The sequence below is a fragment of the Paraburkholderia steynii genome (assembly GCF_900100565.1).
Classification (GTDB): domain Bacteria; phylum Pseudomonadota; class Gammaproteobacteria; order Burkholderiales; family Burkholderiaceae; genus Paraburkholderia; species Paraburkholderia terrae.
The window spans coordinates 416,981-472,827 of record NZ_FNDI01000003.1 but is presented as its reverse complement, the minus strand read 5'-3'; the positions used below and the strand labels follow the sequence as shown (position 1 = coordinate 472,827).

The window sequence follows — 55,847 nt, the reverse complement described above, 5'->3', positions numbered from 1 at the left end:
CTGAGCAAGACGAACCCGCGCCTCGGCGAACGCCTGAATAGGAAGATCGTTGCAACGCGACTGCAGCGTAGTTTGCGCGCGAAGCAGGACGTCGTTCAAGAACACCTCGACATCGTCGCTTTTGATCATCGTCTGGCTATGCACTACCGCCTGTGCGCGCTTTTCGCGCGCTGCGGCCACGAGCAGCGCAATCGATGCGCGTGACGCCTGGGCGGATTTCAGAAGATCGCCTGCGATGTCCCAATCACGCGTCCCGCCTGCCAACGCAGCAAGACGCTTGAATTCTTCGGTGGCTTGTGCGGTCGCTTCCTCTCCGAGGTAAGGGGAGTACGCCCAGTACAAAGCACGAAGCTTTCTGAAGGCGACTCGAAGCTGGTGAAACCCCTCGGCTTCGCTCTGTGTGGACAGTTCTCTCGCCCTTTGCACAGCCTCCGCTACCACGGGCGTCGCCAGTGATGCAAAGGTACTGGCGATGGTGCTCGCGCTTGAGAGCGATGAACCGGGCGGCCGCCGGTCGACTTTGAAGCGATTGTTTAGCCGCGGCAAGGGCCAGTCACCATCCATATCCATTTGAGCCTCGAGTCGGACAAAAATACATTCGCCGGACCTTACCATACTCATCTCTGAGCGCCCGCGCTCTATGTGACGTTTTAGTGACGTGCCTTTAAAGTGTGGCGCGTACGCCGCCCGCGCTTCGCAAAAATCGCCGTGCTTCCGCTGTTTTGATTTAGGATGCCTGGTTACGTCATGCACTGCCCGATACGCTCGCGAATCGGGCAATGCATGAAAATTCCTGGAACATACGTGGGAGTTCGTTTTGAAGAAACGCGCCACCGTGGTCTGCCGCAGAGGCAAGCGAATCCTCCTGGTCGCACGTAGTGAATCAAAGTGGGCTTTGCCGGGCGGGATCCTCAAGCGTGGAGAACATCGCTCGGACGCCGCGCTTCGAGAACTCAAGGAAGAAACGCGGCTTACAGGGAAGTCAGCCAAGCATCTCTTTGACTTCCGTGGCAAGCAGAAGCACCATCACGTGTTCTCCTGCGAAATCCCGAATCGCGCCAAGGCTCGCCCGAGTAATGAAATATCGAGGTGTCGCTGGGTTCACCTCGACGACATCCCTCGCCTCATGACGAGCCGGCCGACGACCGATATCGTGAAACTCATGAGTCAACAGCGCAGGAAGTAGCCTCGTTTTCGAGGTGGATAGCACGCCGCGTCTCGCTCACATCAGACGCAAATCAGCCATGGAGCGGCGGTGACTCGGTAGATCAAACGTCGGCTTCAGCGGCGTTAACGGATTTTTCTCTCCGGCGCCGACGAGAGTCGCTTCATCTGCTTCCCCGCATCCGTCGAGAATGCCCGTGACACCGTAGCGAACTCGCACCGGTTGCGAAGTATCGCTACGAAGACACACGGTCTGTTTGTCTACCTGGGTGCATCGCGTGCCAATGTCAAGGGTGGTGGTGCCTCCTTCGCCAGGTACTTCCATTTGGCAAATTCAAGCTGCACGCCGACCTGAATTCGGCAGGGATCAGGCTGGCCTGCGAGCAATCATTTCCGCCACCTCGTCACACCACGCGATATAGGCCTGTTCCGCCAACACGCCGCGGCGCGTCACCAACAGCGGTCCAAGCTGATGTTCAGTCAGCACGGCCTGCCTTTCGAGAAAGAATTCAAGCTGGGCCTGATGGTCCGCGCGCACCGCACGAATTTGCTGCAACGCTGTCTCGCGCGGCAGCAAATCGAAACATAACACCCGCAGTATCTGTTCGTCCTTGATGGCCGGGCGTGGCGAACCATTGGCCACCCAAGCCGTCAGCTCCTCGCGTCCAGCATCGGTCACGCTGTAGATCAAGCGTTCCGGTCCGCGCGTTCCCGGCAAGCGCTCCGATTTGATGAGTCCGTCCTTCTCCAGCTCGCGCAAAGCAGGGTACACGGAGCTGTGCTCAACCGACCAGCAATGCTGGCCCGCCACCTGCAGCCATTTCGTCATTTCATAGCCCGAACGTGGCTGGTTATATAGCCCGGCGAGGAGAACATTTTTCAGTGGTTTCGCCTTGCTTGCCCTGGCTTCCTTCAAATCACTCACTCGCATTCGCTCCTTGATTGCGTCAATGCGCACGCGGAATGACTATGTTTTTTTTGACATAGTCATGTGAACCGTGTCACTATGTATTTTTCAACATAGATAATTCTAGCATGTATGCGGCCTCCGTTTTCCCTGTGGCCCTTGGCTGCGGCCGCGCGAGCGTCGTAGCTTTGGCCGGACGCGGTCGGTCCGCCGTGTCGCTTCGTCCGAGCACCAAGGTTGCCTGAGTCGAGGCGGCGCCGGCCAGTGCCGAGTTCGACGGTTCCGGCCAGACCGTCCAGAAAGGGCTGCTGCCGATGCGCACCGACCTGGTCTATTACGTCCTCGCTTCCAGTGCGGTGCGTGCCGACGTTGATGCGGCGAGGCGCGCCAGGCTGGCGATTCCTGAGGTCCGTTGCTCATGTTCTTCATCTTTCTCACGAACACAAGGAAGAGAATTTTGTCCCAAGAAACCATCCTCGTCACTGGTGCCGCCGGCAGCGTCGGCTCGACCGCGCGCGCAGCTATCGCCATCCTGCTGGAGCAAGGCCATCGCGTACGCGCGATGGTGCGCAAGCTGGACGCGCGCGCCGACACGTTGCGTGATCTGGGCGCCGAAGTCGTGGTCGCCGACATGCTCGACATCGTCGCGGTGCGTGCGGCCATGCAAGGCTGCTCAGTGGTGTATTTCACGATGTCGGTTTCGCCCACCTTCCTGGAAGCGACCACCAACGTCGCGGTTACAGCGAAAAGCCTGGGTGTGAAGGCCTTCGTCAATCTGTCGCAGATGACGCTGTCGCAGATGAGCGAGACAGAGACCACCGGCAGCCCGCAACAGAAGCAGCACTGGCTCGCAGAGCAGGTGCTGCGCTGGTCCGGCCTGCCGGTGGTTTACCTGCGTCCAACCGCTTTCTTCGAAGGCTTGTTCCTGCCGGCGGCCAAGGGGATCCGGGACGACAACGCTATCCGCCTGCCGTTCGCTGACGGCAAGACCTCTCCGATCGCCGCCGCCGACGTGGGAGCCGCCGTTGCTGCTGTGCTGGCCAACCCAGAGCCGCATATCAGCAAGGTCTACGAACTGACCGGCCCCCAGTCGCTGACGATGGCCGAGCTCGCGCAGGAATTCAGCGGCGCACTGGGCCGCACCATCCAATACGTCAACGTGCCGCCGCAGATCTGGGAAGCCAGGCTCCAGGAGGCCAAACAGCCGGCTCATCTGCTCGCGCACCTGATCGTTATGGCCCAGCTGCATCGGGACAACCGCTACGACCGCATGACCAACACCTTCGAGCAGCTAGTCGGTCGCGCGCCGATTTCCGCCGCCGAATTCGCTCGCCGCCATGCGGCCGCGTTCGCGCCTGCCTGATCGTCTCTTCTAACCGCCGGTGTCATGCGGGCCGGCACGACTCGATCCGCGCAACGCCAGCACCGTGCGGGTGCGGGACGGCCGGCGCCAGGTCCAGGATGGCCGATCCCGGGAAGGGCACGCACTGTTAGGCGGCTTTTTAGTGGTCAGGGTCGAGACGCTGGAAGAAGCTTTGAATTGGGCTGAGCTCAGCCCGAGCGCATCGGCCGGGTACACGCAAGTGATCCCGGTCCTGCCGATCACCCGCGCGTAGGCGCTCGTCTGCGCTTGCATATGGCGTCAAGCTGGCGGTAAGCGCCGAGGAACGTACCCCTACTGGCCAGACCGCTGCGCCGCCTGTTCGATCAGTGCGGCGACTTCCCGCGGATGGGACTCGAACACCGCATGGCTTGCACCATTGATCTCGACCGTATTTGCTTGAGCGCGCGCTGCGTACATACGTTCGAGGTCCGGACTGATGATCTTGTCAGCCTTCGCGACCATATACCAGCTGGGCTTGGTCTTCCATGCCGGATCCGAAACCTGCGCCGAGAACTCCGATGCTGCAAGCGGTATCTGCGCATGCGCTTCGAAATCGGCCTGCGCGCGAGGCAGGTCGGGTGCGAACTGCGACGGATAGTCGGTGGGTTTCAGGTAAACAAAATGATCCGGCGTTCCGACGATCGATAGCGGGCCGACCGGGTACTTCTTGCCGTTGTCCCCGATGGTTTCACCGGCGTCGAGCGCATGCGCGGCGATGTACACCAGCGACGTCACGTGATCGTCGTTTCCGGCTTCACTGATGATCGCGCCAGCATAGCTGTGGCCGACGAGTACGCACGGACCATCGAGGCTATCGAGCACGCGCTTCGTGGCATTCACGTCGTCGTTGAACGACGTCAGAGGTTGCTGCACCAGTGTCACGTGGTAACCGTCCTTCGTCAGGATGTTGTAGACGGGACGCCAGCCTGCGGCGTCGGAGAACGCGCCGTGGACCACCACGATGTTCTTCACCGGCGCGGCAAAAGCAGGCGCGGCGGCAGTGGCAAGCAGGCAAAGTGCGGCGGCGGCCTGCGCCGCTGCAGAGCGTAACGTGAGAAAACGCATGGTCAATCCCTGAGTAAGGAAAACGTCAAAAGTAATTAGGATTATTGAATGAATGGAAACGGGAATCGCAATATCGCAACATGGTTCGACCGCGCTTGCCGGGAATGGGGCAGGTCATCGGCACCAACGGCCACAGAGGACCGACATGATGATGCGTTAGAACTGCGGCGCGATGCCGTCTTTTTCGACGAAGAGCACGTGTGCGTCATAAACGCCACCCGCACCCGGTGTCACAACGAGGAACACCTTCTTCCCTGCCATCAGATCCGTTCTGCTCGCAGGAACCGGCGTCACGACGGGGACGTTCTCCGGCACTGTCACCGTGCTGGAACCGCCCTTGTATGACAGATTCAGTTCACGGCCGCGTGTGCCGGTGACAACCGACACCACGTTTGCATTTGTCATCGTGCTGTTGGGACCGAAGTCATAGGCGAAATGCCCTTCTGCCGTACCGCGTGCTGCCTCGGGAAAAACGATCATCGAAGTGGCCGTCAATTTTCCGTCGCCGCCCGTAATCGCCGGCGTTCCCACGTAGGAACCGATTTTGGCGTCGGAAAGCGTGGCGGGCTTGAGAGCCGAGACGCCGACGTCCGGTTTGACATCGATCGATACGGTGTCGCCGCTCTTCCGGTGTACGGTCAGCAATTCGCCTTTGAACGACACGATATCGCCGCGAATCCGTTCCGGTTTGACGTCGGGCGTTTGCGCGAAAGACGCGCTCGAAAACGCAAGGGCAGCGAACAAAGCGCCTAGTTTGTATTGAATCGACACGAACTACTCCATCTATATGAACGGGCTTGAATCACGACGCCACAGGCTGGCGGACATAGCGGTTGCTGGATACGGTCTCCAGCGCCGGGAGTTGTGTGCTGCCGGAGCGCAAATGACTCACGCCCGCAGGTTCTTCATGCCAAGGACGTCGATCGGCTCGATCGACGGGGGATTTGCCAGCATGTCGTCGGCGCCGGCCATCAGGGCGCTGGCAATCCTGCCGCTCAGGTGCGCCTGGCGATCCGCTTCACTCGCAAAAGCGTCGAATACGCCGAACGTCGTCGGCGACAGCTTGAGTGCGAACCAGATTGGCGTGGTCGACTCCCGATTGGCCATCTCGAGCCCATCGGCAAGGAAGTCTGCTACCGCCTGCTCCTTTCCCGGTTTGGCTTCAAGTCGGACAAACAAGGCGTGCTTGATCATCTTCGTTCTCCAGTGCTCCGCATGAGGAGTTCATGCGGTGATCGACACTGTACAAACGCAACGCGCTGGAGAATACTGTCCCGATCGACAATTTTGGTATCAATGCTGCCATGCGAATTTATGTTCTCGCGCTCGAAGGGGTTTTCGATACGGGCCTCACCACTGTGCTCGACAGCTTGACGATGGCCAACAGCCTTGCGCGCACGACAGGGGTGGCCACGGCGGGCTTCGACATCACCGTGGTGGGAATGCGCCCCGAAGTACATACCGAGCTGGGGTTGCAAGTGCCCGTGCGAGAGGTGCCCGACGCGCCTGCGCCGGATTGGGTCGTGTTGCCCGCGCTCAACCGCACGTCGCCCGAGGCGCTTGTGCCTGCGCTCGCTCGCGACGACGTGGTCGATGCGCTGGGTGCTTTGCGCGCGTGGCGAAGTGGCGGCGCGCGCGTTGCAGCCGCATGTACGGGTACATTCGTGCTGGCTGAAAGCGGCTTGCTCGACGGTTACGATGCTACGACCACTTGGTGGCTTTCGCCGCTATTCCGGCAGCGCTACCCGAACGTACACCTCGACGCGCACCGGATTGTCGTTCCCAGCGGAGGTGCCATAACGGCAGGGGCGGCCCTGAGCCACCTCGACCTTGCGCTCTGGTTGATCCGCAACCACAGCCCTGAGCTTGCGGCGCTCGTTGCAAGGTACCTCGTATTCGACTCACGACTGTCGCAGTCTGCCTATGCGATCTCCGATCAGCTCTCACACTCGGATGTGCTCGTCGAGCGGTTCGACCGCTGGGTGCGGCAACACCTCGGCACGGCGATCTCACTCGACGTCGTTGCCGATGAACTGGCGACCAGCAAGCGGACGTTGACGCGTCGTCTGAACGCGGTGCTGGGTAAAACGCCCGTCGAGTACATTCAGGATCTGCGAATCGAGCGCGCCGTCCATCTGCTCAGGACGAGCGAACTCCCCGTCGAGCGCATTGCTGAGCAGGTTGGGTATGCGGACGGCCACACGTTGCGAACGTTGCTGCGGCGGCGGATAGGTAAGGGTGTACGTGAGTTGCGGGCGTCGTGAGTCTACGTGGCCATGCACGGTTGCGTTTGCGCTTTGGAAAGACGGTTTTGCGCGAATGGAACAAGTCGATCGCAGCTCGATGATTCCTGGCCCAGCGTGGATAGGATGAGGTCCTGATTCTCTATCTTTGCCAGCACGTCTTCCGCTCGCCCGGTTGTCATCCCTTATGCGCGAATGCGAGCACGATCGCGTTGCCTAGTTCGTCCGCGATGCTGGCCGATGCGCCCGGCACCGAGAACATCGTGAACTCGACATCGGGCAGTGCCGGCAGACCGGTATCCGGCGCGACCGCACGCAAGCCGTGAACGAGTTGCGTATGCACGACCGGCGTCACCGCAAAGCCAGCCTGCGCGGCGGCGCACAGGCCGGCGCCGCTCGAGCACACCAGTGCGATCCGGTAATCTAGGCCCGCGCGGGCGAGGGCGGAAAGCGCGGCCTCACGATACGGGCACGGTTCCGGAAACAACGCGAGCGGCACCGGCGCGCCGGACGTAAGCGAAGCCCACTCCGCGCCAGCCCACACGAGCGGCTCTCGCCATAGCACGCGTCCGGGACGCGAATCATGGCAGCGTCCGCCGATCACCACGTCGAATTCGCCCCGGTCCATCGCCTGCAGCAGTTCGGCAGGAATGCCGACCCTGACGCTGAAGGCAATGCGCGGATAGCGCACCGCGAACGCCTGCATGACATTCATCAGCCTGACGTTGGCGAGGTCTTCGGAAAGGCCAACCCGGATCGCACCTTCGCTGGGCCCGCGAAGCAGTTGCGCATGCGCATCATGGTTGAGCGCGAGGATGGCGCGCGCGTAGCCCAGCAGAAGTTCACCGTCCGGTGTGAGCGTCACCGAGCGCGTGGTACGCACGAGCAGGTCCCGGCCGGTCTGTTTTTCCAGACGTCGCAGATGCGCGCTAACCGCGGACTGCGTCAGATTGAGGCGGACGGCGGCGTGCGTGAACCCGCCTTCCTGGACGACGGCCACGAAAGAGCGCAGCAGAACGGTATCGAACATGGTCCTTCCAATACAGTGCGAATTGAACTGAATAAGCTCTTGATACTTCGTTTATATTTTAAATCGAAATATGTTGTGATGGCGGCAGTCAACCCACCTGGAGTATTGCCATGCCGACCTTGCTGCATATCGAATCGTCGCCACGCAAGTCGCGATCTGCTTCCCTCGACGTTGCGCGCGCCTATCTGGAGGCTTATCGCGGCGCTCATCCAGATCACTCGATCGACGTGCTCGATCTTTGGTCGATTAACTTGCCGGAATTCGACGGCGATGCGCTCGACGCGAAATATGCGGACCTGAGCGGCACGCCGCTCAGCGAAGCGCAGCAGCAGGCGTGGGCGGACATCCGGCGCCTCGCGCAGCGGCTGCACGACGCGGATACGTTGTTGCTCTCTGTGCCACTGTGGAATTTTTCTATTCCATACAAGCTCAAGCATTTCATCGATGTCGTGTCGCAGCGAGACATCCTGTTCTCGTTCGATGAGCGTGGGCTTCAGGGCTTGCTGAAAGACAAGGAAGCGGTAGTGATCTACGCGAGAGGACTCGACTATTCGATCGACTCAAACACCCCCGCCCATTCGTTCGATTTTCAGCGGCCTTATATCGAAGCGTGGCTGCGATCCGTCGGTATCACTAACGTTGAATCGGTTGTCGTCGAGAAAACGCTGTTTGGACCCGAAGTCGACCACGCAGCGAGACAGGCTGCACGCGAGCGGGCTGTGGCGTTGGTGGGGGCGGCTTCTGTTTCGGCTGGTAGATGAATTGTCCGAAGCTACTAACGCGTGGGCCGGGACATCGAATTAAAGGCCCACGTTTTTAGCTGCGGGGCATTCGTGGCTCTAGAGTCTGTGTCTTTTTTTCGACCTGTTGGATGTTCAGGTCGAGAAAAAGAACTGTATGCATAAAAAAAGCGCACCTCTGAGAGCGTGCGCCGCGACAATAGAAGGGCAGGGTAGGAGGATCGACCCTTCATGTAGTCAAGTCCGTCTCCAGTCTAGTCAGCCTTCACGCCTTCAACTTGAATCTGCAGGCGAGTCAGCGTCCTGAAACCGTAATTCGTGCCCCAGGTCACGCCATAGTCGGCGCGGTCGAATTGCGCGCTGGCTTCCGCACCACACACTTCGCGCTTGATCAGCGGGTTGATGAAGCACTTGAACGAATCAATCTTCAACGTCAGCGGTTTGGTGACCCCGTGAAATGTGAAGTCGCCCGCTACTTCGATTGGCGTGTCGCCGTCGAAGCGCAGCGCACTACCTTTGAACGTCGCGGTCGGATACTTGCTGACATCGAAAAATTCATCCGATTTCACACGCGTATCGAGTTGCGCATTACCCGTGTCAATCGACGCGGTGTCAATCGACACGTCGATCGTGCCTGTCTTTGCAGCGCGATCAAGTGTCACGACGCCGCTGCTTTTCGTGAACTTGCCCCGCCACACCGAAATGCCGCCGAAATGGTCGGCCTCGAAACTTGGATAGGTGTGCCTCGGGTCAAGGTTGTAAGTGGTTGTGGCCGCCATCGCTGATCCCGCGATCAACGCGAGAACGCAAGGTGCAATCAGGTACTTGTTCAAATCAGATTCCCTAAGTGTCGATGATGGGCTGCGGCGCGGCTGGACCCAGCCACGCGGCACCGCACTACGTAACGCTAGCTAGCTCACGAACGCCGATGCAGGAAGTCGACAACAAGTTTGGTTGTCGCGGCCGGCTGTTCTTCCGTGATCCAGTGCCCGCAATCAGGGAGGGTCACGTTTTCGACGTGATCGGCGGCACACCGTATCACTGCGCCGATCATAGGGCCGAATGTCGCTTCGCCACCCAAGGCCAGGACGGGCATCTGAAGCTTGCCCTGCGCGAGGAATCTCCTGTTGTCGGCCGCATCCTGGCTGAACGCCAGGAACTGCGCAAAGCTCGCTCGCATTGCGCCGGGTTGCGCATAGAGCGCTGCGTAATGCTGGCGCTTCGCTTCATCAAACCGCTTCGGGTCCCGGGAAAGTTCGTTCCAGAAGCGGTCGAGATAGATGCGCTCGCGGCCGGCGACGAGGCGCTCCATGTCTTTACCACCGAAGCCAAAGTGCCACATGGCCGGATCCTGTGTGATCTGATCCCAGGGGCCGACGCCGGGCAGCGGCGCATCGATCGCTACCCATCGGTTCACGCGCTCGGGGTGGGCGGCGGCCACCGCGAAGCCGACCATGATACCGATGTCGTGCATCACCAGTTCGGCCGTATGCACACCCAAAGCGTCCAGCACGCCCACCACGTCCGCCGCCTGATTCTTCTTGTCGTAGCCGCCGTCGGGCTTCGACGAGAGGCCCAGGCCACGCAGGTCAGGCACGACGATCATGTGGTCTTTGATGAGTGCGCTCGCCAGGTGACCCCACATGTCGCCCGTTGTGCCGAAGCCGTGCAGCATGACGACGGCGGGACCATGACCGCCGACCCGCACGTGGATGGACGTACCGTTGGTTTCGATCGTCCGCGTCTGCATCACAGCCGGGAAGGGATAAATCCCATCTACGTGGGCATGCTCGTTCATCTGTGTACTCCGGGTTTGCTCGTGGTTTGGGGATTGGCGGCTAGCCTTTGTTCTCCAGGCCCGCGTGAGCGCTCATGCGGTGACCGACACTGTACAAACCTGGCGCACCAGAAAATACGGTCCCAATCGACAATTTTGGTATCGATTCGGCCATGCGAATTTTCGTCGCCGCTCAAGAGGAGCGATACGGGTCACTGGTGTGCTCGACGCGAGTTGCGGGACTTCGCGTGTCGCCGTGACCTATCAGGAATTCAGCGATTCTTCTGCTGTCTTTGCCGTTCGAGTCCGTTGCGCATCTGCCCGGCAACGAATGCGCTGATGGTCACTACGAGGTAGATGGCGACGAGATCGTGACGCCAGGCATCCAGAGCGAGCTGATGGGCAACCAGCTTTGGATCGGGGGGCGGGAGTATGAAGCTCTTTGTCTCGACGGTTCGCATCATCTGGATAAAGCCTCCCGCAGACAGCAGCGGCAAGAGGATGGCGAACGTAAGTAATGCGGGTTTCATGCGTTGCGCCAATGGATGATGACGCAACCGGAACCACAGTCCGAGGCATCCATGTACCCAGCCGGGAGCGAGCAGTGCAAGCTGCAGTCCCTGCGTGCCACTCGTGAGCAGCGTGATGACGACGCGCTCATAGTTTGGTTCGAAGCCGTAGAGCGTGGAGGCCAATCGAGTTGTCACCGCGTGGCGGATGAGCAGCAGCGGCAGGCTGAGGCCTGCCCAGAGGCGGATCCATTCTGCCGGCCCTAGCGTCCATTGGCGGCGCGCGTAAATCGTATGCAAGGCGAGCGAGAAGTGCAGTGATGCCGCACCGTACAGTAAGAATGTGCCCGGGATGCTACGCCAGAGCCACAGCGCCACCAGCAGACCGCGCCCGGCAAGTTCCAGTGACCAGATGGCGAGCGCGTGATTGATCAGGTGCAGGAAGAGATAGGTCAGCAACACAATGCCCGACCCGAGTTGAAGACGGCGCAGAACGGATTGCACCCGAAACCTCAATTTACGGATGCGCGGGACATGCCATCGACGCTACTCGTTCCGGACTGCGGCGAGCGTTGCGTGGCACACGGCGCGCAGTCATCCGGGCTCGCTGCGTACTGACATACCGATTCGGCGAATCGTGATAACGCCGAAATCGAACCGCATACGCTGTGGTATTCCTCGCGGCCGATTCTGCCATCGAGGATGACTGTCAATCCCGATTCACGGGCCAGGTCGATGATGTCCATTTCGATTCCCCATTTCGTGTGTCCTGCCTGCTAGACCGTACAAATGCGCCGGATATTCCGTGCTAAACGGACACCAACCCTGCGGCAACGTTTATCAAGAGCAAGCGGGGTTGCAGCAGCGCCGCGAAAGGTCGGCGGATGACAGGGCGCCAGCAACAGGAGTTCATGTTGCGGGAATAGAACGGACGACACAGCAGTCTAGTGCTTGAACCCAGCCGGCGGAGGTCCACTGGGTGATTCGGCGGTCTATACCTTCTGAACCCCCAATCGAGAGCACATCATGTCATCAGATACTCCTTCCGATCCGTCGCGCCGCAGCGCGTTGAAATGCCTCGCCTACGGTGGCGCCGGCACGCTGTTCGTTCTGGCCGGCGGCATTCTCACACCAGTCGAATTAGCGCTCGCCGCCGGTACGGCCGACAAGTCGGCACCTTCAGGCGTGCCCCTGTTCCTTCAGATCAGTGACACGCATATTGGCTTCAACAAGGAAGCGAACCCGGATGTCGCTGGCACGCTCAAGGAGACGATTGACTTCGTCAATGCGATGCCCGTCAAGCCCGCGCTGACGATACACACGGGCGATATCACCCATCTCTCGAAGGCAGCGGAATTCGATCTCGCGACCCAACTGCTGTCGGGGCTGAACATCACCGAACTGCACACCGTGCCCGGAGAACATGATGTGACAGACGGGCCTGGAACCGAATACTTCCAACGCTTTGGCAAGGCCTCGGACAACAAGGGGTACTACAGCTTCGACCACAACGGCGTGCATTTCATCGGGCTCGTCAATGTGATGCATTTCAAGCCGAATGGTCTGGGGAGTCTCGGCGACGACCAGCTTGAATGGCTGGAAAAAGATCTGAAGGGGCGCTCGTCCAGCACGCCGATTGTTGTCTTCGCACACATGCCGATGTGGACGATTTACGAACCGTGGGGATGGGGCACGGGCGACGCCGGCCGGGCGATGGACTACCTGAAACGGTTCGGCTCGGTCACCGTACTGAATGGACATATCCATCAGATCGTGTCCAAGGTGGAGGGGAATATTACCTTCCATACCGCGCGCTCGACTGCCTATCCGCAACCGACGGCCGGCAATGGCCCTGGGCCCATGCCGCTCAAGGTGGCGAGCGATCAGCTTGCCAGCATGCTTGGCGTGACCAGCATCAAGATTTCGCGTCACCCGCTCAAGGCGACGCTTTCCGACTCGACGCTCGTCTGATTGCAATCACCATCTACTTATCAAGCAAGGAACCGGATCATGCTATCTGCCATCTTTCGTCGTACGCTGGTTGTCTCTGTTGGAATCGGGATGATCGTGGCGGCGCTAACTTCAGGGATGACTGTCGCGCAGGCGCAAGACGCCAATGCTGTGCTTATCAAGAATTTTATGTTTTCACCGATGTCTACCACGATCAAAGCGGGTTCGACGGTGACCTGGAAAAATCTGGACGGCGAACCGCATACCGTGGTGAGCGACTCCGGCCTGTTTCGCTCCGCCGCGCTGGATCAGAACGACACCTACCAGTTCAAGTTCGACAAGCCGGGCGTCTACAACGTGTTTTGCGGCATACATCCGAACATGAAGGAAGTCATCACTGTGCAGTAGATGTGATCTGATCGACGTTGACCGGCTCGAACTCGCGTCATTCTGGAGTTCGATCCGGTCAAGTCTCGAACGTGGGCCGACTTTACGGTAGCGGTGCTTTTTCTACGCGCAGTCCCGCTAACGTGACCCGCAGACCATGCTGTTCGAGATTGTTTTGCATCTGGAGCGATGCATGGTGACGCTGCGCAATTTTTAGCGCAATCGCCAGCCCGAGACCGCTGCCTTGCTCCTTGGTACCTGCGCTGCGATAAAAGCGATCGAATACGCGTTCCCGTTCCTCGTCGGGTATGCCCGGGCCGCTGTCGGATACGCAAACGCTGATCGTCCCGGCTTCGCGCGTGAGAATGACATCGACCTTGCCGCCGTGCGGCGTATAGCGAATCGCATTGTCGATCAGGTTGCTCAGCAACACTTCGATGCCAGCGGGTTCCACACTGGCCTTGTAGGTTTCATCCGCCGGCCCGGCTGAGGCGCATACGAGGCCGAGATCGATCTGCTTTTCCTCCGCGAGTAGCGAAAAATCGGCGACTACACGCTCGCACAGCCGGCGCAGGCTTACTGACTGGAAATGGGCGCCTATCTGCGCTTCTTCGCGGGCGAGCGTGAGCAACTGGTGTACAAGATGGATGAGCCGATTGAGGCGACCTTCGATGCGCTCGAACGTCGTCTTGTTTCCAATTAGCGATCCATCGCGCTCCGCGGACTGCAATTGAAGTTTCAATGCGGCCAGCGGCGATCGCAGTTCGTGCGCGGCATCCGCGACAAACGTCCGTTGCGTTTGTGATGCTACATCCAGTCGATGCAGCAGATCATTCAATGCATTGACGAGTGGCCTGACCTCGAGGGGTGTAGCTGCGTCGAGGCGCAGCGGTTCGAGAGAATCGAAAGATCGTGTAGTCAACGCGCGGGAGATTTCCGCTAGCGGGGCAAGCCCTCGGCCAACAACGATAAGAACGATCGCGATGATGACCGGGAAGAACAGTGCTAGCGGCGCCAGTGTGCGTAATGCAAGGCGAAGTGCGAGATTCTCGCGCACGGAGACGGGTTGCGCGATCTGTACGAAGCGAGTGCCCTGCTGAACGCCGTACACGCGCCAGTGGTACTCGTCATGTTCGATTGTGCGCAGACCCGCCGGGAAGCGTGCAAGATCAATTCCACCCAGCGATTTGTAGACGCTCCCGCCTGCCTGGTCCCAGACTTCGATGAAAAGACGATCTTCGGACAAACCTTCGAAATCAGGCTTGCTTTGCAGGATAGTATCGGTGGTGCTGATGTTTGCGGGAAGCGATTCGGCGACCGTGCGGAGCTCGAAATCAAATAGCTCGCTGGCTTCGTCGCGCGCGGTGTGGAAGATGCCATAGCCCGCTGTCAACGCCGAGACCGCGAGGCCTGCAATCAGCCATCCCAGCAGCCAGCGCCGGATCGACGTCATTCGCATCGCTTGATCCGGTAACCGACGCCGCGCACGGTCGCTATCTGGTCAGAACCGATCTTGCGCCGCAGACCCTGTATATGCACTTCGATCGCGTTGCTGGAGATTTCTTCACCCCATCCGTACAACTTGTCTTCGACTTCCGAACGGATATAGAGCCGGCTTGCTACAGGCCCGCCGATCATCTCGTCATCTTCTACCAGCAACAGGCGCATGGTGCGATTTCTCCCGAATGACTGGATTGTCGCGGCCTGTTGCTTATCAAAGGCTTAAGAGGAGGAACCTGAAGCTGACCTCAAACCTTGCCACTCATCCGATCCATCAACGCGAGCAAATCCGCGAGTGTCTTTTTACATTTGGCCTGGCTAGGTGAATTTTCGCGAAGGGCCTCGAGCGCGTCGTCGATTGACTTGTCGAGTTTGTGCCAGTCTGCGGCGGCGCGTGGCTTCAGTCCAGCTTCGGCCTCGTCCCACGACGTTTCCAGGTCCTTGATCCGCTTTTTTGCGCCCGCGAGGTCGTTGGCGTCGACCAGCTTCGAGGTGTCGGCAACGATCAGGCGGAACTTCGAAAGATCGCCAAGCTTCGATGCCTCTGTCGCAGCGTTTGCCGACGAGATGGGCGACAGTGCTGCAAGCCATTGCGGCGCATGCATGGCCGATGCGTGAGTGGCCGCGACGGCGGTGGCTGTTACGAGCAAGAGTGCGGAATTGACGATGGCACGCTTCATTGTTGATCCTCCGGTTGAAAGATGACGGTGAACGGGTAAAAGAGGGGCGTGCAACTAGGTACTGCTGATCCTGCTTTGCCGGACTCTCGCAGCGGTATGCAGGAATACCAGGACGACAATGATGGAGAGAAAGGCAATGCTGGTGACGACCGTACCCAATCCAAGTCCCCCATACTCAGTTGCCTGGGAGAGAAGATCACCGAGTGACGCGCCAAAAGGCCGGGTCAGAATGTAGGCAAGCCAGAAGATCAGCACGCGATCGGCGCCGAGGTAGGCTGCAACGCCCATCATGACAAGCATGACGCCGAATATGACGACGCCGAGACTGAAACCGAGCCCTAATGCTTCGGTTGCAAGGTCTCCCGCTGCCGTGCCCAGTGCAAACGTGACGAGGATCGCCGTCCAGTAAAAGAGTTCGCGATTGCGGGTGACGATCGTGTGAATGGAGAGGGTCTTTTCTCTGTAGTACCAGGTCCCGAAAATAAAGCAGAGTAGTACCGCGAATACAGCCGTGCTCGTGTAGAGGCTGACGCCAAGTACATCAGTGAGCACGTCTGTCAGTTGCGTGCCGACCACGCTTACCAGCACGACAGTCAGCCAGTAGATCCACGGCACATAGGCTCGTTTCCTCAACTGTGTAACGAGCGAGGCAGCCAGCATGGAAAGCGTGATTGCTATCGTCAACGTGGCGCCGAGGCCGACATGGACAGCAAGGTAATCGGCACCCGTCTCGCCGACCGTGGTGGACAAGATCTTGATTGTCCAGAAGGCGATCGTGACCTCCGGAACCTTGTTTTGCATCGGTGCGACGTGTCGATGTGACATTCCTTCTCCCCATTTTTCGCGATACCTGGCTCGGTAATCGAGGTGCAGATCAGAACCTCAGGCTGCACTATGAGGGCGCATTGCTTATCGAATGCTTAGGTGATTACAGAATGCTTTGTTCTTCTTTCAAGAACGCCGTTTCGCTGTCACGCGATACCTTGGAAAGGTTGGTGTTTCCCTTATGCAATGCTTAAGAGATCGAGAGGCGATGCAATCGGGGGCACGGATTAACGAAGGAAACGGCAGCCAACTGTTCATGCATCGCCGATGAAATCAGCACGCCGGACCAGTGATATGGACTTATCGATGGGGATAGGCGATCACGCCACTATCGACGCTTAGCCGGACGCGCTCGCCAACGTTTGGAGAACGGTGCCCCGGCACTCTCGCGCGAATGATAAATTGCGCGGCACCGGATAGTTGAAGGCAGATATCTGCGTCCCTGCCGTTGTAGGTGATGCTTGTTACCAGCGCGTCCTGAACAGTGCTGTGGTCCGGCGCCGTTTCGGATGCGGACAGAAGATGGATCTGTTCGGGCCGTATCATGACGTCGACTCCTCCATCGGGAACAGGCGCGACGAGTTGCAGCGCTCCGAGCGGGCATATCGCGATGCCGTTCTCCGCGATGCCGGGCAGCAATACCGCATCGCCGATGAATGCGGCGAGTTCGCGGGTCGCAGGTCGCCGATAGAGTGTTTGAGGCGCGGCACGCTGGATGAGTTTGCCCTCCCACAGCACGGCCACTTCATGTCCTAGCGACAGTGCTTCCGCCTGATCGTGCGTGACCAGTATGGCCGTTGCGCCCGTTGCCGCGAGAGCCTCGGCGACGGCTTCCCGTGTTTCGAGCCGCAGCGCGGCGTCCAGCGACGAGAACGGCTCGTCCAGCAGCACGAGCGAAGGCGAAGGAGCCAGCGCACGCGCGAGTGCCACACGCTGTTGCTGACCACCCGACAACTGCTGCGGCATGCGCTGCGCGTAGTCATCGGACAGACCCACCAGCCTCAGGAGTTCCGCGACACGATGATGCGCGCGTCGCTGTGTGCGTGGCAGCCCAAACACAATGTTCTCTGTCACCGAAAGATGCGGGAAGAGCGCGCCTTCTTGGGGCACATAGCCGATCCGCCGTTGCTCGGTTGGCACATGCAGGTTGTCGTCTACGACGCGTTTGCCGTCGATTTCGATCGTACCGGCGTCGGCGCGATCGAAGCCGCACAACACCCGCAGCAATGTCGTTTTGCCGCCGCCCGATGGGCCGAGTAACGCGAGCAACGTCCCCGGTTGGACGGCGAGATCGACGTCGTGCAGTACGGCACAACCGTTGAAGGCTTTGCGCAGCCCGCTGATTCGGAGTTCGCTCATTTGGAAATCAATGGGGATTCGGAGGCGCGCGCGGTCAGGGCCGATCGTCCCAGCAAGACGAACAGCACGCCCGATGCGCACAGCGAAATCGCCGTCATGAGTGCCGCATAGGGTGCGGCCGCGGCGAATGCGAGCGTCGATGTGTCGGACCAGACTTGCGTGGCGAGCGTATGGGTATCGATGGGGGAAAGCAGTAATGTTGCGTTGAGTTCCGTCACGACCGAGATGAACACCATCGTGGCTGCGGCGCCAAGTCCAGGCGCGGCCAACGGCAGGAGCACGCGCACGAAGGTTTGCATCGCATTGAGACCGAGTGCGCGTGCCGTGTCTTCGAGACGCGGTTGAGCCTGCATCAACGCGGCCCGCACGCTGACGAGCGCGAGCGGCATGAAGAGGATCGCGTACGCCACGATCAGCAGCATCATGCCTTGATATAGCGGCCGCAATGCATGCACGGCTAGCGAGACGATTGCCAGTGCGACCACGAGGCCGGGAACACCTTGCGCGAGAAACACCGTGCGCTCGAACAAAGTTGCGAGGCGCGCCGGGTAACGCGCGAGCAGAAATGCGAGCGGCAGCACGAGCAGCGTTGTGAGCATCGCTGCAGCGAGACCGAACCCGACAGACGACAGCGTCGCGTTGAACAGCAGTTCCGGCGAGACTTCGGCGGGCGTCACGGCGGCTACGCCTTCCTGTGTCAGCCAGTAGCCGATCATGCCGAGCGGCACGCCAAGCGTGACGATGCCCAGCGCAGCGAAACCCGCGAGTACGAGCCAACGCCAGCCGCCCAGTTCGTAACGCAGGGCAGCCCGCCTCGCGCCGCGATCGACGCGTTCATAGCGTGCGCTGCCACGCACGCGAAACTCGAACGCAAGACAGACGAGACACAGCAGGATCAGCAGACACGCGAGCAGCGAAGCGCCGCTGTTGTCGAAACTGGTGCGGTATTCCGCGTAGATTTCGGTGGTGAAGGTGCGAAAGCGCAGCATCTGGAACGCGCCGAATTCCGACAGCACGCCCAACGCGACCAACAGCATCCCGCCGAGCAGCGCAGGGCGCAATTGCGGTAGCACGACGCGCGCAAAGGTCGCCCAGCGTCCGCAGCCAAGCGCGCGAGCGCTTTCTTCCAGCGAGGGGTCCATGCCGCGCAACGCAGCCGCGACGGGCAGATACACGAGCGGAAAATACGACGACGTGATGACGAGCAGCGCGCCCGCGAAGTCCTGCAGATCGAGGCTGATCGAAACCCACGCGTAGCTCGTGACGAAGGCGGGCATCGCGAGCGGCGCTGCGCTGGCGACAGCCCACAGGCGACGGCCCGGCACATCCGTGCGTTCGACGAACCACGCGGCCGCCGTACCGATGACAGCCGACGCCAGCGTCGCGCTGACCGTGATCAGCAGCGTATTGCCGAGCAACTCGCCGACGAGCGGGCGGAACACGAGTTCCGCTGCATCGCTGAAGCCGACGGCCGTCGCGCGGTAGAACGTGAACGCGAGCGGCAGCAGCACCAGCAGCGCACTGACGGCGGCGCCCGCCAGCAGACCGCGGGGCACGCGCTTGCCATCGCGCGCGCGGACATCGGCAGAAACCTGGATGGCAGCAACAGCTTCGCCGATGTCGGTCACCTCGCTCACCTGTCGTTCCTTTACAGCAGACCAGCCTGGCGCAGCAGCTTGCCCGCCTGGCTGTCGTCGCCGAGTTGTTCGAGTGTGAGAGACGGCGGCTGCAATTCGTTGAACGGCTTGAGCAGCGGATCGGGTGCGACGCCGGCATGCAGCGGATATTCATAGCTGACGTGGCTGTTTGCCATCAGCGTCTGGGCACGCTCGCTCACCAGATACTTCAGGAACTGCTGCGCGCCGTCGGCGTTGTGCGCGGTCTTCATGATCGCCGCACCCGATACGTTCACGAGTCCGCCGACGTCGCCATTCGTGTAGTGATAGATCGCGCTACGCGTCGACTTGTCACCCAGCTGGGTATGAAGACGCGCCCAGTAGTAGTTGTTGATCACGCCCGTGATTACGCCGCCACGATTCACGGCGGCCACGACACCTTCGTCGTCGTCGAAAATCTGCGCGTTGGCCTTGAGGCCCTTGAGCCATTGCAGCGTTTGCGCTTCGCCCTTCAACGCGAGCACGGCGCTCACCAGCGGCAGAAAATCCGCGTCGCTGGGCGCAATGCCCACCTTGCCTTTCCACTCGGGCTTCGCCAGATCGAAGATCGACGCGGGCAGTTGCGAAGGCTGGATCTTCGTCGTGTTGTAGGCGAGCACGCTTTCGCGAGCGGTCACGCCGACCCATTGTCCCGTCGGCGAACTGTAGCGCGTGGGAATGGTGCCGATGGTGGCAGGATCGACCTTGCTCAGCAGCCCCTTTTCTTCGAGCAGCATCAATTCGGGCGAATTCTCGGTGAAGTACACATCGGCGGGCGATGCCGAGCCTTCGGCGACAAGTTGCGCAGCGAGTGCCGGACCTTCGCCGTTGCGGACCTTCACTGAAATGCCCGACTGCTTTTCGAAGTCTCTCGCGAGCATGTTCATGACCTGCTCGTGTTGCGCGCTGTACACCGTAATCGATGCGGCGTACGCGCCTGTCGCACCTGTGGCGGCGATCGACAGCGACAGGGCCGTCACGCGCGCCGCGTGACGCATTGCTCCAAACCAGGAACGGTTCATGAATTCAACCTCTTCTTCTTGACGTTATTGAATGGCCGCTTGAGCGCGCTTTGCGCCTACATACGGCACTTATGCTTCGAACAGTCCTGCCCCGACATACGAACCCTCACGCGCGCCCGGCGGCACGGCGAAGATCGCGCTGCCGATGTGCGTCGTGAACTGGTTCATCACGTCGAACTTCGAGAGCTTTTCGTTGATCGGAATGAAGCCTGTGCGCGGGTCCGCCTGATGCGCGATAAAGATGAGGCCCGCGTCATATTCCGTTTCCTGGCGCCATGGCGGCCAGCGTTCGATATAGAAGTTCGTGCCGTCGTTGTACGAATACGAACGACGCAGGATCTGCGCGCCCGCATTGTTCGCCTGATTCGAAAGGCGCACGTGCGAATTGTCGGGAATGACGGGGTTGCCGTCCTTGTCCGCGGCCTTCAGATCGACGGCATCGAACTCGTTTTTCTGGCCAATTGGCGCGCCACTGTATTTGTGCCGTCCGAAAACCTGTTCCTGAAAGCCGAGTTCCATCTGGTCCCAGTGTTCGAGCGTGATGCGGATGCGGCGCACGACCGTATAGGTGCCGCCTTGCATCCACGGCGCGTCGGCGGCACTGGCCCAGACGAACTGGTTCATCAGCGGTGGTTTCGCCGTCGACGGATTGTTGGTGCCGTCCTTGAAGCCCATCAGATTGCGCGGCGTCTGACCTTTCGGACCGGACAGGAAGCCCGCCTGGCCCCAGCGCATCTGGATCGCGCCGTAACCCATGCGCGCGAGTTGCCGCACGGCATGGAACGCGACTTGGGCATCGTTCGCGCACGCCTGCACGAACAGGTCGCCGCCCGTTTTCTCGGCGATCAGCTGGTCGCCGTTGAAGCGCGGCAGATCGACGAGGGAGGCAGGGCGTTTGCTCGCGAGACCGTAGCGGTCCTTGCCGTCGCGCGACGTGAACAGACCCGGACCGAAGCCAAATGTGATGGTCAGCGACGACGCGCCGAGGCCGAGCACGTCGGCGGAATCGGCGGCGGGTTTGTCGTCGGCTGTTTCGAGCGAGCCGGCGGGCTTGCCTTGCGTCATGCGCGCGGCGGCCTGGGACCACTCGCGCAGCAGCGCGATCACCTCTTCGCGCTTGTCGGTTTTCAGATCGAAAGCCGCGACGTAGCTATGACTCTGCTGCGGCGTGACGACGCCGCCTTGATGCGCGCCGTAGAACGGTTCGATCTGGCGTTGCAGGTCGTCGGCGTGGGTGCGCGTCAACGCGGCATGCGTAACGCCCGACGTGGCGAGTCCGGCGCCCGCCGCGACGGCGGCTCCGCCAGCTTTCAAAAAGCCGCGCCGGCCAGGCCGCGACGGTGGGGATTGATCGTTCGTCATGATGCTGCCTCTTGCTGCTTGTCTGTTACCGTCACTTCGCGAGCACCAGCGTGTTCACGTCGTCCTGTACATAGTAGAAGCCATCGCCTTCGGGCGTCATCGCGATGCCGAACAGGTCGCCGTTGCCAGGCGGTGTCTGCGCCTTGTCGGTATCGATCCAGCGCGCGTAGAGCTGCTTGCCCGTGGCGGGGACGATCTCGACGACCTGTCCGTTGAGTGCATTCGTCACCAGCAGATGGCCGTTGGGCGCCGTCACCATCGCGAGCGGGCGATGCAGCAGGCCGTCAGCCGTGAGCTGCCGTCCGACACCCGCGCTGGTATCGCGCGTCATCGGCTCGTCGATCTCGTTGACGCGGTTGCCGATTGCGTCCGACACAAACAGCAGCTTTTGATCCGCGGACAGCGCGAGCCCCGTCGGTCCAACGAGGAACACGCCTTTGTCGGCCTGCGCGCCGAAGCCGCTGCCCACTACCGTTTCTTTCTTCACGACGGGCGGCTTGCCTTGCGGAATGTCGAGATCGAGGCGCAGCACGGTCGCCTGCTTGAACACGGGCGGCTCGCCATCCGCGCCGCCGACGCCGAAGCCCGCCATGCTGATAAACAATGTCGCGCTCGTACCGTTGTCGACGACGGCCATGTTGCCCCATGGATCGTTGATGTTCGGGCTGGAGATGGTCGACGTCACTTTGCCCTGCGAGTCGAGCACGACCAGGCAGCCCGCGCCTTTGGTGCCCGTGGTGCCGTCGTTACTCGGTGTGCTGCCGACGATCACCCAACCGGACTTGAGCATGGTCATTGCAGTCGAGAGACCGACGCCGCCGGGGCACTCTTTCAGATCGCGCGGAATCTGCGCGAACAGTGTCATCTGTTTCGTGTCGGGGTGATAGTTGACGATCGTACTGCCCGTACCTTGCAGATTGGCCGAGTTGTTGAAGTTGTCGACCAGCACATCGCCCTGTTTCACCGAACCCGCCGAGACCGGCGCGACGACGATCGCGTAAGGATTCTGATCGCCGTTATCGGGCACAGTATTGATGAGCGTCGTATTGCGATGCAGGGTTTCGAGAAACCCTTGGGGCTCGGCTTGAGCGGCGCATGTGGCGATGAGTGCCAGCATGCCCCCGACGTATGCGGCCTTTGTGCGGACTCGCCTCGCAAGTTCACGCGAAAGCCGGGCCTTCCTTGTATTCATATTTGCGCTCACAGCCTGTTTTGCCGTCATGATGAGATTGCTTCAATAAGGTCGAAAGATGTTCTGTGAGATCGGCGCTCAGAACGTGATGTTGGTTCGCACGCCCACCACGAATGTGTTGCGCAGCGGTTGAGTCGGATCGTTTGGATTCTGGCCGGCGCCTGCATTGAACGTGTACTGCGCGTCGGCCTGTATTTGCCACCAGGGCGCAGCCTGATAGATATAGGTTGCTTCCAGCGCTGTTTCGCTTGTGCGCACACCGTACGGGCCGCCCGAGAAATCGCGGTTATCCAGATCGAGATCGTGAACATGGTTGCCTACCTTGATGTACGTGACCGCGAGGCCGACGCTGTCATCGTCGCGACCCTTGAACGGTGCTTTCAGCACGACGCCCAGATTCGCCGACAGGCTGACCAGGTTGCGATCGCCCGGAGCGCCCATCACGCGTGCGAAGACGCCCACGCTGCGCGGCTCGTCGGGATTGGGGCGCCACACCATCTGGTCGGCGACTGCGTAGAGGCTGTAGTCGCCGTGATGGGACTGCGGAATGCCCGTCGTCGCCGGATTCGCAAGCGACAGGCCGGTGTTGTCGAAGCGCTGGTCATCGAAGCGGTTGCTGTTGTACCAGACACCGATCTTGTACGTACCCGGCAGCTTGTTGCTGTCCATGCCCGTCATTTCGCCATCGGCAGGCTGATTGATTGCGTACTGCAGTTCGCCGATCCACAGCGCGCCGTTGTGCAGGTTGAAGTTGGTGCCGTGGATGTTGTCGGGATTGTTGCCCAGCGGGTCGCCGGAGTAGACGCCGGCGAGCGCCGTTAGAGAAGACGTAATCTGTCCGCGCACGCGCACGCCCAACCCGGCTAGCGGATAGGCAGGACCGCCCGACGGCATGTCGTACGAAGGCAGAGCCGGCCAGCCAAACATCGTGTTGATGAAGGTTGCCGCGTACTGGCTGGTCATGAATTCCTGGTCGATACTTTGCTGACCGATCTTCACGTCGAGGCGTTTGTCGAGGAATGACTGCTGGTACCACAACTCCCATAGACGCGTCGTCGCTTCAGCTTCGATGCCGCTTGCTGTGTTCAGCGTGCCGAGCCGGTCTGCGCTCAGATTCCGGCCGTGAATCTGCAGTGCGCTGACATTGAACAAGCCTCCCGGTAGCCCGAACGCCTTTTGCGTCTCCATCTGAACGGTTGCCGTGGTGAGACCGTCGTAGGCCCCTCCGCGCGACAGGCCACCGCGCAGGTTCGCGAGATATTCGCTCGTTTCCGTCAACTGAAAGGTCACGCCGTACTTTCCGAGCCACGGTCGTAATCCGCCGATGTCGCCGAGCATCGTTTCTCGTGTCCAGAAACCGGTCCATTGTCCCGTCGGCTTGGCCTGGATGCCGAGATCGGCCTCAGGCGCTTCCGGTATGGCGTCAGGATTGGACTCCGCGTGGGCGGCCGATTGCACGAAGAGCGGTGCGCATGCAAACAATGCAGCAATGGTCGCTTTGCGCAGCGACGCCCGCGATGCAATGAGCGGACCGGATCCGATTGATCGGATGAATTTCATCGAAAAGTCCTTTAGTTGTTCTATCGATATGCCGCGCGATGCCGATGTGCGCGTGACGCTTATGACCATCCGACGAATACCGTCGCAATCAGTAAATGTTAGGTAGGCAGAGTCAAATCGTCAATACAAATGAGAACGATTGTCATTTGATTCCAGCAACCTGAACATATGATTACGTAGTGCTTACGGTGAAAACGTGGTCGAGATCTGAGAATGAAAATCAGAAGCGGTGTGCTAGGGGATCGCGTCGCACTGTCAGACTGAAATGGCTTAACCACTCAAGCTCAGGGGACTTAAGCAATCGGATGAGAATCGCTTTTATTATCGCTTTCAATACCTTACGGACTGACAGCGTCGCACGGAGCTTTTGCGTTTTCTCCTCGCCGCAATTGGCAGGTCCGTCTTCGCTTCTTCGCGCACATGGCATTCAGCGGACGAGTCGAGAAATTTCCCTGGGGAACTGACAAACGTCTCTACGAATTCCACGACGAGTATCACGGAACTGATTCCATGACCCGTCCCACCGTCGAATAAATGTATATCTGATCATGCTATCTACTGCGCTTATCGTTTTCCGCGAAGTTCTTGAAGCAGCGTTGGTTGTCTCGATTGTGCTCGCGGCGACCAAGGGGGTTGTCCATCGGGGATGGTGGGTGAGTGGCGGCCTGCTTGGCGGGATTGTCGGTGCCGGCCTCATCGCCGTCTTTGCAGATGTCATTTCTTCGTGGGCTTCCGGAATGGGTCAGGAAGTCTTCAATGCCTGCGTCATGTTTGTTGCAGTCGTTATGCTTGCATGGCATAGCGTGTGGATGGGCAAGCATAGTCGTGAAATGGCGAAGCAGATTGCCGCGGTCGGTAAGGCGGTCGCAGCCGGCAGTCGGCCGCTCACGGGTCTCGCCGTAGTCGTGGGGGTGGCCGTGCTTCGCGAGGGATCAGAAACGGTTCTGTTTCTCTATGGCATTGCAGTCGGTGAGCCCGGTCAAACTCCCCAGATGGTCCTGGGTGCCCTGCTGGGCGTTGCCGGCGGCGTGGGCATCGGCGCAGGCATGTATGCCGGACTGCTTCAGATCCCGCTGAAGCGCCTCTTTTCGGTGACCAACGCACTCATCGTTCTCCTTGCGGCAGGCATGGCCAGTCAGGGCATCGGCTATCTCGTATCAGCGGGGCTTTTGCCGTCTTTGGGAGACGCTATGTGGGATACATCCTGGCTGCTCGCGGAGACCAGTGTCGTCGGAAAGATGCTGCATGCCCTCATTGGCTATACCGCGAGACCGGCAGGAATTCAGATTGCCGCGTATCTCGCGACGCTTGCAATAATCGTGTCGCTCTCTCGAGTTGTCGGTCGTGCGCATGGCGCAGGTGGGCAGGCGCGGCATTCGACATAGACGAAGTATTGTCCGCACGTACGATGGGTTATAAAGCGCCAGCCTAACCGCAGTCTATTGTGATCTTCCCAAGAGCCTGTCCTCGCCAGGACGGCCTTTCCTCCGTACCCTGCAAAGTAACCGTTGAGCTACGACGTCGCACCGAAAAAAACACAACAGATCCTCGCAGCGTAATAAAACCAATAACGTCGCGCTTTCCGATAAGAATTTCGGTCTAGTACATCTACCTATAATTTCTCTAGTAGGTTGCTTAAGCATCGCTTAAACGATGATGAATAGGCTCAGTCTTCGATGCGGCTCGATAGTGGGAATCCTCGAAGAAGCACGAGTCTCTCCCGGCGGAGCAGGGATCTGGAGAAAAAGATAACAGGTTCGTAATCGGTTTGACGGAAACGCGCAAGCGTGCCTCTGTACCCTTTCGATACCTACCTGTCGAAACCTGTGTCAACTTGCGGGCAACCTGACGTCTTGTGACAAAGGATGAGACGCCATCGGATCCTTTGATTTCCGCTCCATTCCAATGAATAAGCTCGCTTCCATCCGTATATTTGTGACGATCGCCCAATGTCTGAGTTTTTCTGAAGCCGCAAAGCAGCTAAGGGTGTCAAGTTCGGTCGTTACGCGCGGCGTCGCGATGCTTGAGAAGGATCTCGATGTTCGGCTCGTGAATCGAACGACAAGACACGTTTCGCTGACGCCAGTTGGAAAGCAATATCTGGAATATGCCATTGATCTCATGAAGCTTCTGGAATCAATGGACGAGTGCGTTGCAGACGCGACGCAGCAACCTGCCGGTTGTCTCCGTATTTCTGCATCGGCGTCGTTTGCATCGACAGATCTCCCGCATTTACTCACCGGATACAGAAGTATCCAGCCGCGAATGAGTTTCGAACTGTCCGTTTTCGAGACTATGTCGGATATAGATCCTGCAGGCTTCGACATTTGCTTCAACGCCGCGCGGCGACTCAAAGACTCATCGCTCATATGCAAGCCAATCGCGCAAACGTGCGACGTGATTGTCGCGAGTCCATCGTATCTCGAGCGGCATGCCGCGCCACGAGCACTTGCCGATCTGGCATCGCACGATGTGCTCCTCGCGTCCGATGCCCCGAGTCGATATTGGGAGTTTCGCGATCGAAATGGAACGCAGCGTGTCGTGGTTCGCCCAATCATGAATTTGCAAGGTCCGCTAATGGTGAAGAGGGCCGCGTGTGCTGGACTGGGAATCGCCCGACTTCCGAGGTCTGTCGTTATGGACGAGTTGTCGGACGGAAGATTGCGGATGGTCCTCAACGATGCCGAGCTTTGCGAGAGTCAATGGACGGTTTGGCTTCTATATTCCAGCCATAGACATATGCCAATCGTCCTCCGCGCCTTTATAGACTTTGTGGCGGGGTTTTACGAGAAGAGGTCGTTCGAACACGCTCAGCGGTCGACGGGAAACCCCATGCAGATGCATCCAGATCTGGTGTGGAGCGGGGTCTAGGAGACCAGACTTGTTACGAGCCGGCTCTTTAAAGCTGGTGTTGTGTCCTGGCAGTGGAATGGACGCAACGGAATTTCAGCAATATTGAATTGCTGAGAGAGTGGAATTTTAATGCTCCTAGAGTGTGGCCTTCTTCGGTCAGGGGTTCGCTGTGCGGGATGTCGAGAGACGCTGGCGATGGACAGAAGACTGGCCAACATATCAAGGAATCGATGAAATGAAGAAGCTCCTGATCGCCGGTGCGGCGCTCGGCTGTGTTGCTGTCCCGACGGTAGCAATGGCGCAAACCAGCGTAACGCTGTATGGCTTGATCGACGAAGGTTTGAACTATACGAATAACACGGGCGGGCATTCGGCAGTTCAGATGCAGAGCGGCTTTGCGCAGGGGAGCCGGTGGGGGCTGCGCGGTTCCGAGGATCTTGGCGGAGGATTGAAGGCTATTTTCACGCTCGAAAATGGCTTTGACGTGAACTCCGGAAAACTGGGACAGTCGGGGCGCATGTTCGGTCGTCAGGCGTACGTCGGTGTGAATTCAGATCGGTATGGCGCGGTGACGCTGGGTCGTCAGTACGACTCCGTCGTAGACTACCTTGCACCATTGACGGCGAATGGTAACTGGGCCGGTTATCTGCTTTCACACCCCTACGACAATGACAACACCGACAACTCATTCCGGCTCAACAATTCCGTGAAGTACACGAGTCCCGTTCTCGGTGGCTTTACATTCGGCGGTCTTTACGGGTTCAGCAACCAGCCGGGCGGCTTTGCGAACAACCGAGCGTATAGCCTCGGTGCGCAATACGTAGGAGGCCCTGTTGCAATCGCTGCGGCATACATGCAGATCAACAATCCGGGCGCAAATGCTGGAGGCTCGCTTGCGACGGACGATACGGACTTCTTCGCGGGCCGGCAACAGGTGTGGGGTGCAGGCATCAACTACACACTTGGCTCCACGATACTGGGCTTCGCTTACAGCCATACGAGTCTTAACGATGCGACGGGCTCGGTCTACACGGGGAACTTTGCGAACGCCGCGACCAGTCTGAAGTTCGATAACTTCGAGGTCAACGCGAAGTATCAGTTCGTGAAGAACGCTTTTGTGGGCGCTATGTACAGCTACACGCTGGGTCATTTCGATAGTACGGCCGGCAATTCGAAGCCCAAATGGCATCAGGTCGGCTTGATGGCAGACTACAATCTGTCATCGCGCACAGATGTTTATGTTCAAGGGATGTATCAGCACGCGAGCGGTGGAACCGGTGTTGCGGCACCTCTGAATACCGCATTCATCACGGGCACGGATGCGCCATCGACGACAGCCAATCAATTCGCCGCGCGAGTAGGGATTCGACACGTGTTCTGAGTACCCGTGGGTCGATTCTCGCGCCGGACTGGTTTGCCGGATTGAGCCTTCTTTATAGTGCAAAGCGCGACGGGCGTGATGCCCGTCGCGGTAACGATGACCTCTTCGCTCACACGCGGTCAATCGGAGGCAGCGCGCGGGGCGGCCATGTTCCCGGATGCGGATGCGGTATCGCTCGCGGATTGGTGATGCTGGATTGCATACAGCTCCTTGTTCCGTGCGATGGTATCGGCAGAAGGCGGATAGTCGTTTTTGGGAACAGGCACTAACCCATCTGCCTGCGCCTCGACAAGCTGTGCATGCACTTCGGCACGCGTGACGCCGTGCGGAGTTGCTTGTGCAAAGGCATTCGCACCGAATGCAAGACCGAGCACGGTGGCCGCGAACAAGGCTGGTAGTTTCATGATGACCCTCCTAGGTATTGAGGAAGTGGTTGTTTCCACGAAGACCATTCTAGTGACGTGAGTTATCGCAGCACTGACCGTCTAATTACGAATTCGTTATCGTGTTATTGACGCTCCGTCTATTGAAATATTCAGTGGGCAACATTAGCGAGTTCGATGACGTACCCATATCCGAAGTACTTTTCGGCATTACTCGGCGCCACAGTTCTCTTTGTGGATCATGATTTTCATTCTCATGAATTGGGCAAAACGAAAGGGAAAAGTCATCGCGACGACGTATTAAACGAGCACATTACCTCGCTGTAATAACTTCGAATTCAAAACATTCAGTGAGGTGGAGATGAGTCGTCTTATCAGGCAAATGGGAGCAGGCATCCTGGCGGCAACGATTGCGGTTCCGATGGTCGTTCATGCTGGCGATGATAAGGAGCACGATCACGAACATCGCGACAACGACGTGCGGCGTGTTTTGCTGATCAGTGTGGACGGTCTCCACGAGCAGGATGTGGCGCGTTGCATCGCCGCTAATACGTGTCCGAATATGGCTTTACTGGCGAAGTCCGGCGTAACGTACTCCAATGCTTATACACCCGGGCTCTCCGACTCGTTTCCCGGTCTGGCGGCACTGGTGACGGGTGGCTCGCCGAAATCGGCTGGACTGTTCTATGACGTTTCGTACGATCGCACGCTCTATGCGCCGTCAGACACGACTTGCCAGGGCAAGCAGGGTTGGAATGTCGTATTCGACGAAACGACGGGAATAGACGCAGAGAACGGCGGCGCGCTTACGCATCTCGACGGCGGAGGCGCTTTTAATCCGCAAGCGATTCCCCATGCCAAGACAAATGGCGTGTGCGTGCCGGTTTATCCACATAACTATGTGAAGACCAACACGATCTTCGAGGCAGTCAAGCAGCATTTGCATGGTGCCCGTACTGCATGGGCCGACAAGCATGCATGGGGCTATGACTGGCTAAATGGTCCGTCAGGCAAGGGCGTCGACGATCTGTCGCGTACCGAGATCAACTCGATCGATCCGGCGACGGGCACGAACTACACCGACGCGTACGCGCATACCGAACAGTTCGATAACCTGCATGTTCAGTCCATCATCAATGAGATCGACGGCAAGGACTCGACGGGCCAGCAAAACGCGGCTGTGCCGACGTTGTTTGGTACAAACTTTCAGACATTGAGTGTGGCGCAGAAGGCGCCCGTCGCGTCTGGCGGCGGCTATCTCGACGCGAGCTTTACGCCGGGCAAGCAGGTGGCGGCTGCTATCGGCTACGTTGACGATGCGCTCGGCAAGATGGTCGATGCGCTGAAGTCGAAAGATCTCGCGAAGTCGACGATGGTGATCGTAACGGCCAAGCACGGCCAGTCGCCCAGCGACCACACCAAGCTGGTCAAGAACGGCGACATGCTGGTGAGCCTGCTCGAAGCGCATAACTACCTCGATCCGAACGGCCACTTTGGACAGAACAGCACGACGACGGGGAACCTGAATGACGGGACGGGTCTGGTCGGCACAGGCCTCGCGCAAACCGACGATGTCGGTCTCATCTGGTTGCGAGATCAGAGCCAGGTTCAGGATGTCGTGTCGACGCTGAAGGCGAACCTGGGTTGTAACGCACCAGGAATCTGCGCGGATGGGCCGCAGGCGTACATCCTTTCGGGACCGCGGCTCGCGGCGCAATTTGGTGACCCGGCATCCGGACGCACGCCCGATATCATCGTGCAACCCAACCCCGGTGTTATCTACACATCGAGCAAAGCGAAAGACGAGGAGCATGGCGGGAACGCGCCGGACGACAGTCATCTCGGCCTGATCGTCGCGTATCCCGATGGACATCACCATGAGCGGCATGTCGATCGCCGTGTAACCACCACGCAGGTTGCACCCACCATCTTGCGCGCACTCGGCGTGGACCCGGCATCGTTGCAGTCCGTTCGTTTGGAGGGCACCCGGCCTCTTCCGGGACTGGGAGAGGATGACTGACCGGGATGGCTGATGACTTTCGACGCTTGACTTCGACTCAGTCGCGTGGCGCGTCGTGTCGCTGACAAAGCGGCGATTCCGGGTATCGGTTCAATAAATAGAACAGGGGCTGCCCATGAGGGTGGCCCCATCCCTGATGCCAGATAAAAGCGTGCCGGTGTCCCGCACGTTCCCCGCAGAACCCCCCCAGTACCTTTAATGCCCCGAAGCAGGTTCCGCCACGCGGCGCGACCTGAACGCATCGCGGGCCGCTCTCCGATGCCTCTCGAAAACCCTGGTCCAGCCGGCCTTTTTGATCCATTGACATATGACGTCTCACCTAATACCTTGATAGGTATGCGGTCGGGTTTCGAAGCGTGGCCGGTGGTTCGCACCGAGCTGGGGCGGGCGTGCCCAGACCTGACACCTCTTTTTCAACCTGTCGAAATTCGCAGAGGAATCAGATGAACATCCCGTATCAACTCAAAAATGTCGTGTTCGCCGCGAGCCTGGCCGCCGGGGCATTGCTCGTCGCCCCGGCCGCTCATGCGGGGGACGTGACGATCGGCTTCGCCGCCCCGTTGACGGGGGCGTCCGCTCACTACGGGGTGGATCTGAAGCGCGGCGTCGAGCTTGCAATCGACGACGCGAACGCGAAAAAACTCGTCATCGGCGGGCAGCCGGTGCATTTCGCAATCGATGCAGAAGATGACCAGGGTGACCCGCGCATGGGCTCGCAGGTCGCGCAGAAAATGGTCGACTCGAAGGTCGTGGGGATCGTGGGTCACTTCAATTCAGGCACGAGCATTCCGGCCTCGCGGATCTACTACAACGCGGGCATCCCGATGGTGTCACCCACGGCAACGAATCCGATGCTCACGTCGCAGGGCTTCAAGACGGTATTCCGTGTCACCAACTCCGATTCGCAGATGGGCCAGCTTGCGGGTCATTCAGCCGTTCAGGCGTTGAAGGGCAAGAGCATTGCCGTGATCGACGACCGCACGGCGTTCGGGCAGGGCATGGCAGACGAGTTCGTCAAAGGCGTGGAAGCGGCAGGCGGGAAAGTCGTCGATCGCGAGTTTTCGACCGATAAGGCCGTTGATTTCAAGTCCCAGCTCACGCGGATGAAGTCCTTCAACCCGGATGTCATTTTCTGGGGCGGGCTCGATCAACAGGCGGGCATGCTGATCAAACAGATGCGGCAGCTCGGCATCAAGGCGACCTTGCTTGGCGGCGGCAGCTTCGAAAACGAGACGTTCCTGAAGGTCGCGGGCGATAGCGCCGAGGGTGCCGTTTCATGGGACTACGGCGTACCGTTGTCGAGGCTGAAGGCCGGCAAGGAGTTCGACAACAAGATGAAGGCGAAATACAACGAAGGCGTCGTGGCTTACTCGCCTTCCGCATATGACGCGACGTGGGTTCTGATCAACGCGATGCAGAAAGCGAACTCGACCGACCCGAAAGTGTATGGTCCGCTCATTAAATCGGTTGCGTTCGAAGGGGTGTCGGGCAATATCGCTTTCTTGCAAAACGGCGATATGAAAGATCCCGCCGCGACGTTCTACAAGGTGATCGGCGGGAAGTGGGTGCCGCAAGCAGTCGCCGTTGGCGACAAGGTTGAGGCCTTGCAGAACTGACGGGCCGCCGTGTTCGAATCAGAACGCCGGATGAATAGTAGCGTCACGCGACGCACCGTTCATCCGGCGTTTGTTCTTGAAGAAGTCGAGAGCACGTCGCGCCAGACTACTCGCTGCGCGTACTCGAAAGATGGTGATAGCGCTCCAGACTCTCGTTCAGATGACGTCGCATCGCGCGCCGCGCTGCCGTTTCATCCTGCCGTTCGATCGCGTCAAGGATATCGGCGTGCTCACGCTGAATGCGCCTGATGTACGTCTTCCGTTCCTTGGCGTTCGCTTTTCCATGCTTGAGACGCAGGTCGATGATGATCTCCTGGCCTAGCGAGCGAAGAATCGAAGTGAAGTGTGGGTTCTCGGAGCAGGTCGCGACAGCGAGATGAAATTCGAAGTCCGCGCGTGCGCATTCAGCATCATCGTCCGCGGCAACGATTTCCATGCGTGCATACACTTCCTTGAGTGCCCGCAGATGATGCTCTGATCGGCGCAACGCCGCATAGGCCGCGCATTCCGTCTCGACGCCGATACGCAGTTCGAGCACATGCATCGAGTTGTTCAGCGTCGTGGTGTCGATAAAGCCCATTTCACCGGATTGGCCGGGTGTCTCCGAAACGAACACACCAACGCCGTGGCGCGCAATGAGCCGGCGTCCCAGTTTCAGCGATGCAACGGCTTCGCGCACGACAGTGCGGCTGACGCTAAATTCATTGCAGAGTTCGGGTTCGGTTGGGAGCTTGGCACCCGGCGCATATTCGCCGCGGTCGATCTTGTCGTTCAGTGCCTGGATGACCAGTTCGGTCAGGCTGCGGCGCTTGCCAGTGCTCGCCGCGTTCTTAAGGAGGGTTTCAGCGTCCAGAGTCATTCCGTGTACTCACACCGGATCAGGAGTGCTCTGCAATTCTCGGCTGCAGGCGTACCGCGCCGGCGTGGGTGGAACGGGTCTGACCTGCGCCGTATGACATATTATGACTCTACCACAGTCGCGGCCTGTCGTTGCCCGCCCGCGAACGGGGCGGGGCGAATCCTTGATATGACTCAAGCGTAGATATAACCGCCGCTGACGATGACGTTTTCGCCCGTCGCATAGGTGTTGCGCGCGCTCGCCATCATGACGACCCATTGCGCGATTTCTTCGGGTTCGGCCGCGCGGCCCAGCGGATTGGCAGCGGCGAGTTCGCCGAGGAAGCCAGCCTTCTTTGCCTTGTCGGTTGCAAAGCCGGCGGGCGCGACGGAGTTCACGAGAATGCCGTCCTTCGCCACTTCCTGCGCGAACGATTTCGTCAGGCTCACGACAGCGGCTTTAGTCGCAGCGTAATGCGCGTTCTGCGGATGCGCCTTGAACGCATCGACAGATGTGATGTTCACGATGCGGCCCGCGACATGCGGTTCGACCTTCGCACGGCTGCGCATGTGTTCTATCGCGGCAACCATCATGTGATAGGTGCCCTTGATATTCACGGCATTTTCCAGATCCCACTCGTCATCGGAAATCTCGAGGATAGGGCGGCGCGGATAAATTGCCGCGCTATTGATCAGGCAATCGACACGCCCCAGCGCTTCGAGCGCCGCGCGAAACACTTCCTGCGCGGAGTCCTTGCGCGTGATGTCGCCGACCGCGCCAAAAACCGTGTGACCCTGCGCCTTCAGCGCGCCGACGGTTTCGTCGAGCAGCGGACCGTTCTTGTCGATCAGCGCAATGCTTTCGGCGCCATCTGCGAGCATCAGCTTGGCGACGGACAGACCAAGGCCAGAAGCGCCGCCGACGATAACGACTCGTTGATTCTTCATGATTCGAATATGTCCTGTAGGGCAGTATGTGGATTACTTGACGGAGACAATCTGCGAGCCGCCTGCTGCCTGATCGGTCGGGAACACTTCCATGCGCGACACGTCGACGGCTTCTGGCAGCGCGATGGCCGTCGCGATCAGTTCGGCGATGTTTTCAGGCTGAATCGAGCGATAAGCGTCGTACAGCTTTTCGTTCGCGCCTTCTGCGCCGAGCGCCGTGCGATAGAGGCTCGTTTGCACGCGGCCAGGCGCGATCTCCGTGACGCGAACCTTCGTGCCGAGCAGATCGCAACGCAGCGAATCGCAGAACATGCTGATGCCGGCCTTCGTTGCGCCATAGACGGCGGTGTTCGGATGCGGGAATCGCCCGGCACTGGAGCCAACGAAGAACAGATGTCCGCGCCTGCGTTGGATCATGCCGTCGAGCGCCATGTGCGCGAGGCGCAGCGGCGCGCGCAGATTGATATCGATCATGCGGTCGATATCCGCAAGTTCGCTCTCAGCGAACTTTGCAAGCGCCGGCAGCAGCCCCGCGTTGTTGACGACGACGTCGATTTCGGTACGCGCAAACAGATCGCGCAAAGGCGTCGTGTCCTGCAGGTCGAGCGCGATCGGCGTGACGTCGCACTCGCTCGCAAGCGCATCGAGCGCTTCGGCGTCGCGGCCGAGCGCGTAGACCTTGAGCCCGTCGTTGACGAGCCGTTGTGCAATCGCGCGTCCGATGCCGCTGGACGCGCCAGTGACCAGCGCGGTCTGATAGGAATGGGAAGTCATGTTATCTGCCTTTGATCAATGGGCGACGCATTCAGATCACACCTTCTTCGAGGAAAGGTTTGTTCTCGACCACGCGTTCATAGCCGAGCGGTGCAAGATCGAGCGATCGGAATTGGCCGTACGTGATCAGTTCGCTCAGCCCGCGTCCAATGGCGGGCGACTGTTGCAAGCCATGTCCGCTGAATCCGTTGGCGAACAGGAAGTTCTCGACCTCTGGATGCGGTCCGACTATCGCATTGTGATCCAGCATGCAGAAGTCGTAGTGACCGGCCCACGCGTTGACGACCTTGATCGCCTCGAACGCGGGTACGCGCTCAGCTAGTGCGGGCCAGATGACTTCTTCGAACTCGGAATGGATCACGTCGAAGTCGTTCACGTCTGCCAGCGGGTCGGGATCGGGATAGCAGCCCGTCAGGTAGTACTGTCCTTCGGGACGAAAGAAGATGCCCGTCGTGTCGATGGTGAGCGGCACCGTGCCTTGCAGCGGCGTGCGGCAGTCGAACACGAACAGACAGCGCTTTCTCGGCTCGACGGGAATCTCGAGTCCGGCAAGACGCGCCATCGCGGGGCCGCGCGTGCCTGCGGCATTCACCATCAAACCGCAACCGATAGTTTCGCCGCTCTTGAGCGTCACACCCGTAATCCTGTCGCCTTCGCGCACCACGTCGACCACTTCGTTTTCGATGTATTCGATACCCATCGAGCGGGCTTTGCGCCGCATACCTTGAAGCAGCCCGTAGCTGTCGAACCAGCCTTCGCCGCTTTGTCCATAGACGCCGTTGACCAGTCCTTCCGTATTCAGCCACGGAAAACGCGCTTTCAACTTGTCCTGATCGAGCAACACGACATCGGCGCCGTTTTCGCGCTGGGTCGCGTAGTTGCGCTCGAACATCGGCGCGCCCTTTGCGTCGCCGAGGTACAGGTAGCCGTTTTCCTTGAACCCGAGTTCGGGTGCGTCGCCCTCGACCGCAACGAGTTCGTGGAAGTTGCGGATGAACTCGGTGCCGAACTGCGAAATCCGGATGTTCAGCGGGTTAGAGAATTGATGACGGATCGACGCACTCGACAGGGCCGTCGCGGATTGCGCATAGGTCCAGTCCCGCTCGACGACCAGAACTGAACCGTTGAAGTCCGGGTTCTTCGCCAGAAAATACGCGGTCGCGCTGCCGACGACCGCGCCGCCCACGATCACGACGTCGTAGTGCTGCTTTGATGCTTGCTGTGCCATCTCAGTGTTTCCAGAAAGTCGGTCAGGTAGCGCGCTTACTTCGTCTTCGAGTCTTCGAAGTGGCCGTCGGCAGCGAACTGACCGCCCTGAAAGCGCACGGCGGGATGTCGCGGGTCGCCCACAGGCGTGTTCGCATAGACTTCGGCGCGATACGCATCGGCCGAGTCCTTCGGGCGATAGCCCAGATAGCCAGCCTGCGTGTTGTCCCAGAAGTTCGCGCTGTTGTTCGAATTGCCATACACGATCATGTGACCGACGCTCGGCGTCATGATCGACTGGATGCACAGATGCGAAAAGTCGTCGTAGGAGAGCCACGTCGCCAGCATGCGGCGGTCAACGGGTTTCGGGAAGCACGAACCAATGCGCAGACAAACCGATTCAATGCCGAACTTGTCGAAGTAGTAGCGCGACAGGTTCTCGACGAAGGTCTTGCTGACGCCGTACAAGCTGTCCGGTCGTTGCGGCGAGTTGGCGTCGATGGTTTGCGTGCATTCGTAGAAACCGATTGCATGCACCGAGCTCGCGTAGATGACACGCTTCACGCCCGCTTGCCGTGCGCCTTCGTAGATGTTGTAGCTGCCGACGATGTTCGAATCCAGAATCACCTGAAACGTGTTTTCGCGCGGCGCGCCGCCCATATGGATCACCATGTCGACGCCCTTGAGCATGTCGAACACGGCATCGCGGTCGGCAAGATCGCAGATGAAGTGCTTTTCGTTCTTGCGTACTTCGCCCAATGACTGGCGATCACTCAGACTGAGCGTTTCCGCATACGGCCGCAGCGACTCGCGCAGCACGGAGCCGAGCGCGCCACCGGCACCTGTAATCAGGATGTTCTTGAATGGAGGCTTGGAAATGTCGGTCATGCGTGGCTCCTTACTGGTGGTTCGCTGCGTTCAGCGCGTCGGGCGTGACACCGTAGTCGTCCCGCAACTGAGCTTCAGAGATGTATTCGTTGCGGATGTCGCGAAGCAGGGCTTCACGTTCACGCTCGGCGGGCACACCGACGCCGCCGCCGCCAGGCAGCGACAGCACGACGCGTTCATGTTCGGCAACCGTCTGCGTGCCTTTGCCCTTCATTTTCGTGCCGTCCGATAGCGTGACCTGACCTGGCGCGCCCGACTTGCCGCCGGACTGTCCGCGCGCGGGATGATCGATGCGATCGAACATCGCGTTGAAGCGGAAGTGGTAGCCGGCGCGCGGACCAATCTCGACGATCTGGCCCAGACCGCCGCGCAGTTTGCCGGCGCCGCCCGAGCCCGAGCGCATTTCCTTGCGCCACACGACAATCGGCCCGACCTGTTCCGTCGCTTCAACCGACATCGCGTGTACGCCGCTCGGAAACGCGGTGGCCGACAGGCCATCCAGTTCAGCGCGCGCGCCCGTGCCGCCGCTGTTGAACATCAGGATTTCGCTGCCTTTCAGGCCCGAATCTTCGCGCACGGGACGTGCGCTGACATGCAGATTCCAGAGCGCTCCCGAACCTTCGGCGGGCACGCGGTCCGGCAGGATCTTGTGCAACGCCCCCAGCACCAGATCGGGCACGAAGTGGCCCAGCACGTGGCGCACGGCAACCGGACTCGGGCGTTGCGCGTTGAGGATGCAGCCTTCGGGTGCCTGAACTCGGAACGGTTCGAGCGACGCGGCATTGTTCGGCACTTCCGGCGCGATGATGCATTTGAGGCCGTAGCACGCATAGGCTTTGGCGTACAGCAACGGAACGTTGATGCCGAACGGGCTCGCCGGCGACGTACCCGCAAAGTCCGCCAGCAGATGATCGTCGGCGACGGTGAGCGTGACGTTGAGCTTGACGGGTGTGTCGTAGCCGTCGAGCGTCATGTCGTTGGTCTCGACGCCCTTGGGCAGTGCAGCGATACGTTCCAGCGTCGCTTCGCGGCTGCGCGCAAGAATGAACTCGCCAATGCCTTCGACATCCTTCAGATCGAATTCCTTGAGCATCTCGAGCAGGCGCTTGTGGCCAGTCTCATTGCACGAGGCAAGCGCATAAAGATCGCCCACGACCTTGTCGGCTTCGCGCACGTTGTTGCGCACAATATTGATCAGATCGCGGTTGACTTCGCCACGCTCGATCAGCTTCATGATCGGAATGAAAAGGCCTTCCTCGTAGATTTCGCGCGAGTCTGGACCAAAGCCGCGTCCGCCGATATCCACCACGTGTGCGGTGCTCGCGAAGTAGCCGATCAGTTCGCCATTGAGAAATGACGGCGCCACCACCGTGAAGTCATGCAGATGGCCGGTACCTTTCCAGGGGTCATTGGTCAGATAGACGTCGCCTTCATACATGCGGTCCACGCCGATTGCATTCATGAAGTGCTCGACGGCCTCGGCCATCGTATTCACGTGACCCGGCGTACCTGTGACCGCTTGCGCGAGCATGCGGCCGCGCTTGTCGAAGATACCGGCCGAGAGGTCGCCGGCCTCGCGCACGCTGGTGCTGAACGCCGTTCGGATCAGGGCCATCGCCTGTTCTTCGACGACGGAGATCAGGCGGTTCCACATCACCTGCATGTGAATGGTGTCGAGATTGCTGAGAGACATGGTTCTACTCCTGATTACTGGGCGGCGTTCAGTTCTTTGGCGACCACGAGCAGGCAGCCGTCGGGCTGCACCGTCGCATCGAAGGAAGACGTGACGAGCGTCGACGTTTCGGGTTCGACGATGATCGCGGGGCCCGTCACGCTTTCGCCGACCTTCAGCGACGCACGTTCGACAATGGCCGCATCGACGAAGCGATGCAGCGCTGCATCGAAGATCCTGCGAGACTTCGGCGCGATCACCGTGTCGCGTGATGTCACGAGTTGCAGACGTTCGACAGGCGGCATCGGCGAACTTGCCTTAACTGCCCAGCTGACGATTTCAACGTCGAGACCATCGATGGGACGGCCGAAGTACTGCGTATAAGCCTTGGTGAACGATTCCGTGAAGGTCGCGCGATCGTCGGCAGTGAAACGGCTGTGCGCGATGGTCACGGGAATTTCCCAGCCTTGACCGACATAGCGCATGAAGGCCTTGATTTCGACGACGGGCTCGGCTTCACCCGAGCCCTGACGCGCGAAATGTACGGCTTCCGTACACAACTGATCGACGATCCGGTTGAGCGCGTCGGCGTCGAAGTCATTGAAGCGCATGCTGGCGCTACGCACGCTTTCATAGCCGAACGGCGCGCGCAAAAAGCCGATCGCCGAGCCAACGCCCGCGCCGGGCGGCACGATGAACTTTTTGATGCCGCTCTTTTCGCACAGACGCGCGGCGTGCAGCGGGCCCGCGCCGCCGAACGTGATCATCGTGTAGCCGCTGATGTCCTTGCCGCTTTCGACGGCATGCACGCGAGCCGCATTGCTCATGTTCTCGTCGACGACTTCGGCTACGCCGTAGGCCGTTTCCTCGGCATTGAGGTTGATCGAGCCGCCTACCTCGCTGAGCATCGCGCTTGCGGCGTTGTCGATGGAAAGCAGGATCGAGCCGCCTGCGAAGTTGGAGGGATCGAGGCGGCCCAGCAACAGATCGGCATCGGTGACGGTCGGCTGCTTGCCGCCGCGCTGGTAGCAGGCAGGGCCGGGTTCGGATGCGGCACTGTGCGGGCCGACACGGATCTGACGCATCACGTCGAGCGATGCAATCGAACCGCCGCCCGCGCCGATCTCCACCATTTCCACCACGGGGATCGAGATCGGCATGCCGCTGCCCTTCTTGAAGCGATAAGTGCGGGCCACTTCGAAGGTGTTGGCCGTCTTCGGCGTCAGATCGTCGATCAGGCAGATTTTCGCAGTCGTGCCGCCCATGTCGAACGAAAGAACGGTATTCAGATCGTAGCGTGCAGCGATGTGCGCAGCGAAAATCGCGCCGCCAGCCGGACCCGACTCCACGAGACGCACGGGAAACTCGGACGCGCTTTCGATCGAGACGATGCCGCCACCCGAGTGAATGATGAAGATCGGGCACAGCGCGCCGGCTTCACGGACCTTGCCGAGCAGGCGGTCCAGGTAGGACTTCATGATCGGGCGCACGTACGCGTTTGCGCAGACCGTGTTGAAACGTTCGAACTCGCGAATCTGCGGCGATACCTCGCTAGAAATCGATACGGAGACATGCGGTAGACGTCGTTCAATCGCTTCGCGCACCATACGTTCGTGTACGCCGTTCACATACGCATGAATGAAGCCGACAGCGACACTTTCATAGCCGCCCCGCTCGATGCGATCGACAATGGTCTCGATCTCGGCTTCCGTCGGCGCGAGCAGGACGCCGCCTTGCGCGTCGATACGTTCGCCGAGCGTAAAACGATCGCAGCGTTCGATCAGCGGAGGCGGGAGCTTGATATTCAGATCATATTGTTCGAAGCGGTTTTCGGTCCGCATTTCGATCGTGTCGCGGAACCCTTGTGTGGTGACGAATGCCGTCCTTGCGCCGCGCCGTTCGATGAGCGCGTTGGTGGCGAGCGTGGTGCCGTGGATGATGACGCCGATGTCCTTCAGCGCGATGCCGGCCTTGTCGGCGACGATGCCGATGCCTTTGATGATGGCGCGCTCGGGCGCCGTGTAATCCGTGAGGATCTTCGTGGAAAACAGTTCTCCACCAAGTTCCAGCGCAACGTCGGTGAAGGTTCCACCGATATCAACGCCCACTCGCGCCTTGTCGTGACTGGCCACCATGACTCTCCTGTTTAAAACCATGACATGCGCCGGGGCGTGCCCGGCGAAACAATTCGGGTGATGCATTCTGGATGGCGTTTTGGCCGTCCAGTCGAGGTCTTCGCCATCCGTCTCCGACAGCGTCGAACCGGTTATTTTTGATCGTTGACATATGATGAGTGACGTCCTACAGTGCTGTCAACACGAACAAATTAACTTTGTGTTTCCGGATCGGTGACGACGCTTGCTAATTCCATATATTGCATTGATTTTTAAGGAAATATGCGGATTCTATCGAGCCTGGGCGAGGTGGCTTTCGGTAAGTATGAGTGACTATACCTATAGGCGAAAAATTTTCTAAGTTCCAATTTTTCGCCGTTTTTGTGTGATGCGGAATAGCGGAGTTGCAAGGGATGAAGATTCTGGTTCCAGTCAAGAGAGTGGTTGACTACAACGTGAAGGTCCGCGTGAAGTCGGACAACACGGGCGTCGACATTGCGAACGTGAAGATGTCGATGAATCCGTTCGATGAAATCGCTGTTGAAGAGGCGGTGCGGTTGAAGGAAGCGGGTGTTGTCAGCGAGGTTGTTGCTGTGTCTTGCGGCGTCGCGCAGTGTCAGGAAACGCTGCGCACGGCTCTGGCGATTGGGGCGGATCGCGCTGTGTTGATCGAGTCGAATGAGGAACTTCAACCGCTGGCCGTGGCGAAGCTTTTGAAGGCACTGGTCGACAGGGAACAACCTTCGCTGGTGATTCTCGGCAAGCAGGCCATCGACGACGATTCCAATCAGACGGGCCAGATGCTGGCCGCGCTGGCGAGTTTTCCGCAAGCGACGTTTGCGTCGAAGGTTGTCGTGGCGGATGGCAAGGCGACGGTGTCGCGTGAAGTGGATGGCGGCGCGGAAACGCTGTCGCTCACGCTTCCGGCTGTGATCACGACCGATCTGCGCCTGAACGAGCCGCGCTACGTGACGCTGCCGAACATCATGAAGGCGAAGAAGAAGCCGCTGGAAGTCGTGAAGCCCGAGGAACTCGGCGTCGATGTCACGCCGCGTCTGAAGACGCTCAAGGTCAGCGAGCCGCCGAAGCGTTCCGCTGGCGTGAAGGTGGCCGATGTGTCCGCGCTGGTCGAGAAGCTCAAGACCGAAGCCAAAGTTCTCTGAAGTACAGGAAAGAACATGACGATTCTGGTAATTGCTGAACACGACAACGCGGCGCTGAAGGCAGCGACGCTCAATACGGTTGCTGCCGCGCAGAAGATTGGTGGCGACATTCATGTGCTTGTTGCGGGTCATGACGCACAAGGCGCAGCTGATGCGGCTGCGAAGGTGGCAGGCGTATCGAAGGTGCTGCTGGCGGATGCGCCGCAACTGACTGCTGGTCTCGCGGAAAACGTCGAGGCGACGGTGCTGAACATTGCCAAGGATTACTCGCATATCCTCGCGCCGGCGACGGCCTACGGCAAGAACATCGCGCCACGCATTGCTGCAAAGCTCGACGTCGCGCAGATCAGCGAGATTACGGCTGTGGTGAGCGCCGATACATTCGAGCGTCCGATCTACGCTGGCAACGCGATCGCCACGGTTCAATCGCACGATCCGATCAAGGTCATTACGGTGCGCGCAACGGGTTTCGACGCCGTCGCAGCAGAAGGCGGCAGCGCATCCATCGAGAAGATCGACGCAGCGGCTGACGCGGGCATCTCGCAGTTCGTGAGCCGTGAAGTGACGAAGCTGGATCGTCCGGAACTGACGTCGGCGAACATCATCGTGTCGGGCGGTCGTGGTCTGGGCAGCGGCGAAAACTATACGAAGGTTCTCGAACCACTCGCAGACAAACTACAGGCGGCGCTAGGCGCATCGCGCGCAGCCGTCGACGCTGGCTACGTGCCCAACGACTATCAGGTTGGTCAAACCGGCAAGATCGTCGCGCCGCAGTTGTACATCGCAGTCGGCATCTCCGGCGCGATCCAGCATCTCGCTGGCATGAAGGACTCGAAGGTCATCGTCGCAATCAACAAGGACGAAGAAGCGCCGATTTTCAGCGTCGCGGACTACGGTCTGGTTGGCGATCTGTTCGACGCAGTGCCGTCGCTCGTTGCCGGACTGTAGATTTTCTTTCACCCAACAACTATGCGAACCACGGTTAGCCATGCATCCATCCGATGTGCAGCCTGACAACGTTCTTGCAATCTATAAACCTGGAGAGAATTCAGCATGATTTCCACCACTGATCCGCACATCAACCGCAAGCCACGGAATATTTCGCAGGTGGAATGGGATACGCGTGTTCAGCTTGCCGCCGCCTATCGGCTCGCAGCGAAGTTCGAATTGACCGATCTGATCTACACGCATATCTCGGCGCGGGTGCCCGGCACCACCGACCAGTTTCTGATCAATCCGCACGGCTGGTTCTTCGATGAAATCACTGCGTCGTCGCTGGTGAAGATCGATGTGAATGGTAATCCGATCGGAGACGACCGTTTCGAAGTGAACGCGGCCGGCTTTACGATTCATAGCGCGCTGCATCAGGCGCGACACGACGTCGAGTGCGTCGTCCACTTGCACACCACGTATGGCATGGCCGTGGCCGCGATGGAATGCGGTCTGCTGCCGCTGAACCAGATCAGCATGCAGTTCTATAACCGTGTTGCCTACCACGAGTATGAGGGCATCTCGCTCGAACTCGATGAGCGTGAACGGATCGTCGATTCGATCGGCAAAAAGGACTATCTGATTCTGCGCAATCACGGCTTGCTGACCACGGGGCGTTCGGTTGCCGAAGCGTTCACGCGTATGTACTACCTCAACAAGGCATGCGAAATCCAGGTTGCGACGCTGTCGGCGGGGCAGAAGGTCGTGATTCCTTCGCCCGAAGTATGTGAGCACGCGGCCAAGCAGCACGACGACTATGCCTACCTCGATACGGTGCATCTGGACCGCGAATGGACGGCGCTGTTGCGACTGCTCGAGCGTGATGGCGGGAACTATCGGGTTTGATCTTTCCGATGCACAGTGACGGATCGCAGTGTTGGCATACGAATTCATCGCGACTCGCAGCGTCGAACTAAAGGGGCTGCGGTTTCCTTTTTCACTGTGTTGGCGTGCTGAACGCGGGGTACACCGTTTGTCGAAGTGTCACCGCGAGACTTGCTGCAGACACGGTGAGGAAGTCCGCGTTTGTCGGGAAGAGATGTTTGACGTCAGCATGATGCCGGACGAGACAGGCGCAGTCACAGGGCGGCTCGAAATCGACCTGGACGTGAGCGATGCGCAGACGGAGCCAGACTGGAATGCTCTCGCGGTAGCGCTTTCTTCGAATGTGCGCGGCATTGGCCTTGCGCTGACTCAAGCCATGTTCCGGTTTCCATGGCACGTATGGAAGCTGGAGGCCGTTGCAGCGCGACTGGACACGACACCTCGTATGTTGCAGATGGCGCTGTTCCGTGAGGCGTACAGTTTCGACGCGACGCTCAGACGCTGCCGACAGTTGAACTCGATGCTTCAGGCAGGTCACGCACACTGCACATTCTCGCCAGCCAGAAAAGACCAAAGGGGCTTTGTTCCGTATCTCGCCCCGAACCTAACCGATGCGATCCACAAATCGCACATGGAGTTGAGACGCTTCAGCGCAACGCAATCGTGAGTCTTCCACTGCGATGTTGATTTCAGTTCTCCCCACGAGAAGGCCGACGACGCGCGCTTGCTTGCGCTTTAGACGATGGCATAAAGCGGACGCGAATGTTCGCTTCCACGTACAAGGAATTCAGGAAGACACATGCAAGAAACCCCACGCAACGCGCTCGCTCATAGTCTGAAGCAACGACATGTCGTGATGCTCTCGATCGGCGGGAGTATCGGAGCAGGCCTCTTTGTCGGATCGGGGCATGCAATAGCGGAGGCCGGTCCGGCCGCGATCATTGCCTATGTACTGGCGAGTCTGCTGGTGGTGCTCGTCATGCGCATGCTGGGTGAAATGGCTTGCGCAATGCCCGACTCCGGATCGTTTTCGACATACGCAGGCAAAGCGATTGGTCCTTGGGCCGGCTTTATGATCGGCTGGATGTACTGGTGGTTCTGGGTGCTGGTGTTGCCGCTAGAGGCGACAGCTGCAGCAAACATTCTGAATAGCTGGTTTCCGCAGGTCGAGATGTGGAAATTCTGCCTTGCCGTCACCTTCGTTTTGACTGTCGCGAATCTTGTGAGCGTCAAGAACTATGGCGAACTGGAGTTCTGGTTTTCAATCGTCAAAGTCACCGCGATCGTGATCTTTATCGCGTGCGGTTTCGCTGCGATTGCTGGTTTCATACCGAACGTGCATGTCGATGCATCGTCGAATATTCTCGGGCACGGCGGGTTCGCACCGAAAGGACTCGAACCCGTGGCAGGTGCGATGTTGACCACGATGTTCACGTTTCTCGGCACTGAAGTGGTGACGATTGCGGCGGCGGAATCGGCGAATCCGGAAAAGGAAATTGCACGTGCCATTACGTCTGTCGTCTGGCGTATTTCCTTGTTTTACATCGGTTCGATCTTCGTCATCATTTCGATTCTTCCATGGAGCGATCCTGCGTTGACGCAGATTGGTTCCTATCAGGCCGTGTTGCAGGTGCTGCATGTACCTTACGCCAAATTGCTCATCGATTTGCTCATTCTGGTCGCAGTATGCAGTTGCCTGAATTCCGGCCTGTATACCGCGTCGCGCATGATCTTTTCTCTCTCGGCTCGCGGACTGGCGCCGTCGGTGGTGAGGCGAACCAGCAGCAACGGTGTACCCGTGGTGGCTGTTCTGCTGTCCACGTCGGCGGCGTTTGCGGGCGTTGCGGCTAACTATCTCGCGCCGAAGTATGTGTTCGAAGCGTTGCTGTCGACGACGGGTTCCATGGCACTTCTCGTTTACCTTGTCGTCGCTGTCAGCCAGATCAGATTGCGCGCTCAACTTGAGCGTGACGGAAAGCTCAAAGTGCGAATGTGGATGCATCCGTTCCTTGGACTCTTTGTCATCTTGCTGATCATCGGCGCATTTGCCGTGATGGTGAGCGGTCACGCGCACCGCGGCGAGGTCGTGGCTACGCTGGGTCTAAGCGCGTTGCTTGCGTGTATGGGATTGTTCCATCAAAGGCGAATGGGAACGCGTCGCCACGAACCGGTGATGGACGATGAGTCAGACAGGATGTCTCTCGATGCTGTCGAGCAGGTTTGAAATCTCACTGGTCCACTGGGCCAGTGAGATTGCCCTGATCCACGGTGCGCTTACATTCTTTGCATCGCGAGCCGGCCATCACCATATTCCCGAATCACCCTCGCGATGATCACCCGGTAGCCATCCAGCCAGCGACTTTGCTTCGCTTTCGCCTCGACGTGGACGGGATGCGTGATGAGTTGTAGCAATGCCTCTTCAGACTCCCAGTAGTACACGTTCTGGATCAATCCTTCACCGGCGTTTTCCCACGTCTCCTCACTCACATATCCCGGTATGGATCGCGCCACTTCGGCAATCCGTCGATCGAGTTCATGGAACGCCTCGTCGTATTGACGGGCTCGAAAAATAAAGGTGGAAGAGAACATTGCGCTATCTGATGAGTGTTGAGTGACGCCGACCGCTCTCTATGGCTGCTTCGTTAGAAGCCCGGCGAGCATCGCATCGGCAAGTTGGGATTCGCCACTCGACTTGAGTGCTTCGGCAGCACCCTGGATATCTCGTGCTTCCTTGTTCTGACTGAGCTTGCTCTTGCCAACAAGACGCGTGACCTCAATCTGAACACCGACGATCGCCTTTACCATCGCATCCACGTAGTCCTTCGGTGCGTCGCCCATCTTCCACGGTTTCGGTTCCGATGCCTCATGTGTGCGAGTGAGCCGGCCCACTACGCCTCGCACGTAGCGCTCGTCATCGAGAATCGTAATGCGGCCGTGCGCATGCACAACCATGTAATTCCAGGTCGGCACCTGTTTGTGCAGTTCGTGCTTGCTCGGATACCAGTTCGGAGAAATATAGGCGTCGCCCGCATGGAAAACGACAAGCACCTCGTCGCCGTTCGCGACCTCTTGCCATACCGGGTTGGCCCGCGCCACATGCGCGCGCAGCACGCCCAGTTCGCCTTCCTCTGCTGCAAGTTCAAACGGAATGTGATTGGCGTCTAGTCCGTTGCTCCCATGAGTGATCAACGTGCCAAACGGATGTTGAACGATGCGGGAATGTAAAACTTCCTTTCGGGTTTCGGCGAAGTGGGCTGGTACGTACATGCGCTGTCTCTGGCTGCTAAGGGCGATGGGTTGATATCACTGCGACCCTTCCAGTTTGCTGTAAAAGTGGTTTATCCTGAAGGACCAGTTTATTCAATTTCTAGTGAACCAGAATTATGGCGAGAACTGCGCGAGCCGCGGACATGCCGTCCCTCGGGGCGCTCGATCGCACGGCGGGTAATCTGAGCCGTCAAATTGCCGAGGCGCTGCGGGAAGCGGTGCGCAAGGGCGACATCAGAGCGGGAGACCTGGTGCCGTCATCGCGTTCGCTGGCTGCCTCGCTTCACGTTGCAAGAGGGACGGTGATCGAGGCCTACGAGCAATTGCTTGCCGAGGGCTTTCTGGAATCGAAAGCGGGAGCGGGAACCCATGTCGCGCAGGCCCTGGCGGAGTCGCGGCCGGTCAGTACACCCGAGGCGATACCGGAGCCGGCAACGAAGTCCGGCCTACCCGGGCGCGCCCTGGCGTTCGCGCAGATTGCACGAGAGTTCCGTCCGCTTGCGCCAATACCCTTCGCGATATCTGTCCCGGTCGGTTTGACCGCGCCCGGCGATATCTGGCGTCGCCTGGGTAACCGGTTGCGCGCAAGGGGCCCAGGCGCGCCCACGGGATATGCCGATCCGTTGGGCGCGTTACCCCTGCGCGAAGCGATCGCGGCCTATGTGCGAAGGTCCCGCTCCGTGCGGTGCGAGGCGGACCAGGTCATTGTGACGAGCGGTACCCAACAGGGACTTTTTCTCGCGAGTCAGGTTCTGCTTGGTCCGGGCGATCAGGTGTGGGTCGAGAACCCCGCTTACCGTGGCGTCACCGCCATACTGGAAAACATCGGCTATCGCGAGGGCATGATTCGTGTGCCTGTCGACGCCGAGGGTCTCGATGTCGAGGCTGGCATCAACATGGCCCCGCATGCACGCGCGGCATTCGTTACACCGTCCCATCAGTATCCATTGGGGATGCCCTTGAGCATGGCGCGGCGCACGGCCTTGCTCGCGTGGGCAAGCGGCAGCGATGCCTGGGTAGTCGAGGACGACTATGACAGCGAGTTGCGCTACGAGGGCTATCCGTTTCCAGCTCTTCAAGGATTGGCTCCGGACCGCGTGATCTATCTTGGCACGTTCAGCAAGATTCTGTTTCCGTCCCTCAGACTGGGCTATCTGATCGTCCCGCGCAATCTCGTCGATGCGTTCTGCGGTGCCCGCGTGCTCATGGATCGCCATCCGCCAACTGCCGATCAGCACGTGCTCGCCGCCTTCATGGCGGAAGGACATCTGGAGCGGCACATACGCAAGGTTCGAAATGTCTACTCCGAACATCGGCGTCAACTGATCGATACGCTCGAAGCTTTGCTCCCCGGTGATCTCGCGTGGATCGAGCCCGGCGATCAGGGGATGCATCTCGTACTCTGGCTCGCGGACGGACTGGACGACCGGGAGGTTGTCGAGCGCGCCGCCAGGGAGGGCGTCGCGGTACGTGCCGTGTCGCCCATGTTCGCGCCGCAGACGGGACGCCCCGGCCTTGTTCTTGGGTTTGGAGGGTTCAGCAGCGAGCAGATGAAAGCCGCTGCTCAACGCCTGGCGGCGGTCATCGCGGGTTCACCGCAGCATGGAAAAGCAGGCAAAGGAAAGCCTGGTCATGCGGTGCCGGGCACAGGGCGATCGCCTTGAACGCAAACCGCAGGCTCATTTTCCCTGGGCCTGTTGGCATTCATCGTGATACCAGCGATCGACCTGACTCTGCGCGGCCTGCAGATCGTCCGGATAGTACGGATCGAACCACCGGGACGGATCGTAACCCGCTTGCCTGAGCGCTGCCAGTTCGCTGAGGTTGCGCTCGCGGGTGAGGGGCGCATGGTTCCGAAGGTCGGTCAGGTCGCGGCACTGTGCGGCGCTCAGATGCGTTGCGCCTCCCGGCATGCCGCCTGCGGCGCAGCCAGCGAGCAAGAGCGCCAACGCCGGCAGTGACGCGCGGATCTTTGAATTCCTCATGTGCTTTTCCCTTGGGCTAATCAACCGTATGAGCGGATAGACGGGGGCTTGGGGGACATGCCACGCGAGTGGCACGCAATGCTGTATTGCGATGGTCGATTGTCCCCGAAAAAGCCCGCGAAGCAACGCCCACGCTGCGGAATAAAGTTTTTTTCGTGGCAGCCGTAAAGCAGACGGGTCTATTTCTCACAGGGAGTCCCCGAATGTTCAACGCCAAACGCGCCGCCATGCTGATCGGAGCGGCCAGCCTTGCCTTGTCGCTTTCCGCATGCATGACGCCGCATTCCTATGTCGATGCGAAGCTGGGTGATACGGACTACGCGACCCTGAAAAAGTCCGCGACGCCGCAGCCCGTGCAACTGCTCGTCGAGTTCCAGACGAAAGGCGTGCCGAACGCGCGCGCCACCGATTATGTGCGATCACATATCTTCGAGCAGGTGGTCCAGTCGGGCCTGTTCAGCCAGGTCTCGTATGACCCCGTTCCGTCCGGGCGCAAGCTGTCGGTCCAGATCAACAACGTTCCCCTCACGGACAATCTGGCCGCCAAAGGCTTTGGTGTGGGCCTGACGTTCGGTGCGATCGGCACGATGGTGACCGACGGCTATGAGTGTACGGCGAGCTACGTCGAGCCCGGCCATGAACCTGTCACGAAGGTCGTCAAGCATGTGCTTTACACGACCATCGGCAACGCTTCCGGCCCGGAAGGTCTTCAGTCGATGCCGCTTCAGCAGGCGAGCGACAAGGTGCTGCGTCAGATCGTCGGCAGGAGTCTGGCGGAACTCGACCAGTCGACGGACATCGCGCGATGACGCTTCGACGTGCTCCACGCCGCCGCGCTGGCGCGCCGGCAGTGCTCGCGACACTGATAGCGACCGTGCTGCTCAGCGGGTGTGTGACGCAACCGGTGCTGCCGTATCAGGCGAGTGTGGCCAACCAGATGAAGCTGGGCAGCCTGCCGCGCGCAGCCCGCTTCCAGGTAACGACGGCGGGTAGCGATCCATCGGACGTGCAGACGACGGTCCGCTCGATGCGCATCTCGGCACCGGGCGATGGTTCGTGGACGTCCTATCTGGGGCAAGCGCTTCGCACGGAACTCGCAACATCAGGCAACTATGACGCGAACGCGGCGGCGCGCATCGAGGCGACGCTATCCGAAGTCCGTATTGCGGATGGTCAGGCGCAGGTCACCGGCCACTTCGTTATCCGCCAGGGGCAGTCGGTGCGTTATGACAAGGTACTCCGCGCCGACGCTCACTGGGATTCGGCATTTCTCGGGGCGATTGCTGCGTCGAACGGTCTGAACCAGTCCACGGCGATTTTTCAGGCGCTGTTGCGCAAGCTGTTCGACGATCCCGACTTCGCGGCTGCGTCTACGTAGCCCGCGTTATCCGTGCAAGTGTTGACCCGATCCTTCCCGGGTCAACACCATCACACGCCCCGGCACACTGCGAAGATCTGGAATGTCAGGTTTTCGGCTTGAGCAGGACCTTGATCGAATCGAGCGAATTCGCGATCTTGATCGCCTCGTCCCATTGCTCGAGCGTAAAGCCATGCGTGACGATTCCCTTCGACGTGACGAGTCCGCGCGCGAGCAGATCGATGGCGATCGGGTAGCAATACGGGCCGAGATGCGCGCCGCGCACGTCGAGTTCCTTACGGTCGCCGATGATCGACCAGTCTGTCGTCGTATCGCTGCCGAACACGGAGAACTCGACGAAGCGCCCGAGTTTGCGGATCAGATCCAACCCCTGCGTGACGCCCGACGGCGAGCCCGTCGTTTCGATATACACATCGCAACCATATTGATCGGTCAATGACCGGACGACACCGAGTGCATCGTCGGATTTCGGATTGATCGTCACGTCTGCGCCGTATTCGCGCGCGAGCGCGAGACGCTCGTCGACCAGATCGATCACCACCAGCTTTTTCGGCGTTTTCAGGTGCGCGACCTGTACCATCATCAGGCCCAGCGGTCCTGCGCCCGCGATCACGACGACATCGTCGAGTTGGATGTCACCGCGATTGACGGTGTGAATCGCACAGGCGAGCGGCTCGATGATCGCCGCATCTTCCAGCGATACGCCAAGCGGAATCTTGTGGACGATGGCCGTCGGCGGAAAGCGCATGTACTGGGCCATGCCGCCGTCGGCGACTTCCCGCTGGAAGCCGAAGATGTTGTGTACCTCGCACATCCAGTACTGGCCCGATCGGCAATAGCGGCATTTGTCGCACGGCACGATCTGTTCGGCGATCACGCGCTCGCCCAGTTGCACGTTGAAATGCTCCGCCGCGCCTTCGCCAAGTTCCTCGACATAGCCGAAGAACTCGTGGCCTGGAATGACAGGCGCCTTGACCCACGGGTTCGGGCCGCCCCAGAACATCTTTGCGCCCGACCAGCATTTGCAGTCGCTTGCGCAGATGCCACAAGCGGCAATGCGTATCACCAGTTCGTTGCGCCCGGCGCGCGGGCGCGCCACCTGCTCGACGCGATAGTCCTTCGGCGCACGGCAAACGATCGCCGTCATGGCTGACGCTGCATCTTCCGTCGCGTTCATGCTGCACCTCACGCTGGTTTCGTTGGCAAACGGGCAATCTGCATCGCTTGCGCGGTCACTCCATCACGATCTGCACCTTCACGTCAGTCGGATTGCCGCTCGCCGCTTCTTCGAATGCCTTGATGCCGTCCGCGAAAGCGAACGAGCGCGAAATGAACGGCTTGACGTCGATGCGCCCCGACGCGATCAGTTGAATCGCGCGCGGAAAGATGTTCGCGTATCGGAACACGGACTCGACACGCGCTTCCTTGATCTGCAACGCGACGATATCGAGCGGGACGGGATGCTGCGGCATGCCGACCAGCACGAGGCAGCCGCCGGGGCACAGCAGATCGACAATGCCGTCGAACGCTTTCTCGCTGCCGCTCGCTTCGAACACGATATTCGCGCCCCAGTCGTCCGTCGCGCGCCGCACGACTTCCCTGACGGATGCTTCGCGGATATTGACGGCTGTCACACCCGGCGTGCTGCCGATCAGCGCGAGCTTCTCCGGCACCATGTCGCAGACGATCACGCGGCTGCATCCGCCCGCCAGCGCTGCGAGCACGCACATCATGCCGATCGTGCCGGCGCCCAGCACGACGGCGACGTCGCCTGGCTTGATGGCCGCTTTCTTCGCGGCCTGAAGTCCGATCGACAGCGGCTCGACGATGGCCCCTTCGGCAAAGCTCACGTTGTCGGGCAGCTTGTAGGTGAACGCGGCGGGATGGACGACGAACGGTGCGAGGCAGCCGTGTACGGGCGGCGTCGCCCAGAAACGTACTTTCGGGTCGAGGTTGTAGAGCCCTTCGCGCGATGCGCGCGAATCCATGTCGGGCACGCCGGGTTCCATGCAGACGCGGTCGCCGGGTTTCAGATGCTGCACTTCGTCGCCGACCTGCACGACGGTGCCTGCCGCCTCATGCCCGAGCACCATCGGCTCGTTGACGACGAAGGGACCGATGCGTCCATGCTGGTAGTAGTGGATGTCGCTGCCGCAGATGCCGACCGTATGGATGCGGATGCGCACGTCGCGCGGCCCAACTGTCTGCGGCAAGCTGAACGGCCGCAGGCTGATGCGTTGTGCGCCTTCGAGTACCAATGCGTCCATCGTCGTTCCTTTCGCAAGAGAGAGATTGATTTACGGAGCCCGTCGTTCGGCACGTGCCACGCGTGTTCAGCCAGCCTGGAAGCCGCCGTCCACGGCGAGGCTCACGCCGCTCACCATGGCCGACTCGTCACTGAGCAGATAAGCGATCGTGCGCGCCACTTCGAGCGGCTGCACGAAGCGCTTCAGCGGAATGCGCGCGAGCATCGGCGCGGACTTCTCCGGGTCGCTCCATGCCTTCTCGGCCATCGGCGTCATCGTGACGACCGGGTTGACTGTGTTCACACGGATGCCGTGCGGACCCAGTTCGACGGCCATCACGCGCGTAAGGCCGTCGAGCGCGGCTTTCGATGCGCAATAGGCCGCATGCAGCGGCAAGCCGACGGTCGCCGACAGGCTCGACACATTGACGATCGAGCCGCCCACGCCGCGCCCGATCATGCTGCGCGCGCATTGCTGCGCGACGATCATCGCGGCGCGCACGTTGACGGCCATGATGGTGTCGAAGGCGTCGACGCTCGTGTCGAGAAACGGTTGCAGTTCGACGATGCCCGCGCAATTGACGAGCAGATCGACGGGCTGCGCCGCTTCCGCCGCGCTGCGTGCCGCGCTTGCATTGCCGAGATCGGCGCATAGCGTCGTGCAGCCGATCTCATCTTCGAGCGTTCGCAGATCGGCGGCCGAGCGGCTCAGCGCGATCACGCGCGCGCCCCGCTGCGCCAGCAGTTGCGCCGTCGCGCGGCCGATGCCTTTGCCCGCGCCCGTGATGAGCACCGTCTTGCCGTCGAACTGCCGAGGGTCGTCGTGCGTGGACATTGCGGTCCCTAAGTATTCAAGGTTCGTCGCACAGACGACGCGCCGTATCTTCGTCCGTCACGAGCACCGACGCATAGCGGCCTCGCAACGCGGCGCGCGTCACATGAAACTTCTTCGTGCCACCCGATACCAGCACCACGTCCTCGATCTTGCGCAGATCGTCGAGCGAGATCGCGACCGTGCGGCGGTTCAGCGGATGATCGATGGGGTCGCCGTTTGCATCCATGAAATGGCCGAGCATGTCGCCGATCGCGCCCGCCTTGCGCAAGGTGCGCAGATCGTCGGGCTTCGAGATTCCATACGTGACGACGAGCGATTCCGTCAGGTCGCCGCAGGTCAGCAGCGCGAGATCGGCATTGCGCGCGAGTTCGTACGTGCCGCGCACGGTTTCTTCCTGAAGGATAAGATCGCGCGTTTTCTGACTGCCAACATAGATCGGCGCCGCGAACAGATAAGCGTCGGCATGGCAGAGATTCGCGAAGTCCGAGACGATGTCGAACGTGTTGATGCTCGGGCAATGCGACAGGCCGCCTTGCAGCGACACGGCGTTGACGGCGCCATACGCGCGCTGCGGCATGGCACGCAGCACCGCGCGTATCGTGCGGCCCCAGCCGATGCCGACCGTCGCGCCTTCCGTGATGCGCTTGACGAGGCAACCCGCCGCGCCGATGCCGAGCGCGGCCATGTTCGCCTCGGGGCTGATGCCCGTCGGCACGACCACCGCGTCGTCGAGTTCGAAGCGCTCGACGAGCTGTTGCTCCAGCGCGATGCACGGTGCGATCCGGCTGTTGATCGTGATCTGCACTAGGCCCGATTCGCGGCCCGCCGCGAGCAGCCGGTTTACGCGCACGCGGTTGCTGCCGATCAGATGCGCGATTTCCTGCTGCGTCATATTGCCGATGTAGTAATGCCACGCGACGCGCGCCTGCAATTCCTCTTCGGCGTCGATGGCAACATCGGCTTCCGGCATCGTGACGAGTGGGGCGGTCTTGGTCATGTATCGTTTTGTGTTCGAGTGAAAAGCAACACGCGGTTATACCAGAGCGTCACTTCACTGCGCCCATCGTCAGCCCTTGCACGAGCCGGCCCGAAACGAGCAGCGCGAACACGACCATCGGCAGCACGATCAGCGTGCCCGTCGCCATGATTTCGCCCCACGGCAACTCGTAGCCGCTCATGTAGCTAGTGGCCGCGACGGGCGACGTGATCGCGTCGGTGCGCGTCAGCACCAGTGCGTAGAGCAGGTCGTTCCAGGAGAAGATGAAAGCGAAGATCGCCGACACGACGATGCCCGGCATCGCCAGCGGCAGATTGATGCGCCAGAAGATACGCCACGGCGAAGCGCCGTCCAGCCGCGCGGCTTCGTCGAGTTCGACGGGGATGTTGCGAAACTGGTCAGTGCAGATCCAGATCACGATCGGCAGTGAGAACGTGATGTACAGCAGGATCAGCACGATGTGTGTATCGACGATATCGAGCTTCGTCGCGATCAGGAAGAAGGGCACGGCGAGCACGACGGGGCTCACCATGCGGTTCGAGATGAACCAGAACCACAGGTCTTCCTTGCCGCGGAATTCATAGCGCGCGAGCGCATACGCGGCGGGCGTGCCGAGCAGGATCGACAGCACCGTCGTGCTGCTGGCGATGATCAGCGAGTTGATCAGGCTGCCGCCCACTTCATGCGTGAACAGCGCTTCCACGTAATGCACGAAGGTCGGCTTGAAGAGCCATACGGGCGGATAGGCGAGCGCCTCCGCCTGGCTCTTCAGGCTCGTCGTCACCATCCAGTAGAACGGAAACACGGACGACAGGAACACGACCAGCAGCCCCAGAAAATGCCACGCGGTCGCGTTGCGCCGCGCGCTGCGCGCACGGCGTGCGCGTGCCGTCAGGCCGGGGTTGCCGGGCAGCGCGGCGTCGCCGCTCGCGCGTTGCGTCGAAGGTGCGTTCACGCGGCCTCCCGATAGACGAAGCGGATATAGAGCCGCGACAGCACGATGGTCAGGATCAGCAGCAGGATCGCCTGCGCGGATGCCATGCCCTGATCGAACAGGCGGAAACCGACGCGCTGGATATACACGCTGATGAACTCCGTCGCGGTGCCTGGCCCGCCGCGCGTCATGGTGAAGACGGCGTCGAACATCTTCAGCATGTCG

General features: G+C 59.9%; 56 protein-coding genes and 1 pseudogene (2 of these 57 running past the window's edge). 20 read left to right on the top strand and 37 right to left on the bottom strand.

Annotated features, from left to right (window positions below):
- On the bottom strand, positions 1-570 hold the 5' portion of the coding sequence (locus BLT65_RS08570) for a CHAD domain-containing protein (RefSeq protein ID WP_167306465.1). It extends 342 nt beyond the left edge of the window; only the first 570 of its 912 coding nucleotides appear in the window; its start codon is at positions 568-570; its stop codon lies off the left edge, out of view.
- 247 nt (positions 571-817) lie between these two features.
- Here BLT65_RS08570 and BLT65_RS08565 point away from each other — a divergent pair, with 247 nt between their 5' ends.
- A complete protein-coding gene (locus BLT65_RS08565; protein ID WP_042307552.1) occupies positions 818-1,186 on the top strand; it encodes an NUDIX hydrolase in 369 nt (122 codons plus the stop codon).
- A gap of 345 nt (positions 1,187-1,531) precedes the next feature.
- Here BLT65_RS08565 and BLT65_RS08560 read toward each other — a convergent pair whose 3' ends face one another.
- Positions 1,532-2,095 carry a PadR family transcriptional regulator gene (locus tag BLT65_RS08560; RefSeq protein WP_091776886.1) on the bottom strand — a complete coding sequence of 188 codons (564 nt, stop codon included), beginning with the start codon at positions 2,093-2,095 and terminating at the stop codon, positions 1,532-1,534.
- A gap of 394 nt (positions 2,096-2,489) precedes the next feature.
- On the opposite strand from BLT65_RS08560, the gene BLT65_RS08555 reads away from it, so the two are divergent.
- Both BLT65_RS08555 and BLT65_RS48685 read left to right on the top strand, forming a co-directional pair.
- Positions 2,490-3,434, top strand: a complete 945-nt coding sequence (locus tag BLT65_RS08555; protein WP_091776884.1) for an NmrA family NAD(P)-binding protein — start codon at positions 2,490-2,492, stop codon at positions 3,432-3,434.
- 19 nt (positions 3,435-3,453) lie between these two features.
- Positions 3,454-3,687 (top strand): YciI family protein, encoded by a 234-nt coding sequence (locus BLT65_RS48685; protein WP_091776882.1) that lies wholly within the window; start codon positions 3,454-3,456, stop codon positions 3,685-3,687.
- A gap of 59 nt (positions 3,688-3,746) precedes the next feature.
- On the opposite strand, the gene BLT65_RS08545 is transcribed toward BLT65_RS48685, so the two are convergent.
- From BLT65_RS08545 to BLT65_RS08535, 3 genes are all read right to left on the bottom strand, one after another.
- Positions 3,747-4,520: an alpha/beta fold hydrolase gene (locus BLT65_RS08545; protein WP_091776879.1), complete on the bottom strand. Its 774-nt coding sequence runs from the start codon at positions 4,518-4,520 to the stop codon at positions 3,747-3,749.
- A 156-nt stretch (positions 4,521-4,676) separates the two neighbouring features.
- Positions 4,677-5,291, bottom strand: coding sequence for a hypothetical protein (locus BLT65_RS08540; protein ID WP_091776878.1), 615 nt, complete (start codon positions 5,289-5,291; stop codon positions 4,677-4,679).
- A gap of 117 nt (positions 5,292-5,408) precedes the next feature.
- Entirely contained in the window at positions 5,409-5,714 is a 306-nt protein-coding gene (locus BLT65_RS08535) for a putative quinol monooxygenase (RefSeq protein ID WP_091776876.1), read from the bottom strand.
- 110 nt (positions 5,715-5,824) lie between these two features.
- Here BLT65_RS08535 and BLT65_RS08530 point away from each other — a divergent pair, with 110 nt between their 5' ends.
- Positions 5,825-6,784, top strand: coding sequence for a GlxA family transcriptional regulator (locus BLT65_RS08530; RefSeq protein ID WP_042307564.1), 960 nt, complete (start codon positions 5,825-5,827; stop codon positions 6,782-6,784).
- A 157-nt stretch (positions 6,785-6,941) separates the two neighbouring features.
- Here the strand turns inward: BLT65_RS08530 and BLT65_RS08525 are convergent, their stop codons facing one another.
- Positions 6,942-7,793, bottom strand: a complete 852-nt coding sequence (locus BLT65_RS08525) for a LysR substrate-binding domain-containing protein (RefSeq protein WP_091776874.1) — start codon at positions 7,791-7,793, stop codon at positions 6,942-6,944.
- Positions 7,794-7,903: 110 nt separating this feature from the next.
- On the opposite strand from BLT65_RS08525, the gene BLT65_RS08520 reads away from it, so the two are divergent.
- Positions 7,904-8,554 carry an FMN-dependent NADH-azoreductase gene (locus BLT65_RS08520; RefSeq protein ID WP_091776872.1) on the top strand — a complete coding sequence of 217 codons (651 nt, stop codon included), beginning with the start codon at positions 7,904-7,906 and terminating at the stop codon, positions 8,552-8,554.
- A 233-nt stretch (positions 8,555-8,787) separates the two neighbouring features.
- On the opposite strand, the gene BLT65_RS08515 is transcribed toward BLT65_RS08520, so the two are convergent.
- From BLT65_RS08515 to BLT65_RS08500, 4 genes are all read right to left on the bottom strand, one after another.
- Positions 8,788-9,312, bottom strand: a complete 525-nt coding sequence (locus tag BLT65_RS08515) for a YceI family protein (protein ID WP_091776986.1) — start codon at positions 9,310-9,312, stop codon at positions 8,788-8,790.
- A 137-nt stretch (positions 9,313-9,449) separates the two neighbouring features.
- Complete coding sequence (locus BLT65_RS08510) at positions 9,450-10,331, bottom strand: alpha/beta fold hydrolase (protein WP_091776870.1); 882 nt, start codon at positions 10,329-10,331, stop codon at positions 9,450-9,452.
- Positions 10,332-10,582: 251 nt separating this feature from the next.
- Positions 10,583-11,323 (bottom strand): hypothetical protein, encoded by a 741-nt coding sequence (locus BLT65_RS08505; RefSeq protein ID WP_208545747.1) that lies wholly within the window; start codon positions 11,321-11,323, stop codon positions 10,583-10,585.
- An 8-nt stretch (positions 11,324-11,331) separates the two neighbouring features.
- Positions 11,332-11,565, bottom strand: coding sequence for a hypothetical protein (locus BLT65_RS08500; RefSeq protein WP_091776866.1), 234 nt, complete (start codon positions 11,563-11,565; stop codon positions 11,332-11,334).
- Between the two features lie 280 nt (positions 11,566-11,845).
- On the opposite strand from BLT65_RS08500, the gene BLT65_RS08495 reads away from it, so the two are divergent.
- Both BLT65_RS08495 and BLT65_RS08490 read left to right on the top strand, forming a co-directional pair.
- Entirely contained in the window at positions 11,846-12,790 is a 945-nt protein-coding gene (locus BLT65_RS08495; protein WP_091776864.1) for a metallophosphoesterase family protein, read from the top strand.
- 39 nt (positions 12,791-12,829) lie between these two features.
- Positions 12,830-13,177 (top strand): cupredoxin domain-containing protein, encoded by a 348-nt coding sequence (locus BLT65_RS08490; RefSeq protein WP_091776862.1) that lies wholly within the window; start codon positions 12,830-12,832, stop codon positions 13,175-13,177.
- An 82-nt stretch (positions 13,178-13,259) separates the two neighbouring features.
- Here BLT65_RS08490 and BLT65_RS08485 read toward each other — a convergent pair whose 3' ends face one another.
- From BLT65_RS08485 to BLT65_RS08440, 10 genes and pseudogenes are all read right to left on the bottom strand, one after another.
- Positions 13,260-14,609 carry a sensor histidine kinase gene (locus tag BLT65_RS08485; RefSeq protein WP_091776860.1) on the bottom strand — a complete coding sequence of 450 codons (1,350 nt, stop codon included), beginning with the start codon at positions 14,607-14,609 and terminating at the stop codon, positions 13,260-13,262.
- Positions 14,606-14,758 (bottom strand): annotated as a pseudogene (locus BLT65_RS08480) (winged helix-turn-helix domain-containing protein); the annotation flags it as partial. The gene BLT65_RS08485 and the pseudogene BLT65_RS08480, both read right to left, overlap by 4 nt.
- Before the next feature lie 146 nt (positions 14,759-14,904).
- Positions 14,905-15,336 (bottom strand): hypothetical protein, encoded by a 432-nt coding sequence (locus tag BLT65_RS08475; protein ID WP_091776856.1) that lies wholly within the window; start codon positions 15,334-15,336, stop codon positions 14,905-14,907.
- Between the two features lie 54 nt (positions 15,337-15,390).
- Complete coding sequence (locus tag BLT65_RS08470; RefSeq protein WP_091776854.1) at positions 15,391-16,137, bottom strand: COG4705 family protein; 747 nt, start codon at positions 16,135-16,137, stop codon at positions 15,391-15,393.
- A 324-nt stretch (positions 16,138-16,461) separates the two neighbouring features.
- The gene (locus tag BLT65_RS08465; protein WP_091776852.1) at positions 16,462-17,520 is read right to left on the bottom strand and encodes an ABC transporter ATP-binding protein; all 1,059 of its coding nucleotides are present in this window, start codon (positions 17,518-17,520) and stop codon (positions 16,462-16,464) included.
- On the bottom strand, positions 17,517-19,148 hold the full coding sequence (locus tag BLT65_RS08460; protein WP_425273110.1) for an ABC transporter permease: 1,632 nt from the start codon (positions 19,146-19,148) through the stop codon (positions 17,517-17,519). Before BLT65_RS08460 ends, BLT65_RS08465 begins: the two co-directional genes overlap by 4 nt.
- 20 nt (positions 19,149-19,168) lie before the next feature.
- Positions 19,169-20,197, bottom strand: coding sequence for an iron ABC transporter substrate-binding protein (locus BLT65_RS08455; protein ID WP_091776848.1), 1,029 nt, complete (start codon positions 20,195-20,197; stop codon positions 19,169-19,171).
- A gap of 69 nt (positions 20,198-20,266) precedes the next feature.
- Complete coding sequence (efeB, locus tag BLT65_RS08450) at positions 20,267-21,559, bottom strand: iron uptake transporter deferrochelatase/peroxidase subunit (protein WP_091776846.1); 1,293 nt, start codon at positions 21,557-21,559, stop codon at positions 20,267-20,269.
- A 31-nt stretch (positions 21,560-21,590) separates the two neighbouring features.
- Positions 21,591-22,676: an NHL repeat-containing protein gene (locus BLT65_RS08445; protein WP_244186456.1), complete on the bottom strand. Its 1,086-nt coding sequence runs from the start codon at positions 22,674-22,676 to the stop codon at positions 21,591-21,593.
- A gap of 153 nt (positions 22,677-22,829) precedes the next feature.
- The gene (locus tag BLT65_RS08440) at positions 22,830-24,311 is read right to left on the bottom strand and encodes a carbohydrate porin (RefSeq protein ID WP_091776982.1); all 1,482 of its coding nucleotides are present in this window, start codon (positions 24,309-24,311) and stop codon (positions 22,830-22,832) included.
- Between the two features lie 548 nt (positions 24,312-24,859).
- On the opposite strand from BLT65_RS08440, the gene BLT65_RS08435 reads away from it, so the two are divergent.
- The 3 genes from BLT65_RS08435 to BLT65_RS08425 all read left to right on the top strand — a co-directional run bounded on the left by BLT65_RS08435 (position 24,860) and on the right by BLT65_RS08425 (position 28,545).
- A complete protein-coding gene (locus BLT65_RS08435) occupies positions 24,860-25,696 on the top strand; it encodes an FTR1 family iron permease (RefSeq protein ID WP_091776843.1) in 837 nt (278 codons plus the stop codon).
- A 520-nt stretch (positions 25,697-26,216) separates the two neighbouring features.
- Positions 26,217-27,182 carry a LysR family transcriptional regulator gene (locus tag BLT65_RS08430; RefSeq protein ID WP_091776841.1) on the top strand — a complete coding sequence of 322 codons (966 nt, stop codon included), beginning with the start codon at positions 26,217-26,219 and terminating at the stop codon, positions 27,180-27,182.
- A gap of 217 nt (positions 27,183-27,399) precedes the next feature.
- Complete coding sequence (locus BLT65_RS08425; RefSeq protein WP_091776839.1) at positions 27,400-28,545, top strand: porin; 1,146 nt, start codon at positions 27,400-27,402, stop codon at positions 28,543-28,545.
- Between the two features lie 119 nt (positions 28,546-28,664).
- Here the strand turns inward: BLT65_RS08425 and BLT65_RS08420 are convergent, their stop codons facing one another.
- Positions 28,665-28,949 (bottom strand): DUF4148 domain-containing protein, encoded by a 285-nt coding sequence (locus BLT65_RS08420; protein WP_091776837.1) that lies wholly within the window; start codon positions 28,947-28,949, stop codon positions 28,665-28,667.
- A 400-nt stretch (positions 28,950-29,349) separates the two neighbouring features.
- Here BLT65_RS08420 and BLT65_RS08415 point away from each other — a divergent pair, with 400 nt between their 5' ends.
- Both BLT65_RS08415 and BLT65_RS08410 read left to right on the top strand, forming a co-directional pair.
- Positions 29,350-30,948, top strand: coding sequence for an alkaline phosphatase family protein (locus BLT65_RS08415; protein ID WP_244186460.1), 1,599 nt, complete (start codon positions 29,350-29,352; stop codon positions 30,946-30,948).
- Between the two features lie 443 nt (positions 30,949-31,391).
- On the top strand, positions 31,392-32,564 hold the full coding sequence (locus BLT65_RS08410; RefSeq protein WP_091776832.1) for a branched-chain amino acid ABC transporter substrate-binding protein: 1,173 nt from the start codon (positions 31,392-31,394) through the stop codon (positions 32,562-32,564).
- A gap of 106 nt (positions 32,565-32,670) precedes the next feature.
- Here the strand turns inward: BLT65_RS08410 and BLT65_RS08405 are convergent, their stop codons facing one another.
- The 7 genes from BLT65_RS08405 to BLT65_RS08375 all read right to left on the bottom strand — a co-directional run bounded on the left by BLT65_RS08405 (position 32,671) and on the right by BLT65_RS08375 (position 41,024).
- Positions 32,671-33,423: a FadR/GntR family transcriptional regulator gene (locus tag BLT65_RS08405; RefSeq protein ID WP_091776830.1), complete on the bottom strand. Its 753-nt coding sequence runs from the start codon at positions 33,421-33,423 to the stop codon at positions 32,671-32,673.
- A gap of 173 nt (positions 33,424-33,596) precedes the next feature.
- On the bottom strand, positions 33,597-34,349 hold the full coding sequence (locus BLT65_RS08400; RefSeq protein WP_091776828.1) for an SDR family NAD(P)-dependent oxidoreductase: 753 nt from the start codon (positions 34,347-34,349) through the stop codon (positions 33,597-33,599).
- A gap of 33 nt (positions 34,350-34,382) precedes the next feature.
- Positions 34,383-35,123: an SDR family oxidoreductase gene (locus BLT65_RS08395; protein ID WP_091776826.1), complete on the bottom strand. Its 741-nt coding sequence runs from the start codon at positions 35,121-35,123 to the stop codon at positions 34,383-34,385.
- A 31-nt stretch (positions 35,124-35,154) separates the two neighbouring features.
- Positions 35,155-36,351, bottom strand: a complete 1,197-nt coding sequence (locus BLT65_RS08390; RefSeq protein ID WP_091776824.1) for an NAD(P)/FAD-dependent oxidoreductase — start codon at positions 36,349-36,351, stop codon at positions 35,155-35,157.
- Positions 36,352-36,386: 35 nt separating this feature from the next.
- Positions 36,387-37,217 (bottom strand): NAD-dependent epimerase/dehydratase family protein, encoded by an 831-nt coding sequence (locus BLT65_RS08385; RefSeq protein WP_091776822.1) that lies wholly within the window; start codon positions 37,215-37,217, stop codon positions 36,387-36,389.
- A 10-nt stretch (positions 37,218-37,227) separates the two neighbouring features.
- Positions 37,228-38,910 (bottom strand): hydantoinase B/oxoprolinase family protein, encoded by a 1,683-nt coding sequence (locus tag BLT65_RS08380; protein WP_091776820.1) that lies wholly within the window; start codon positions 38,908-38,910, stop codon positions 37,228-37,230.
- A gap of 14 nt (positions 38,911-38,924) precedes the next feature.
- Positions 38,925-41,024: a hydantoinase/oxoprolinase family protein gene (locus BLT65_RS08375; protein ID WP_091776818.1), complete on the bottom strand. Its 2,100-nt coding sequence runs from the start codon at positions 41,022-41,024 to the stop codon at positions 38,925-38,927.
- Positions 41,025-41,416: 392 nt separating this feature from the next.
- Between BLT65_RS08375 and BLT65_RS08370 the strand changes: the two genes are divergently transcribed.
- The 5 genes from BLT65_RS08370 to BLT65_RS08350 all read left to right on the top strand — a co-directional run bounded on the left by BLT65_RS08370 (position 41,417) and on the right by BLT65_RS08350 (position 46,205).
- A complete protein-coding gene (locus BLT65_RS08370; RefSeq protein ID WP_091776816.1) occupies positions 41,417-42,166 on the top strand; it encodes an electron transfer flavoprotein subunit beta/FixA family protein in 750 nt (249 codons plus the stop codon).
- A gap of 15 nt (positions 42,167-42,181) precedes the next feature.
- Positions 42,182-43,114 (top strand): electron transfer flavoprotein subunit alpha/FixB family protein, encoded by a 933-nt coding sequence (locus BLT65_RS08365; protein ID WP_091776814.1) that lies wholly within the window; start codon positions 42,182-42,184, stop codon positions 43,112-43,114.
- 105 nt (positions 43,115-43,219) lie between these two features.
- Positions 43,220-44,002 (top strand): class II aldolase/adducin family protein, encoded by a 783-nt coding sequence (locus BLT65_RS08360; protein WP_091776812.1) that lies wholly within the window; start codon positions 43,220-43,222, stop codon positions 44,000-44,002.
- 193 nt (positions 44,003-44,195) lie between these two features.
- Positions 44,196-44,648: a hypothetical protein gene (locus tag BLT65_RS08355; RefSeq protein WP_091776810.1), complete on the top strand. Its 453-nt coding sequence runs from the start codon at positions 44,196-44,198 to the stop codon at positions 44,646-44,648.
- 132 nt (positions 44,649-44,780) lie between these two features.
- A complete protein-coding gene (locus BLT65_RS08350) occupies positions 44,781-46,205 on the top strand; it encodes an amino acid permease (protein ID WP_091776808.1) in 1,425 nt (474 codons plus the stop codon).
- Between the two features lie 50 nt (positions 46,206-46,255).
- Here BLT65_RS08350 and BLT65_RS08345 read toward each other — a convergent pair whose 3' ends face one another.
- Positions 46,256-46,570, bottom strand: a complete 315-nt coding sequence (locus BLT65_RS08345) for an antibiotic biosynthesis monooxygenase family protein (RefSeq protein ID WP_091776807.1) — start codon at positions 46,568-46,570, stop codon at positions 46,256-46,258.
- Positions 46,571-46,609: 39 nt separating this feature from the next.
- Entirely contained in the window at positions 46,610-47,248 is a 639-nt protein-coding gene (locus tag BLT65_RS08340; protein ID WP_091776805.1) for an FMN-binding negative transcriptional regulator, read from the bottom strand.
- Between the two features lie 116 nt (positions 47,249-47,364).
- On the opposite strand from BLT65_RS08340, the gene pdxR reads away from it, so the two are divergent.
- On the top strand, positions 47,365-48,912 hold the full coding sequence (gene pdxR / locus BLT65_RS08335) for a MocR-like pyridoxine biosynthesis transcription factor PdxR (RefSeq protein WP_091776804.1): 1,548 nt from the start codon (positions 47,365-47,367) through the stop codon (positions 48,910-48,912).
- A gap of 15 nt (positions 48,913-48,927) precedes the next feature.
- Here pdxR and BLT65_RS08330 read toward each other — a convergent pair whose 3' ends face one another.
- Positions 48,928-49,233, bottom strand: coding sequence for a DUF4148 domain-containing protein (locus BLT65_RS08330; RefSeq protein WP_091776802.1), 306 nt, complete (start codon positions 49,231-49,233; stop codon positions 48,928-48,930).
- Between the two features lie 203 nt (positions 49,234-49,436).
- Here BLT65_RS08330 and BLT65_RS08325 point away from each other — a divergent pair, with 203 nt between their 5' ends.
- Together BLT65_RS08325 and BLT65_RS08320 are read left to right on the top strand one after the other, a co-directional pair.
- The gene (locus BLT65_RS08325; protein ID WP_091776801.1) at positions 49,437-50,042 is read left to right on the top strand and encodes a hypothetical protein; all 606 of its coding nucleotides are present in this window, start codon (positions 49,437-49,439) and stop codon (positions 50,040-50,042) included.
- Positions 50,039-50,611, top strand: coding sequence for a hypothetical protein (locus BLT65_RS08320; RefSeq protein ID WP_091776799.1), 573 nt, complete (start codon positions 50,039-50,041; stop codon positions 50,609-50,611). Before BLT65_RS08325 ends, BLT65_RS08320 begins: the two co-directional genes overlap by 4 nt.
- Positions 50,612-50,696: 85 nt before the next feature.
- Here the strand turns inward: BLT65_RS08320 and BLT65_RS08315 are convergent, their stop codons facing one another.
- The 6 genes from BLT65_RS08315 to BLT65_RS08290 all read right to left on the bottom strand — a co-directional run.
- Positions 50,697-51,788: an alcohol dehydrogenase catalytic domain-containing protein gene (locus BLT65_RS08315; protein WP_091776798.1), complete on the bottom strand. Its 1,092-nt coding sequence runs from the start codon at positions 51,786-51,788 to the stop codon at positions 50,697-50,699.
- A 55-nt stretch (positions 51,789-51,843) separates the two neighbouring features.
- The gene (locus BLT65_RS08310; RefSeq protein ID WP_042307612.1) at positions 51,844-52,878 is read right to left on the bottom strand and encodes an NAD(P)-dependent alcohol dehydrogenase; all 1,035 of its coding nucleotides are present in this window, start codon (positions 52,876-52,878) and stop codon (positions 51,844-51,846) included.
- A 66-nt stretch (positions 52,879-52,944) separates the two neighbouring features.
- A complete protein-coding gene (locus tag BLT65_RS08305; RefSeq protein ID WP_091776796.1) occupies positions 52,945-53,691 on the bottom strand; it encodes an SDR family oxidoreductase in 747 nt (248 codons plus the stop codon).
- A gap of 16 nt (positions 53,692-53,707) precedes the next feature.
- On the bottom strand, positions 53,708-54,688 hold the full coding sequence (locus BLT65_RS08300) for a sugar-binding transcriptional regulator (RefSeq protein WP_042307615.1): 981 nt from the start codon (positions 54,686-54,688) through the stop codon (positions 53,708-53,710).
- 49 nt (positions 54,689-54,737) lie between these two features.
- A complete protein-coding gene (locus BLT65_RS08295) occupies positions 54,738-55,643 on the bottom strand; it encodes a carbohydrate ABC transporter permease (protein ID WP_042307617.1) in 906 nt (301 codons plus the stop codon).
- A protein-coding gene (locus BLT65_RS08290; protein ID WP_244186455.1) for a carbohydrate ABC transporter permease crosses the window boundary here: on the bottom strand, positions 55,640-55,847 show its 3' portion. 728 nt of this gene lie beyond the right edge of the window; the window shows 208 of its 936 coding nt (coding positions 729-936); the start codon falls outside the window, past its right edge — the gene reads right to left on this strand; it ends in the stop codon at positions 55,640-55,642. The genes BLT65_RS08295 and BLT65_RS08290 overlap by 4 nt, the downstream gene beginning before the upstream one ends.

What these genes read in the sequence shown, in the direction of transcription:
- BLT65_RS08455 (WP_091776848.1), bottom strand. Translation starts at nt 20,197, where the DNA reads ATGAACCGTTCCTGGTTTGGAGCAATGCGTCACGCGGCGCGCGTGACG.
- BLT65_RS08485 (WP_091776860.1), bottom strand. Translation starts at nt 14,609, where the DNA reads ATGACGTCGATCCGGCGCTGGCTGCTGGGATGGCTGATTGCAGGCCTC.
- BLT65_RS08325 (WP_091776801.1), top strand. Translation starts at nt 49,437, where the DNA reads ATGTTCAACGCCAAACGCGCCGCCATGCTGATCGGAGCGGCCAGCCTT.
- BLT65_RS08445 (WP_244186456.1), bottom strand. Translation starts at nt 22,676, where the DNA reads ATGCTGGCACTCATCGCCACATGCGCCGCTCAAGCCGAGCCCCAAGGG.
- BLT65_RS08490 (WP_091776862.1), top strand. Translation starts at nt 12,830, where the DNA reads ATGCTATCTGCCATCTTTCGTCGTACGCTGGTTGTCTCTGTTGGAATC.
- efeB (WP_091776846.1), bottom strand. Translation starts at nt 21,559, where the DNA reads ATGACGAACGATCAATCCCCACCGTCGCGGCCTGGCCGGCGCGGCTTT.
- BLT65_RS08425 (WP_091776839.1), top strand. Translation starts at nt 27,400, where the DNA reads ATGAAGAAGCTCCTGATCGCCGGTGCGGCGCTCGGCTGTGTTGCTGTC.
- BLT65_RS08390 (WP_091776824.1), bottom strand. Translation starts at nt 36,351, where the DNA reads ATGGCACAGCAAGCATCAAAGCAGCACTACGACGTCGTGATCGTGGGC.
- BLT65_RS08435 (WP_091776843.1), top strand. Translation starts at nt 24,860, where the DNA reads ATGCTATCTACTGCGCTTATCGTTTTCCGCGAAGTTCTTGAAGCAGCG.
- BLT65_RS08560 (WP_091776886.1), bottom strand. Translation starts at nt 2,095, where the DNA reads ATGCGAGTGAGTGATTTGAAGGAAGCCAGGGCAAGCAAGGCGAAACCA.
- BLT65_RS08395 (WP_091776826.1), bottom strand. Translation starts at nt 35,123, where the DNA reads ATGACTTCCCATTCCTATCAGACCGCGCTGGTCACTGGCGCGTCCAGC.
- BLT65_RS08500 (WP_091776866.1), bottom strand. Translation starts at nt 11,565, where the DNA reads ATGGACATCATCGACCTGGCCCGTGAATCGGGATTGACAGTCATCCTC.
- BLT65_RS08315 (WP_091776798.1), bottom strand. Translation starts at nt 51,788, where the DNA reads ATGAACGCGACGGAAGATGCAGCGTCAGCCATGACGGCGATCGTTTGC.
- BLT65_RS08350 (WP_091776808.1), top strand. Translation starts at nt 44,781, where the DNA reads ATGCAAGAAACCCCACGCAACGCGCTCGCTCATAGTCTGAAGCAACGA.
- BLT65_RS08525 (WP_091776874.1), bottom strand. Translation starts at nt 7,793, where the DNA reads ATGTTCGATACCGTTCTGCTGCGCTCTTTCGTGGCCGTCGTCCAGGAA.
- BLT65_RS08340 (WP_091776805.1), bottom strand. Translation starts at nt 47,248, where the DNA reads ATGTACGTACCAGCCCACTTCGCCGAAACCCGAAAGGAAGTTTTACAT.
- BLT65_RS08370 (WP_091776816.1), top strand. Translation starts at nt 41,417, where the DNA reads ATGAAGATTCTGGTTCCAGTCAAGAGAGTGGTTGACTACAACGTGAAG.
- BLT65_RS08410 (WP_091776832.1), top strand. Translation starts at nt 31,392, where the DNA reads ATGAACATCCCGTATCAACTCAAAAATGTCGTGTTCGCCGCGAGCCTG.
- BLT65_RS08510 (WP_091776870.1), bottom strand. Translation starts at nt 10,331, where the DNA reads ATGAACGAGCATGCCCACGTAGATGGGATTTATCCCTTCCCGGCTGTG.
- BLT65_RS08520 (WP_091776872.1), top strand. Translation starts at nt 7,904, where the DNA reads ATGCCGACCTTGCTGCATATCGAATCGTCGCCACGCAAGTCGCGATCT.
- BLT65_RS08365 (WP_091776814.1), top strand. Translation starts at nt 42,182, where the DNA reads ATGACGATTCTGGTAATTGCTGAACACGACAACGCGGCGCTGAAGGCA.
- BLT65_RS08495 (WP_091776864.1), top strand. Translation starts at nt 11,846, where the DNA reads ATGTCATCAGATACTCCTTCCGATCCGTCGCGCCGCAGCGCGTTGAAA.
- BLT65_RS08375 (WP_091776818.1), bottom strand. Translation starts at nt 41,024, where the DNA reads ATGGTGGCCAGTCACGACAAGGCGCGAGTGGGCGTTGATATCGGTGGA.
- BLT65_RS08380 (WP_091776820.1), bottom strand. Translation starts at nt 38,910, where the DNA reads ATGTCTCTCAGCAATCTCGACACCATTCACATGCAGGTGATGTGGAAC.
- BLT65_RS08535 (WP_091776876.1), bottom strand. Translation starts at nt 5,714, where the DNA reads ATGATCAAGCACGCCTTGTTTGTCCGACTTGAAGCCAAACCGGGAAAG.
- BLT65_RS08515 (WP_091776986.1), bottom strand. Translation starts at nt 9,312, where the DNA reads ATGGCGGCCACAACCACTTACAACCTTGACCCGAGGCACACCTATCCA.
- BLT65_RS08330 (WP_091776802.1), bottom strand. Translation starts at nt 49,233, where the DNA reads ATGAGGAATTCAAAGATCCGCGCGTCACTGCCGGCGTTGGCGCTCTTG.
- pdxR (WP_091776804.1), top strand. Translation starts at nt 47,365, where the DNA reads ATGGCGAGAACTGCGCGAGCCGCGGACATGCCGTCCCTCGGGGCGCTC.
- BLT65_RS08555 (WP_091776884.1), top strand. Translation starts at nt 2,490, where the DNA reads ATGTTCTTCATCTTTCTCACGAACACAAGGAAGAGAATTTTGTCCCAA.
- BLT65_RS08440 (WP_091776982.1), bottom strand. Translation starts at nt 24,311, where the DNA reads ATGAAATTCATCCGATCAATCGGATCCGGTCCGCTCATTGCATCGCGG.
- BLT65_RS08305 (WP_091776796.1), bottom strand. Translation starts at nt 53,691, where the DNA reads ATGTCCACGCACGACGACCCTCGGCAGTTCGACGGCAAGACGGTGCTC.
- BLT65_RS08310 (WP_042307612.1), bottom strand. Translation starts at nt 52,878, where the DNA reads ATGGACGCATTGGTACTCGAAGGCGCACAACGCATCAGCCTGCGGCCG.
- BLT65_RS08465 (WP_091776852.1), bottom strand. Translation starts at nt 17,520, where the DNA reads ATGAGCGAACTCCGAATCAGCGGGCTGCGCAAAGCCTTCAACGGTTGT.
- BLT65_RS08530 (WP_042307564.1), top strand. Translation starts at nt 5,825, where the DNA reads ATGCGAATTTATGTTCTCGCGCTCGAAGGGGTTTTCGATACGGGCCTC.
- BLT65_RS08360 (WP_091776812.1), top strand. Translation starts at nt 43,220, where the DNA reads ATGATTTCCACCACTGATCCGCACATCAACCGCAAGCCACGGAATATT.
- BLT65_RS08470 (WP_091776854.1), bottom strand. Translation starts at nt 16,137, where the DNA reads ATGCAAAACAAGGTTCCGGAGGTCACGATCGCCTTCTGGACAATCAAG.
- BLT65_RS08430 (WP_091776841.1), top strand. Translation starts at nt 26,217, where the DNA reads ATGAATAAGCTCGCTTCCATCCGTATATTTGTGACGATCGCCCAATGT.
- BLT65_RS08320 (WP_091776799.1), top strand. Translation starts at nt 50,039, where the DNA reads ATGACGCTTCGACGTGCTCCACGCCGCCGCGCTGGCGCGCCGGCAGTG.
- BLT65_RS08405 (WP_091776830.1), bottom strand. Translation starts at nt 33,423, where the DNA reads ATGACTCTGGACGCTGAAACCCTCCTTAAGAACGCGGCGAGCACTGGC.
- BLT65_RS08345 (WP_091776807.1), bottom strand. Translation starts at nt 46,570, where the DNA reads ATGTTCTCTTCCACCTTTATTTTTCGAGCCCGTCAATACGACGAGGCG.
- BLT65_RS08400 (WP_091776828.1), bottom strand. Translation starts at nt 34,349, where the DNA reads ATGAAGAATCAACGAGTCGTTATCGTCGGCGGCGCTTCTGGCCTTGGT.
- BLT65_RS08475 (WP_091776856.1), bottom strand. Translation starts at nt 15,336, where the DNA reads ATGAAGCGTGCCATCGTCAATTCCGCACTCTTGCTCGTAACAGCCACC.
- BLT65_RS08415 (WP_244186460.1), top strand. Translation starts at nt 29,350, where the DNA reads ATGGTCGTTCATGCTGGCGATGATAAGGAGCACGATCACGAACATCGC.
- BLT65_RS08385 (WP_091776822.1), bottom strand. Translation starts at nt 37,217, where the DNA reads ATGACCGACATTTCCAAGCCTCCATTCAAGAACATCCTGATTACAGGT.
- BLT65_RS08355 (WP_091776810.1), top strand. Translation starts at nt 44,196, where the DNA reads ATGTTTGACGTCAGCATGATGCCGGACGAGACAGGCGCAGTCACAGGG.
- BLT65_RS08420 (WP_091776837.1), bottom strand. Translation starts at nt 28,949, where the DNA reads ATGAAACTACCAGCCTTGTTCGCGGCCACCGTGCTCGGTCTTGCATTC.
- BLT65_RS08300 (WP_042307615.1), bottom strand. Translation starts at nt 54,688, where the DNA reads ATGACCAAGACCGCCCCACTCGTCACGATGCCGGAAGCCGATGTTGCC.
- BLT65_RS08545 (WP_091776879.1), bottom strand. Translation starts at nt 4,520, where the DNA reads ATGCGTTTTCTCACGTTACGCTCTGCAGCGGCGCAGGCCGCCGCCGCA.